Below are 57,671 nucleotides of genomic sequence, written 5' to 3' on the forward strand. Positions count from 1 at the left end.
CGCCAGCTCATTATTACAAACACCCCCATTCCAATGAATGGGGGTGTTTCTTTATTGTGCGGAATTTAATTTTTATAAAAGATAGATCCAAAATTAGATTTGTATTCTGGCTGTGTTCTATGAATATAATGATGAACTCTATTATTTTTGGGTACGTCCATGAAAATCAATTCTTTCTCTCCAATACCTGAAGATGATGAAGAGCTATCTTTGCCTGCATTGATTTATTGGGCATCTCTAGGTGATATCGGTCAAATAAAAGAATTACTAATAGAGGGAGAAGATCCTAATCAGACAGATGATGAGGGATATAGTGCTCTACAAGCAGCTGCTGAAAATGACCATTTAGAGATAGTTCAACTCTTAATTGAAACAGGTGCGCATGTCGCTTACAAAAGTGAATACACAGCATTAGAGCTTGCAGAAATGGCAGGTAATACTGATGTAGTGGAGTATTTAAAGAGTTTATAAAATTAAAGGCCTCTTTTGTTTAGAAAAGAGGCCTTTTGTTCAATTAAGACAAATGATATTTCTGTAATTTCTCAATAATGGATTGAAGACCTTTTACTTCAAACTCATTAGCTTCGAATTTTTCATCTTTATTACGTTTAAATATATCTCTTATCTCTATTACAGCATTCGGGTCAATAATACTTAAACTTGAGGTGACTTGACGTATTTGGCTAATAGAACGAGAGCCATTTGTTGAACCATAGCCAATAAATGCAGCAGGTTTACCACCCCATTCCTTACCGACATAATCAAGTGCATTTTTTAAAGCTGGACTGTAACCATGGTTGTATTCTGGGCTGATAAAGATAAATGCATCTGCTTGAGCAATTTTGTCTGCCCATTCTTGTTGTTTAGGTTGATCATAAATCCCGGTAGCAGGTGGGTGAGAACCTGAAAATAACGGTAAATTCCATTCTTTTAAATCAATTACTTCTGTCTGAAAATCTTCTAGATTAAATGATGGAATTGTGGATTCTAGCCAGTCGGCAACTTTAATTGCTGTACGTCCTTCACGAACACTTCCTACGATAATATAGACCAGCATGTATTTTTCCTAAGAATTTTTATCTTTATAACTTAATTCATTATATAGGCAGGAGAGAATATAGAATTTGTAAGGATTCTTATGTCACTAATAAAAATCGAATCATAAAAAAGCCCTCATTTAGAGGGCTTTTTATTTACATTAGCTTAATGCCTTGTTGGCCTTCAGGAGTAACCTTAAATATTTCTACTTCAAAGGTAATATTTTTCCCAGCTAATGGGTGATTAAAATCAATTTCTGTAATGTCATCATTAACTGATTTTACTACACCGAATAAGGTGGTTTTTGCCTTATCTTCAAATTCGATCATGTGACCAGGAATAGGGCGTTGTTCAAACTTAACTGTATCGAAAGTTTGAACATTTTCTGGATTCCACGGACCAAAAGCCTCTTCTGGTGGAAGGTGTACTGTACGGCGGTCACCTGCACGTAAACCGAATAATGCTTTTTCGAAACCTGGTAAAAGGTTTCCGTCACCAATAGTCAGACTAACTGGCTCTTCACGGCTACGTGTATTGTCAATTTCTACACCATTTTCGATAGCTACAGAAAAGTGTAGGTCGACTTTAGAGCCTTCTTGGATACGAATTTCTTCGTTAGGTTGAATAATTTCGGTCATATTATGCATCCGAATTTTGGTTACGTTGCTTCTCAAGGAAGAATGTATCAATGAGTAGCAAAATCGTACCTAGAGTGATGGCACTGTCCGCAATATTAAAAGCTGGAAAGTGATGATCTTGGTAATAAACATGAATGAAATCGACCACATAACCTAGGGTAATACGGTCAATTAAATTGCCTAAAGCTCCACCTAAAATTAAAGCGATGGCTACAGGTAGCACCACCATTTTTTTAGGCATACGCATTAACCAAAATACAAAAAGTACTGAAACTAAGCCCGCCAAAGATGTGAAGAAATAGCGCTGCCATCCTCCTGCATCAGATAAAAAGCTAAAAGCTGCACCATAGTTATGTAATAGTGTCCAGTTTAAAAATGGAAGTACAGGTACAGGATCTGCATAGTTTAGATGTGTACTCGCAATCCATTTTGTCCATTGATCCAATACAATGGCAAGGACTGAAAGTCCAAGCCAAATCAGATTATGTGGATAAAACTGGAATAAGCCTTTTTTAGCTTGTGAATTAGGCATATTTTCTCACTTCGCCACGACCAGTGACGTTCACAATACAACGACCACATAAACCAGGATGATCGGCATGTGTATTTACATCTGGAAGAACGTGCCAGCAACGTGCACATTTTTCACCTTCAGCTGCAGATATTTGTACACGTAAGCCTTCCATTTCAGTTGCTTCACCTTGCTCAGCAAATGGATGTACTACTACTTGCGAAGTAATAAGAACAAAACGGAGTTCATCAGCCAGTTGGTTTAAAACTGTTTGTAATGATTCACTTGCCCAAAGTTCAACTTTGGCTGAAAGATTACTGCCGACAAGTTTAGCGTTACGCGCTGCTTCAATCTGTTTATTTACTGCAGATTTTACGCTAATCAATGTTTGCCAATCTTCTTCAGAAAGCAAGTTTGCTTTTGATGAAACAGGTAAGTCATACCATTCTGAAGTAAATACATACTTTTCAGTTTGTTCTGGAATCAATGGCCAAGCTTCTTGAGCCGTAAAGCTTAAGATTGGGCTCATCCAACGGATAAATGCTTGGACAATATGATAAAGCGCTGTTTGAGCAGAACGACGTGCCTGAGAATCCGCTTTAGTGGTGTATTGACGGTCTTTGATAATATCTAGGTAGAAACCACCTAAGTCATTAATACAGAAGCTTGTTAACGCACTACACACCACATGGAAGTTCATTTCTTCATAGGCAGTGATAATGGTTTGTTGTACTTCATTCGCACGCTGTAAGATGTATTGATCTAGAGCGATAAGGTCATCTACGTCCAGAGCATCAGTACTTGGTTTGAAACCATTTAGATTCGCAAGCAAGAAGCGTAGAGTATTACGAATACGACGGTAGCTATCACTTACACGGCTAAAGATTTCTTTTGATGCTGCGATTTCATAACGGTAGTCACTAGAAGCTACATATAGGCGTAAACCATCGGCACCAAGCTGTTTGATGATTTCTTCAAGCGGAATATAGTTGCCTAAAGATTTCGACAATTTACGGCCATTTTCATCAACGGTAAAACCATGAGTTAACAAGGCTTTATATGGCGCACGATTGTGAATTGCCATAGACGTTAATAAAGAAGATTGGAACCAGCCACGGTGTTGGTCTGAACCCTCTAAATATAAGTCAGCAGGGCTTTCTAATTCATCACGTTGCTCAAGTACAGCGTAATGCGTTGTACCAGAGTCGAACCATACATCGAGTGTATCGCGAACAGCGTTATATTGTTCAGCATCGTCACCAATGAAATCTTTTGCTTCACGTTTGAACCATGCTTCGATACCTTCTTCTTCGATCAGTTGAGCAACTTCTTCGATGAGTTCAGGTGTACGAGGGTGTAATTCGTTCGTATCTTTATGAACAAAGAATGGAATTGGAACACCCCAAGTACGTTGACGTGAAATACACCAGTCCGGACGACCTTCGATCATTGATTCAATACGGTTCTTACCCCAGTTCGGTACAAACTCGATATCATTTTCAATGGCATTAAGCGCACCTTCACGTAATCCTTTTTGATCCATGCTAATGAACCACTGTGGTGTAGCACGGAAAATAATTGGAGTCTTATGGCGCCAGCAGTGTGGGTAGCTGTGTTTAATTGGTTGATGAGCCCATAAACGGCCTACAGCGCCCAAAGCTTCGATAATCTTTGGATTGGCTTTATAGATGTGCTCACCAGCATAGATTGGAGCAGTTGGAAGATAAACACCGTTACCACCCACTGGGTTATCTACTTTAAGGTTGTATTGAAGACCTACTTTATAGTCGTCTGCACCATGGCCAGGTGCTGTATGTACGGCACCTGTACCGCTTGTTGCAATAACGTGCTCACCTAAAATAACCGGAACTTGACGATCAGTAAGTAGAGGATGTTGCAGGGTCAGGTTTTCAAGAGCCGAACCAGTAAAATCAGCTAAAACAAATGGGTTTTCAAGCTTGTAACGCTCAATCGCTGAAGCAACTAGGTCTTTAGCAAGAATGAAGTTTTGCTTACCGCGCTCAGTTGTCACTTGGACCAATTGATATTCAATTTCGGCATGCAACGCAACGGCTTGGTTAGCTGGTAATGTCCAAGGTGTAGTGGTCCAGATCACGATATCTGTTGGATCTTGAACTTCTACGTTTAAGCGAGCACTTAAATCTTTTAGATCGACAACGCCAAAACCAACATCAATTGCGTCAGATTTTTTATCTTCGTATTCAACCTCTGCTTCAGCAAGAGCTGAACCACAGTCCATACACCAGTTCACTGGCTTTAAACCTGGCTGGATATGGCCATTTTTCTGGATGAGACCTAGAGCACGAACGATATCGGCTTCTTGTTTGTAATTCATGGTGAGATAAGGATTATCCCAGTCACCTAAAATACCAAGACGTTTAAAGTCAGTACGCTGTAAATCAATTTGTTTTAGCGCGTATTCACGGCAAAGTTTACGGAAAGTTGCTGCGTCAACTTTTTCGCCCACTTTACCTACTTTCTCTTCGACTTTTAGTTCGATTGGCAAGCCATGACAGTCCCAACCTGGAACATATGGTGCATCAAAACCTGAAAGCGTACGGCTTTTTACAATAACGTCTTTAAGTACTTTATTGACTGCGTGACCTAAGTGAATTGTACCGTTCGCATATGGAGGGCCATCATGCAAAATATATTTTTTCTTGCCAATACGCGATGCACGAATCTGCTGATAAATGTTGTCGGTATACCACTCTTCTAACCATTTCACTTCACGTACTGCCAAATTTGCTTTCATTGCAAATTGAGTATCCGGCAGGTTTAGCGTGGCTTTGTAGTCCACTGCATTCTCAGGAGTTTGCTTATCGCTCATGCAAGTTTTCTTCCAGTTTAATCAGCTTGGGAGCTGACATGTTTTACAATCAAAATTCGAATTAAAAAGGAAATTGTGTCGTGTCGTTACGGTATTGTCGTAACTGTTGCACGTCATTATCAATTCCAGCCTTAAGTGCTTCAAGCGAAGGGTAGTTCAATTCACCATGAAGATAGTGAAGAAAAGTCACCCGCATAAATAAGCCATACAGATTAGCAGAAACATCAGGGAAATGTACTTCTAATCTCCATTCTGGATGTTCTTGCTGAATGGCGGGACGTGTACCGACATGACCTGCGCCATAGAGACTATTTTCATGATATCCGGCAATTCCCAGTTTCTCTGGTGTTTCTTGGCGCACTTTTTCAGTGAGAGAAGTCGTTTCGCAAATGACTTCAACGCCATAAATACCGTTTAAACAAGGTTTGTGGCGATTGAGTCGAACATTAATGGTTGGAAAATCAAGAGTTCGTCCAATTTGATCGCCATATTGGACACGTCCAGTAATACTGTACGGACGGCCTAATAATTTAGCTGCTAAAGCGAGATTACCCACTTGAAGTACTTGGCGAATACGGGTTGAACTGACGCGTTCACCTTCAAGTTCAATGGTGTGTAAATTTGTGACTTGGAAGCCATAATCTTTTAAAAATTCACTGTTGCCTTGGCGGTCTTTACCGAAATGAAAGTCATCCCCCAAAACTAATGACTGGGCATTTAATTTATTTTTTAATAAATCTGCGAAGGCAGATGCGCTCATGCTACGGAAATGTTCATCAAATTTAGCAACTGCAATATAGTCAACGCCAAGCTCAGCTAGGTATTCAACTTTTTCCCGTAATGAATTAATACGAGGAGGTGCATCATAACCTTTAAAGAATTCAAGAGGTTGTGGCTCAAAAATCATGACCAAAGTTTTTAAGCCTTGTGCTGCAGCAATTTTTTTGAGTTGAGCAATCATCGCTTGGTGGCCTAAATGGACACCATCAAAATTACCAATAGTCACCGCTGTTTGAGGTAACTGAAAATTGGGCGATAACGCATTGAGACGAAGCAGTTTCATGAACTTAAAATATGGCTATTTTTGCAAGGGCTATATATTGCCATAATCTCACAGATTCGTCTTGTTGTTGTGTTTTTACTCAGTTATTTTTCAATATGAATATCTTTATATTTAAAATATTGATGAATTAAATAAAAATAAATCAATTTTTCTTATTAGTGGTTTGCTCTACTATGTCTTTATCCACTCTTTGATTAGAGAACTAAGATGAAAAAACCCTTTTACCAATTAAATCAAAGCAAAGATGTTATACGACATTTTACCCCAAATTGGTTTACAGCGACTATGGGTACTGGCGTGGTGAGTATGATTTTAATCCAGCTGCCATTTGCTCAATCTTTTTTATTCACGTTAGCAACTTGGTTATGGCAATTTAATATTGTCTTATTCAGCGTTTTTTCAGTTCTTTATTTATTGCGGTGGTTTCTTTTCCCTCATGAAGCGAAGCAAATATTTAATCATCCAAATATGAGCTTGTTTTTAGGGGCTATCCCGATGGGGCTCGCTACAATATTAAATGGTTTTTTAAGCTTCGGTGTCGGGCTTTACGGTGAAGTTGCGATACATATTGCTCAAGCTTTATGGTACGTCGATGTCTTTTTAGCTCTAGCAATTGCGTGGATTGTGCCGTTTTGCATGTTTAGCCGTCAGAACCATCAGCTACATACGATGACTGCAATCTGGCTTTTACCTGTGGTTGCATGTGAAGTAGCAGCAAGTTCTGCGGGCATGTTAGTAGCTCATTTACCAGCAGATTTGCATAGCTTTCATTTATTAATGGCGGGTTACGTACTTTGGGGGATTTCTGTCTTACCTGCATTCGCTATTTTGACAATTTTAATGTTACGCATGGCTTTACATCAGTTACCGGAAAAAGAAGTCGCAATTTCTAGCTGGTTGTCTTTAGGTCCAATTGGAACAGGTGCATTAGGTTTATTGTTATTAGGGCAGCAGGCACAAAGAGTGGCGCCAAACGTAGGATTTGACCAATTTGGGAATATCTTTCAAGCCTTAGGAGTTGTAGGCAGTCTTGTACTTTTAGGCTTTGGGTTATGGTGGCTTGGTCTTGCGATTTTAACAACGTTCCGTCACGCAAAGACAGGTATTCCATTTAACTTGGGCTGGTGGGGCTTAACCTTTCCATTAGGTGTATTTATTCTCGCACTATTTAATTTAGGACATCAGGTTGAAATTGTATTCTTACAATACGTTGCTGTGGCATTGAGTCTTTTATTATTGGCAATGTGGGGCGTGGTAATGAAGAAAACACTTGCAGGCGCATATAGCGGTCAACTGTTCTTCTCACCATGTTTAATCGCTTTACAACAAAAAGTGCAGTAATGATGAAAAGGTGCAAAAAGCTTTTGCACCTGATTTATACTTATTTTCTAACTTATTTAATTTTGATTTGAGCCTTTTGAATGAACACTGATATTGCTTTAATTATGGCACTTCCTAATGAATCTAAAGGTTTGTTTGAACAGGCAGGTGTTGAAGTCCATTACAGTGGTATTGGTAAGATTAATGCTGCCTTTAAAGCATTTGAAGTTATTCAAAAAACAGGATGCAAAACTCTAATTAATTTAGGTTCGGCAGGAAGTTCGTCTTTTAATCGCCATGATTTAGTCGAAGTAAAAACTTTTGTACAACGGGATATGGATGTTTCACCCCTAGGTTTTGAAGTAGGTGTAACGCCGTTAGATGATCATTTGGCGGCAGAGATTCATCTTCAACCACATTTTATTGATTTGCCAAAAGCAGTATGTGGAACTGGTGATTCATTTGAAACAGGTCAGCCAAAAGTAGCTTGTGATGTGGTTGATATGGAAGGCTATGCTTTAGCTAAAGTGTGCCATAAGTTAGGTGTACGATTAATTTCTGTGAAGTATATTACTGATGGGGCAGATGACACTGCACATCTGGATTGGGAAGAAAATTTATTGTTAGGAGCCCAGAAACTCCTAGCCCTTTATCAAAACCATTTCTAAAAAAAAGATCGGCAAATTTGCCGATCTTTTTTTGTTTTAACGAGGCAAGACGCCGTAGAGCATCATATGTACCGTATGCTCAATCGAACGCTGGAACATACTGCGGTTACGAAGCGTTTTACCAGTCACCATTTCCATTTGAGTCGCAAAATCTGCATAGTTTTGCGTAAGGCCCCAAATATTGAGTATTAATAACTCAGGGTCGATATCTGGGGAAATCTTTCCTTCTTCTTGCCAAGTCTGAATGACTTTAGCTTTGCGCTTAAATAGCTTTTTCAAAGGCCCTTTCAGTATAGGCAAAATATGTGGAGCGCCTTGAATAATTTCTAGTGCAAATAATCTAGATGCTTTCGGTTGGCTACGAGACAGTTCGATTTTTTGAATTAAATAGTGAGATAAGGCTTCGGCTGGTTCTAATTCAGCTTCTAAAGTTTGTAAGGGGGCCAACCATTTTTGTAAAACGGTTGTGAGCACTTCTACATATAAAGACTCTTTATTTTCATAGTAATAGAAAATATTCGACTTATGCATGTCGGCGAGTTGGGCAATTTCATCCAGACTTGCTCCACTGAACCCATAGACTGAAAATACGTCAAGGGCCGCAGCAAGAAGCTGATTGCGCTTTTGGGTACTCTTTTTTTGTTCCATCTGCTGCATAATTAAAAAAATAATATTCCCATTGTAAGGGAAATTGTTTGATTTGTGCACAGGTGTCTTGCTTTTTTAATCAAAAAACAGCTAGTTATTTGTGTAATAGATATACTATTGTGCAAAAAATAGAGAGATTCCCTAGTTTATTGTTATTCTTAAAAATATTTTTTAACTTTCGCCCTAAAAAAGAGCAATAAAACAGCAGTTTTATTGCTCGTAAATTGGGCATTTTTCGGCTGAGATACTCTCATTACTCATCACAACCTTAAGTTGCCAAAACCGCATCGAGTACTTGTTGCTCAAGTTGAGCAAAAGTAATGCTTTTTTTACGCGGGCGCGGCAAATTAACTTGGAAACTTTGAGCAATCTGGCCCTTATCTAATAAGATAATACGGTCAGCTAATTGCACTGCTTCACTCACATCGTGTGTGACCAAAATTGCAGTAAAGCCTTGCTCCTTCCACAAGCGCTCAATCAAGCTTTGCATCTCAAGACGAGTTAACGCGTCTAATGCACCCAAAGGCTCGTCTAGCAACAATATGCGCGGCGTATGCGACAGTGCACGTGCTAGGGCAGTACGCTGACGTTGACCACCTGAGAGTTGGGAAGGCCATTGCCCAGATTTTTCTTTTAAACCGACTTTTTCTAGTAATTCTTCTGCTAAAGCATGTTGCGATTTTGGTAGCCCAAGTTGAACATTTTGAAGAATATTTCTCCAAGGAAGTAAACGAGGATCTTGGAACATTACTCGAATATCATCGTTCGTAATGCCTTCACGTAAATGTCGCGCAGATTTAAATTTGATTTCCCCAAAGCTGGCTTTTTCAAGTTGAGCAATTAAACGGAGTAACGTACTTTTGCCACAACCACTTCGGCCAACAATTGCTAAAAACTCACCCGGCTGGATGTGTAGGTCAAGATCTTCGAGGACCTTTACCTCGCCATAGAATTTATAAAGTTGCTCAATCAGAATCTCTGCACCTAATACAGGTTCTTGAGATTCTGTTGGTTCTTCCGGAATGAGCTGCACTTCATTCTGATTAATATTTAAATTCAGATTTGTCATGTTCTAAGCTCCCTTATTTCTGATATCCAGAGTGCCAACGTAGTAAATAGCGTTCCAAAAGCTGTGCTAAAACATCTGCCAGTTTGCCTAGTAAGGCGTACAGAAGAATACCGACCAGAACTACATCCGTTTGTAAAAACTCACGTGCATTCATGGTCATATAACCAATACCTGCTTGAGCTGAAATGGTTTCAGCAACAATGAGCAATACCCAAACCAAACCTAAAGCAAAGCGTAAACCCACTAAAATAGAAGGCATCGCACCCGGTAGAATAATTTCTTTGTAAAGCTGCCAGCGAGAAAGCCCATAGCTTTTGCCCATCTCAATCAATTGAGGGTCAACTGATCGAATACCGTGATAGGTATTAATATAAATGGGGAAGAAAACACCTACGGCGACTAAAAATAATTTTGCTGTTTCATCAATCCCGAACCACAAGATGACGAGTGGGATAAGTGCTAAGGCTGGGATGTTACGAATCATTTGTAAGGTCGTATCGAGCAGGGTAGAGGCGAAACGCGAAGACCCGTTGAGTAGACCTAATAACAAACCTAAACCGCCACCAATCAACAACCCCAGTAAAGCACGCCCTGCACTCACTTTAACGTGCTGCCAAAGTTCTCCACTCACCAGTAGATGCCAAAAAGCGGAAACAACAGCAGTAGGTGCAGGTAAAATACGGCTTTCTAAAAGACCCGAACTTGAGGCAATTTGCCAAACAACCAATAGAAGAATAGGGAAAATCCAAGGCAGCAAACGCTGCCCGATTTGTTTTGTTCCACGTGAAACAACACTTTCAGCTTTGCTCATGCAGGCTCCTTGACGGAACTATTTTGCTTCTTCTCGTCTGGAACATAATTGTTGGCAATAATTTCACCGAATGGACCGGTTAAATTTGGCTGAGCAAGTTTAGCGCGAGTTTCAATTGGTAATAACGGGAATACTAACTCTGCAAAACGAATTGATTCTTCAAGGTGTGGATAGCCTGAGAAAATGAAGGTATCAATACCTAAATCAGCATATTCCTGAATACGAGCAGCAACTGTTTCAGGGTCGCCTACAAGTGCTGTACCTGCGCCACCACGGACTAAACCAATACCCGCCCAAAGGTTTGGAGATACTTCTAGTTTGTCTCGATTACCACCATGGAGAGCTGCCATACGTTGTTGACCTACAGAGTCCATTTGTGCAAATTTTTTCTGTGCGGCAGCAATAGTCGCATCATCAAGATATTGGATAAGCTCGTTCGCTGCTGCCCAAGCTTGTTCGTTGGTTTCACGAACAATCACATGCAAGCGAATACCATAAGTTAATTTACGACCTTTAGCCTCAGCTTTAGCACGAACATGTTCGATCTTTTGTTTAACTGCCTCTGGTGGTTCACCCCATGTAAGGTAAGTATCGACTTGCTCAGCAGCCAAATCGACAGCGACGTCTGAAGAGCCACCGAACCAAAGTGGTGGGTAAGGCTTTTGAACAGGTGGGTAAAGTAGTTTTGCATCATCCACTTGTAAACGTTCACCGTGGAATGTAAAAGCTTCACCCGTATGTGAGCGTGTCAAAATCTCACGCCAGATTTTTACGTATTCATTGGCAGTTTGATAACGCGTTGAGTGATCTTCATATAAGCCATCACCGCGTAATTCAGCCTCATCACCACCAGTCACTAAGTTGAGTAATACACGACCATTCGACAAACGGTCAAACGTTGCAGCCATACGTGCTGCCAAAGCTGGTGTGGTTACCCCTGGTCGTAATGCAACTAAAAATTTAAGGTGTTGAGTTGCATCAATTAGGCTAGCCGCCGTAATCCAAGGATCTTCACATGAACGACCTGTTGGAATAAGTACACCTTCGTAACCTAAATTATCTACTGCCACAGCAATTTGCTTCATATAGGCATGGTCAACCTGACGAGCGCCTTTACTTGTACCTAAATAGCGACTATCACCGTGGGTAGGAATAAACCAGAAAATTTTCATGTGCATTACCTATATGTCTATTAAAATTACTTGGCACCCCAAACAGCTTGTTTAATGCTGATTGGCTTTGGAATGATGCCTTGTTGAGTAAAAATGTCTGCGAGTTGCTGCTGCTCAGCAATCACTTTGCTGCTGAGTGGAGCTGCCGATGAGGGGCGCGGACGGCGTTTAATAAATAAATCACTGGTTGCAGGTTTAAGACCTGTACTTTGACCAATCGCACCTGCCGTTTCTGCTTGATGGCTTTGAACCCATTTATCGGCTTGATTGATTTGTTTGATGAGCCCTGAAACAGCTTTCGGATGTTGTTTAACAAAATTTGGAGCTGCTAAATAAAATGTATAGTTCGTGCTTAAGCCTTTACCCGATGCAAGAACACGAGCTTGGTCTTCTAGTTGTGCTGAAGCGAAGTAAGGATCCCAAATTGCCCATGCATCAACGGCACCTTTTTGAAATGCTGCGCGAGCATCGGCAGGGGTAAGCCAGATGGGGGTAATATCGCTCCAGTTTAGGCCTGCTTTACGTACGGCTTGTACAAGTAAGTAATGTGAGCTTGAACCTTTTTGCAGCGCAATGCGTTTGCCTTTAAGGTCTTTAAGCTGTTTTAGTTGCGAGTTTTTTGGAACTAAAATTGCCGATGCCAATGGCTTAGCAGCTTCATAAGCAATGTAATATAAAGGCTTTCCAGCCGCTTGAGCATAGACAGGAGGAGTGTCTCCAGTAACGCCTACATCAAGCGAACCGACAGCTAAAGCTTCTAAAATTTGTGGACCGGCAGGGAACTCATTCCAAGTAATTTTTGCATTTGGGAATTCTTGCTCAAATAGCTTTTGCTGTTTGGCAATTGCAAAGTTAATCGAGCTTTTTTGAAAACCAATACGAAGTTCTTTCACGGTTGGGTCAATTGCCCAAGCGGGTGCGGCAATTGTTAAACCTAATACAGTGACTGCACTGAGGCGCTTAATTAATTGTGTCCACTGATTCTTATTAAATAATGATTGATGTTGCATATTGATATCCTTGTTCCCCTTGAGGTCAGGCACAGCATTTATATGATTATTTAAGCCGTGCCCAAGCTAGGTTTATTTCAGTTTTAAAATGGCATCTTGAATGGTGAGTTTGTTTGGAATGAGCTTTTGTGCATAAAAAGCATCAGCCACTTGTTGTTGTTCTTGTGCCACCTTGTCAGAGATTGGCTGAACTCCAAAACCCATACGTGAAATGGAAGTTTTGAGTACATCAAACTCAAGTGCGGTAGGTTTTTCGAGTAATTTGGCCGCTTCATCCTGATGTGAACTTACCCACTCAGTGGTCTGGTTAAGTGTCTGTACAACAGTATTGAGTACTTTCGGATTATTTTCTGCAAATTTACGGTCAGCTAAATAGAACTGATGATTACTCACCAAGTTTTCGCCTGTTGCTAAAACTCGCGCCTGAATTTGATGTTCAGCTGCTGCAAAGAAAGGGTCCCAAATCACCCATGCATCGACAGCACCTTTTTCAAAGGCAGCACGTGCGTCTGATGGCGGCAAATAAACTGGTTGAATATCACTTAAGCTTAAGTTGTTGGCTTCTAAAACTTTTAACAATAGGTAATGAACATTCGAGCCTTTATTAAGAGCAACACGTTTGCCTTTTAAATCTTTAATAGATTGGATTGGAGAGTCTTTTTGTACCAATAGTGCTTCAGCTTTTGGTGCAGCAGGTTGGTTTGCGACATAGACTAAATTTGGATTGGCAGCCTGAGCAAAGATCGGTGGCGCTTCACCTGCTTCACCGAGTGAAACACTTCCTACGTTTAAGCCTTCAAGCAATTGAGGGCCAGCAGGGAACTCAACCCATTTCACTTGTACGCCTTGTTCTTTTAATGCTTTTTCTAAGTCACCACGAGCCTTTAAAATAGGAAGAATCCCATATTTTTGATAGCCGATATTTAAGGTTGTGGTGGCTTGTTCCTCTTTTTTGGCACAACCACTTAACATCATCACTCCTGCAAGGCTGGCCGCGATGACTGAATATTTTGCCCATGAAGTGGTGTTGAAAAGTGCCATGAGATTTCGTGCTCCCCGAAAGAGAAAAAGAAAAAAATAATTGGATGAGCAGATACCCTAAATGGATTTTTATTTCAGAAAAAATAAGTATTCGGTCTTTATTTATGCAAAAAAAAGCTAAACACAATAGGCTATAAACTTATGCGAAAAAAAGATTTATCTATTAGAAATATATTTAATGAATTTTGATTAAGTTGATGTAAATAAAATAAAAAATATTAAAACCTTAAAAAATTTAGATTTAAAAAAAGTACAACCATAAATTAATCGTGTTTACGGTTGTACTTTTTGAACTAAGCTTATCTGAAATAAGAATATCTTAAAAAGAGCAAAGGCTAAGGAAGCAGTTTCTTAAAGACTAAAGAATTCCTTTGATAGTTATAAAGCGCCTGACGAGCATTTGGTAAATCATCAACACTCACCTGATGGAAACCGTGCTCTAAGAACCAGTGGGCGGTACGGGTGGTTAAAACAAATAATTGACGAATACCTTGTTCTTTTGCCTTTTCTTCAAGGAATTGCAAAATCTGGCTACCACGGTTCGATTTACGATAACTTGGGTGTACTGCGACGCAGGCAATTTCTGCTGAACGTGTTTCATTAAATTCTGTTGGAATTGGATAAAGTGCAGCACACGCTAGAATCGTACCATCGCGCTCAATAACAGCGAACTGGCTAATCTCTTGCTCTAAACGTTCACGCGAACGATAAACTAAGATACCTTCTTCTTCTAATGGACGTAATAAATTCATTAAACCGCCTACGTCTTGAATATTGGCCATGCGAACTTCTTCATAATGCGCATCGGTAATCATGGTGCCTATACCATCTCGAGTAAATAACTCTTCGAGAAGGGCGCCATCATAGGCATAAGAAATAAGATGAACGCGGTGTACACCTGATAAAGATGCTTTTTTTGCCTGTTGCAAATGCAAAGTGAGTGTTGGGCTAATAGTTTGATATTGTTGAATATAGTAGTCCAGTTGATGTGGGCTTAATTCACGTAATATTTGCTCATCTTCATTCAGCAATCCTTGTTGCTCACCTAGAAAAATGAGTTTATCTGCTTTTAAATAAGTTGCTGTTTTAGTTGCAACTTCTTCAGCTCTTAAGTTGAAAACCTCGCCTGTAGTGGAGTAACCCGTTGGCCCTAGCAGTACAATATTATGGTTGTCGAGGTGTCGATCAATCGCATCTGTATCAATAGAACGAACTTCACCTGTAAGCTGGAAATCCATGCCATCACGAATGCCATAAGGTTTAGCAGTCACAAAATTACCTGATACCACATCTATGCGAGCGCCGTACATTGGCGAGTTTGCTAAGCCCATAGAAAGCAATGCTTCGATTTCTAGGCGGATAGAACCTACAGCACTCATGACACAGCTTAAAGATTCACGTGTGGTAATACGGCTGTTGTCATAAAAAGGAGTTTCGATTCCTTTTTCTTTAAGATTTTGATTAATTTGCGGACGCGCACCGTACACGAGAATTAAGCGAATACCAAGAGAGTGCAATAAAGCAATGTCGTGAATGATATGTTCGAAATTAGGATGACGGACTGCTTCACCACCAAACATCAACACAAATGTTTTATCGCGGTGAGCATTAATGTAGGGCGCTGAGTGTCGAAACCAGTGTACATAATGCTGGGTGTTATTATGCGACTTACTTACAGGCTTACTTGACATACCGATCTCGAATCAACAGCAAAAAGATATAAAGATGATTCTAAACAAAAAAGATTAAAGCCGCATGTTTTAGATAAAAAAACACCCAAATTGAAATTTGGGTGCTTAAAAAGTTTTAAATTAGTAAACCACTCTAATGATTTTATGACTTTGTTCATTCACCAGTACATAATTTCCATTCACTTTATACCATTTTTGGTAACGACCTGGTTTAGTCAATTTTTGATGTTGACGATAGTCGATCACGTAACGTGAATGTCGATACTCATGCGGTACAACCTGACCTACTCGCCACGCATTGCGATGATCATCTTTTTTAATCACTTTAACTGTTTTTACTTCATGGTTTTGGTAATTGCCATGATGATTATGATCGTTTGGTGCTGCCATGGCTGTTGTTGCAACTAAACCGCTAAGAGAAAGAACAATCGCTGTTGTTAATTTTTTCATTGTAAACCTCGAATGATGAGTTAAATTTCAATAATTAAAGATTAGTGAACAATTGCAGATAAATCGTGGAGGCCAAGAAGAATAAATGTGAAAACTCTCTATGAAATAAGAAGAAATTAAGAAAATACATCATTTAAGAATATAAAAAATAAAAAAGGATAAAACCCAGAGGCTTTATCCTTTTTATTCAGCGATAGCGAGGGTCTATCGCCTTAAAAACCACGAATACTCACAATGCTATTAGAATCTGTGTCGACTAAAATATAGTCATTGTTGATTTTATACCATTGCTGATTACGGCCTGGTTTTGGCAAGTTACTGTCTTTATAGTCGACTTTATAGCCATTACCACGATAGTGCTGTGGCATAACATAGCCAGGCTGCCAGCGATGTTGTTTTAAGCGTTCAAAGCCACGCTCTTCGCGCATACGGCGTTCGTCACGGATACGATCTTCATCATGATCACGTCCAAATCCTGGCCCACGATCATTCCACTCACCACGTGGACCTCCACCTTTAGGACCTTTGGGGCCATGGCCTCGGTCAAAAGGAGGGTCAGCAAAGCTCGCCATACTGGTGGTTAGTACGGTTATGCAAAGGGCTAAAATGGTGAACAACTTTTTCATGATGCATCCTCGTTTACATCTGATGTCTCTCATGTTGAATACTCTACGCGCAAAATGCAGAGAAACTGTGAAGATCATTTAATGGTTCAATTAAAATTACGGATAGATCAAGGGTTTTTATCAATAATAAAAAAGGCTTGTATATCTTTTCAGGTATAGGCAAGCCAGATTTGATGATTGGCCGTAATTTAATTTAGCTTTTTCATCTTTAACTTTTTAATCCTGCGCATCAATACTTTGACCATTGAGTGCCAAGCTGTCTTCACCCATTAAATAGAGGTAAGCAGGCAAGATAGACTCTGGTGTAGGTAGTGTTTTCGGATCTTCTTGTGGGTAGGCTTTAGCACGCATTGCAGTACGTGTTGCACCTGGATTAATGCAGTTAAAGCGGATATTTGGATAAGTATTCTCCGCTGCAAAAATTTTACTTACTGCTTCAATTGCAATTTTTGAGACAGAATATGCGCCCCACAAAGCACGTGCTTCACGGCCTACACCTGAACTGGTAAATACAACAGAGGCGTTTTCTGACTTTTGCAAAAGTGGTAATAAGGCTTGAGTGAGGGCAAACGGAGCACGTAGGTTAACTGCCATCACGTCATCCCATACTTCTGTAGGGTAATGTGCTAGCTCTACACGTTCACCTAAAATACCCGCATTATGCAAAATACCGTCTAGACGTCCAAACTGCTTTTCGAGCGTATCGACTAAAAAATCATAATCACGGTCAGAGGCACTTGAAAGTTGTAGCGGTAAAATCGCGGGTTGTGGTGCACCGAGACTCTCAATTTCATCATAAATAACTTCAAGTTTATTTAAGGTTCTACCATGTAGGACAACGGTTGCACCATGTAGGGCATAACTTAGAGCCGCAGCTCGCCCAATTCCATCACCAGCACCGGTAATTAAAATAATTCGATCTTTGAGTAGATCCGGACGAGGTTGGTATTCTGAATATTTCATTGGTAAACCTCCTTTTTTTTATATTGATAAAACAAATAGCCGTTAAAAAAAAGTCTATAAAACTCTGATGTTAACTTATCATACGCTGATTTTCCTGTAGAGCAGGAAGCTTTTGACGTAACATATCGTGTAATTCTGTCACTGTATTTACAATCGAATCGGCCTGCCATGATGCTAAATCATCACGGTGTTCGATAGGTAAATAGCCATAAGCTGCCAAGATGGTATACATATCGGCATTGCGACCAGCATCAATATCACGTGGGTGGTCGCCCACATAAATAATTTGATCTGCTGGGATATTTAACTGTTTAGCAGCCAAATACATTGGTTCAGGATCTGGTTTGGTTTTACTGACATCTTCAGGGCATACCAGAACCGCACAGCGTTCTGTTAGATTTAACTTTTCTAAAAGAGATTCACTTAATCCGCGTGGTTTGTTGGTCACAATACCCCATGGGATTTGTGCAGCTTCTAACTCTTCTAAGAGTGGATACATGCCTTCAAACAGATCTGTATCAACCACAATATTATTGCCGTAAATATCTAAAAAGTTTTGACGATGTGCCAAGAAAATTGGATTGGCTACATCCAGCTCTGGATAGACCAATTTCACCATCGCACGTGCACCTTCAGAAACCTGAGTGCGAATAAGATCGGCTTCTACAACAGGGCGTCTTGCATCACGGCACATTTGCTGAATAATACGAATGAAATCCGCAGCTGTATCGATAAGCGTACCGTCTAAATCAAATAAAACAGCTTTCATCATGCACCTGTATTAATCGTATGAACCATATAGTTAACGTCAACATTTGGCGCTAACCAGTAATGCTTGGTCAGTGGGTTGTAATGTAGTCCAGTCATTTCTTTTAACGTAAGACCTGCATTACGAATATCATGTGCCATTTCAGATGGTCGAATAAATTTATGATAATCATGCGTACCTTTTGGCAACATGCGTAGGACGTACTCTGCACCAATAATGGCAAATAAATAAGATTTTGGGTTACGGTTAATGGTCGAGAAGAACACATGGCCGCCCGGTTTAACCAGAGCCTGACAAGCTTTTACAATAGATGCTGGATCTGGAACGTGTTCCATCATTTCCATACAAGTCACCACGTCATATTGACCAGCCTGTTCTTGTGCTAATTCCTCTACAGGAATTTGACGATATTCAATATTTTGAACATTTTCTTGCTGAGCATGTAAACGGCCGACAGCTAGAGGTGCTTCACCCATATCGATACCTAATACATCTGCGCCACGACGTGCCATGCTTTCGGCCAAAATACCGCCACCACAGCCGACATCAAGTACTTTTTTACCAACAAGACCGCCTGCACGTTCATCAATCCAGTTTAGACGTAGTGGATTGATTTGATGAAGTGGGCGAAATTCAGAATGTTGATCCCACCATTTGGCAGCAAGTGCTTCAAACTTTGCGATTTCTTGTAAATCAACATTCAATTGCGACATGGTGCTACCTCTAAACTTGAGTTATCTTTTTGGATGTAGTTCGCCGTTAGTGTAGCGATTATTGGGAAAAAAGCGATAAACCCAATAAAAAACTTCACAGAAGCAAAACGAATTTAGCATATTTGTTTTATATTTAGGGCATAAGCTAATGCATAACAACTTAGAGGAAAAGCTGTAGCAATGAAAAAATTGGTTTTGGGTGGTTTGAGTGCAGCAATTATGGCCGTATCGGGTGGTGCAATGGCAGCAGATTTTGTTGCTGGTAAAGACTACACCGTGATTGCCAATCCAGGCAAAGTGGAAGTTCCGGGGAAAATCGAAGTTCGAGAGTTCTTTTGGTATGGATGCCCACACTGTTTTAAACTTGAACCGCATATGCAAACGTGGTTAAAACAGATTCCTAAAGATGTACGTTTTGTACGTACACCAGCTGCAATGAATAAAATGTGGGAACAAGGGGCGCGTACGTATTATACATCTGAGGCATTAGGTGTACGTAAACGCACGCATTTACCACTATTCCATGCGATTCAGGTGAACGGTCAACAAATTTTTGATCAGGCTTCTGCTGCGAAATTTTTTACTCGTTATGGCGTACCTGAGCAGAAATTTAATAGTACTTACAACTCGTTTGCAGTAACTGCGAAAGTTGCCGAGTCAAATAAACTTGCTCAACAATACCAATTAACAGGCGTACCTGCAGTTGTCGTGAATGGTAAATATGTCGTGCAGGGTGAAGATGGTAAAGTCACTCAAGTTCTTAATTATTTAATTGAGAAAGAACGTAAAGCAAAATAAGTTGTTTAGGCTTTACTTCAAAAAAAATGGGCTTCATGTGAAGCCCATTTTTATATTTAATTTATCGTTAATTATCACGAAATAATTCAATTAATTTTGCTGAGTTTCATCTTCAATCTGAAAATTTAAAACATCAAAATTAGCTGTTTGAGTCGGCAGTGATAATGCCTGATTAATATATAAATTAATTAATTTTTGGCGAGAACCAATCGAACGCTGGTAATACGTAGAATTTAAAAGCAGTGATGCACCATAAGTCAGTGACCAGATATAAGACAAATAATCACGAATCGACATATCATAATTCAATGATTTTAAATAATTTTCGGTAATATCTTTAATTGCCAAAATACGCTGTTGGCGAATTTCATAAAGCTCTTCGAAAAGATGCTTCAACTTAGACTCTGTCATCGTCAGATTTTCTTCAAGTTGATGCAATAGAATCGTTTTCCCTGGTGCAAGTAAATGATGAAGCATGTAATGAGGAGCATATTCTTTGAAATCTGTATTATATTTTTTAGAAATTTCTAAAATTTGCTTTTCATTTTGAATAATGAGCTCAAGTAGAAGCTCATTTTTACTTCTAAAATGCTTATAAAGTGTGCCTTTAGCAATATCTAGCTCGGCCACTAACTCATCTAGAGTAATTTCCTGATTGTTTTCTAATAACAACTTTTCTGCCACGCTCAGAATTTTTTCTTTACGCATCAAAAACTGTGTATGACGATCAAGATTCATAGGTATTCCCACACCAGTTTGGCCTAACTAATAGTTTACTTCCTGTAAAAAGAAAAAGACTTTTCTCGAAATTTTTAGCCTTTTTCTTTCTCTCTTTACGTATTACCACATAACCTGTTTTTTGTCATTTGCCGCTTCTATCGTTCCCAGTTTGCAATCCCTCTAAACAATAAGCGAACTTGTGTAGAAGCATTTTCAATAAAGGCAGTTTGTTGCAGCTTGAGCTGTTCACCTTGATATTGTTTCGATAGGTTGAGCCACGTCATTGCCCATGTAAATGACATATTAGTCAAAATGGTAGATAAGACATTTAAGTCTTGAGGATTTTGAATATGTTTAAAATTTTCGAGTTTAGTAAGATCAGTTGTTAGATCTTCAATCAGAAATTCGATTTCTCGGGCAATTGCTGCACGAACCGTTTCTGAGCCTCCCCAACGTTCAGCAATCATAAATTGCCATTGCTTAGGGCTATGATTTACTGCCTGCACAAATAGCTCAATACTGGTTTGGGTTTTAGCAGATTTATGTTGTAAGTAACTTTGTCCAAGTTGATGTAAAACACTTTTTAAATGTAGGGCAACTTGATCGACCAATTCCTTGCCGAGCTCATCCATGTCCTGAAAATGGCGGTAGAACGCTGTCGGTACTAAACCTACTTCACGTGCAACTTCACGCAAACTGATACTACTGAACGAACGCCCAGACGTGCTTAGATGCAAGGCTGCATCGAGAAGTGCCTGACGACTTTGCTGTTTTCGTTCATCCCGTATCGACATTAAAAGAACCTATTTAAACCGTGAGCCAAAGTCTAACAAAAAAGAGCAAACTTTCATAAAAAAAATAGTGAACAAGTGTTGACTGAGTGAACAGTTATAAATATAGTGTACATATGTTCACTATACGAACATGTGTTCACTCAAATAAATAGCCAGAAACAAAAGAGGAACGTATGAACGCAACACTTAGCTATCAGCCACATTGGGTTCGAGAAGATTTCGTTGATTTTGTCTTGCAGAAAATTAACGTGACTTGGGCGTGGAAAAGGGTACTTGCAGAAGTTACTGCAGTTCAGCCACTTCATACCGATATGGTGCTTATCAAGCTTAAACCGAATCGTAATTTTAATTTCGATCAGGTCCGCGCAGGTCAAAGTATTTTGCTGACTTTGCTTATCGATGGCGTTTACCAACAACGTAGTTACTCGATTATTGAAGTGACAACGCAAGGTGAAATTGCTTTAGGCATTAAAGTACAAGGTTTGGTGTCTCGTGCAGCTCAACTATTACATGTGGGCGAGTGTGTTGAGATTTCACAGCCACAAGGTGATTTTATTTTGCACCAAGGTCAGCATCCTGCAATTTTGATTGCGTCAGGAAGCGGTATAACTGCAATTTATTCACTCTTGCAGCAAGCTTTAAAACAGCAACTTGAACAAATTCATGTCATTTATTTTAATCGTGCGGAAATTTTTCATGCCGAATTAAAAGCTTTGGCAGAACAGCACCCACAGCTTCAATATCATTTTTTTAATACCACCGAGCAAAAGCAGCATTTAACTGAAAGTTTACTGCAAAAGCTGGTTCCAGATTTCGAGCAGACAGCAACTTATGTTTGTGGTCATCATGGCATGATGCAGCAAGCCAATGAAATTTATGCACAAAAAGGTGCTCAGTCGCAGCTTCATCAAGAGTATTTTCAGCCACTTCAAGTGACTGGTACACATGCAGCACAGCCTGTTATTTTCCGCCGTGCTCAACACGAGTTTTTAGCTGAAACAAATTTACTGAGCAGTGCAGAGCAAGCTGGTTTACGCCCACAACATGGTTGCCGTATGGGTGTCTGCAATAAATGCAGCTGTACCAAGGTAAGCGGAGTTACTCAAAACCTGTTAACTGGTGAAATTGAAGATCAACCGAACCGCCCAATTAAACTATGCGTGAGCCAGGCATTAAGCCCAGTCACAATTGATCTATAAAAAGAATTAAAGAGGATTAACCTTATGAATATGGCATTAGAATTTTCTACTGTTTCTAAATCTGCTCATTTAACACCTGAACAGACTGAAGAGTTTGGTCGCCGTGTTGAGCAGATTCGTCAAGACGTTATGCAAAGTCTTGGTGAGCAAGATGCAAAATATATCTACAAAGTACGTAATTTTGTTCGATATACCGAAATCGCATCGCGTGGCATGTTGATGTTTGGTGGTTGGATTCCGCCAGTCTGGCTACTAGGCACAGGCTTATTAGGTATTTCTAAAATTGTAGAAAACATGGAACTTGGTCATAACGTCATGCACGGTCAGTTTGACTGGTTAAATGAACCAAGTCTGAACGGTAATACTTACGATTGGGATACCATTGCATCGGGTGATGACTGGCGTGAAACACATAACTATGTGCACCACACCTATACCAATATTGTCGGTAAAGACCATGATGTTGGTTATGGTATTTTGCGAGTAAGTGATCAACAGAAGTGGGAACCCCGCCACCTGTTTAATATTCCTCTAGGTCTACAGTTAATGTTTTTCTTTGAGTGGTATGTAGGCGTGCAAAACTTACATCTTGAAGATGCATTAGTTTATAAAACCAAGAACTGGAAACAGGTTTGGAAAGATTCGGCTAAAGTCCGTAAAAAAGCCACACGCCAAGTTTTAAAAGACTATGTGTTTTTCCCTGTGATCTCTGGCCCTATGTTTTTACCAGTTTTTGCAGGAAATGTAGTTGCGAATATTATTCGTAACTTGTGGTCATCTGCTGTGATCTTTAATGGTCACTTTACTGAAGATGCAGAAACGTTTGAGCCTGATAATACAGACACTGAAACTAAGGCAGAGTGGTACTTACGCCAGATTCGTGGTTCAAGTAATTTTAGTGGTACAGAATGGCTGCATTTTATGAGTGGTAACTTAAGCCATCAAATTGAACACCATTTATTTCCAGATATGCCAGCTAACCGCTATAAAGATGTAGCCCCGAAAATTAAGGCACTTTGCGCAGAATATGGCATTAATTACAATGAAGCGAACTTTATGCGCCAGTTCTGGAGTGTATGGGTACGTTTAGCGAAATGTTCACTGCCAAACCATACCACTGGAAAAGTAATGCAGACATTAGAAAAGTTAAAAGCAAAATTCAAATTTGCGTAATCTCAGTTAATTAAAAATAGCTCTTTTTTAGGGGCTATTTTTATTTTTGAGTTATGAAACTTGCAGACTTACATTTGAAAGTAGGGAATAAACTCAACCTGTCAAAATCCTTTGCTATACTATGCCCAAGTTTGTATTTAAGAGAAGTTAGGAAGGATTATGCGTATTGACCAACGTGCATTAGACCAATTACGTGAAGTGAAAATTACACGAAACTACACCCGTTATGCTGAAGGTTCTGTGCTGGTCGAATTTGGTCACACCAAAGTCCTTTGTACTGCAAGCATTGATAACTCAGTGCCACGCTTTTTAAAAGGCCAAGGCCAAGGCTGGGTAACGGCAGAATATGGCATGCTACCGCGTTCAACACATTCACGTTGTGACCGTGAAGCGGCTCGTGGTAAACAAACTGGTCGTACTCAAGAAATCCAACGTTTGATTGGCCGTAGCTTACGTGCGATGGTTGATTTGAAAAAGCTTGGTGAAAACACGATTACCATCGACTGTGACGTGATTCAGGCTGATGGTGGTACGCGTACTGCTTCAATCACTGGTGCTGCTGTAGCATTGGTTGATGCGATGAATGTTTTATTGTCTCAAAAGAAAATTAAGCATGATCCGCTTAAAGGGTTAGTTGCTGCGATTTCTGTCGGTATGTATCAAGACGAAGTGTTGCTTGATCTTTGCTATGAAGAAGACTCGAACTGTCAAACTGACTTAAATGTAGTAATGACACAAGCTGGCGAGTTTATCGAAATTCAAGGTACTGCCGAAGACAAACCGTTTACCCGCGCTCAAAGCAATGCCATGTTAGAAATGGCTGAAAAAGGAATTGCCGAGCTCATTAAAAAGCAACAAGAAGCTTTAGGCTGGTAATTTTACGCTTTCTGAAAAACGCATCTTCGGATGCGTTTTTTTATGCCTTCATCAAACCGACATAAAAACATCACTTGCTTGTCACTTTTACGCTTTATTAGTAGTTCGCATTTAAACCGTTTGGAAAAAACCAATGCGAAAACTTTCACTTTTATTAATTACCTCTTTAACACTCATGCTCAGTGCTTGTAACGATGATAACGACTCAGATAATTCATCGCCAACAACACCGCCCACCAGTAATTGCAAAATGCACTGTGCACCATAATAAGAACTAGGATAGAACTAATGAATCGTCGCGAATTTCTTTTAAACTCTACAAAAACCATGTTTGGGACAGCTGCTTTAGCGAGTTTCCCGCTGAGTATTCAAAAAGCCTTAGCTATTGATGCCAAAGTTGAAAGTGGAACTATTCAAGATGTTAAACACATCGTGATTTTGACTCAGGAAAACCGTTCTTTCGATAATTATTTCGGAACATTAAAAGGTGTACGTGGTTTTGGTGATCGTTTTACGATTCCAATGACGGAAAGCCGAAAGGTTTGGGAACAATATGATGCGAATAAAAAGAAGGTATTGCCTTACCATTTAGATAGTCGTTTAGGAAATGCTCAGCGTGTTTCAGGTACACCTCACTCATGGTCTGATGGCCAAGCAGCTTGGGACAATGGCCGTATGAGTGATTGGGTCGCTTATAAAAAACCACAGTCGATGGGCTACTATAAAAAACAAGAAGTCGAATATCAGTTTGCTTTAGCGAATGCTTTTACCATTTGTGATGCTTACCACTGTGCTATGCATGCTGGGACCAACCCAAACCGTAAGTTTATTTGGACTGGAACTAATGGTCCTACAGGTGCAGGTGTTGCGAGTGTTGTAAATGAATTTGATGGGATTGGGGCATCAACAGAAGGTTATGAATGGACGACGTATCCTGAGCGCTTACAGCAGGCTGGCGTAACATGGAAAGTCTATCAAAATATGCCAGATAACTTTACCGATAACCCGTTAGCTGGTTTCAAACAGTATCGCCGTGCAAATGAGCAATCTGGTCAACCTGTCAGTAACGACACGCTAACGTGTCCAGCATACGATGAAAAGATTGATGCGACTCAACCACTTTACAAAGGTATTGCCAATACCATGCCGGACGGTGGTTTTTTAGGAACTTTTAAAGCTGATATCGCACAAGGTAAATTACCGCAGGTGAGTTGGTTGGTCGCTCCTGCAACTTACAGTGAACATCCGGGGCCATCTAGTCCTGTACAAGGTGCTTGGTATATTCAGGAAGTATTAAATGCATTAACTGAGAACCCTGAGCTGTGGAGCCAAACCGTTTTATTGGTGAACTTCGATGAAAATGACGGTTTCTTTGACCATATCCCTTCACCAAGTGCACCTTCTAAAGATGTAAACGGTGTTGTATATGGAAAAACTACATTAAGTGATCAGCAAGTATCTTATGAGTACTTTAATCATCCAGCAGTAGCAACTTCAAAATCTCAACCTAAGCCAGATGGTCGAGTGTATGGGCCAGGTGTACGCGTTCCGATGTATGTGATTTCGCCGTGGAGCCGTGGAGGATGGGTAAATTCTCAAGTCTTTGACCATACTTCTATTTTACAGTTCTTGGAAAAACGTTTTGGTGTGCAAGAGCCTAACATTAGCCCATACCGCCGTGCTGTATGTGGTGATTTAACAACGGCATTTAATTTTAAAACACCGAACCTTTTACCTGTTGCTGAACTAGATGGGAAGAAAACCAAAGCTGAAGCCGATGCGATTCGTGTTGCTCAAGCTTTATTGCCCCAAGTTCCTGTTCCGAGCCAGCAGCAATTTCCTCAGCAAGAAATGGGAATTCGACCATCACGTGCTTTGCCATATATTTTGCATACCAGTGCCAAAGTCGATGCCACTCAAAAAACGATTAAGCTGATGTTCTCTAATACAGGTAAACAGGCAGCTGTTTTCCATGTCTATAACCGATTTGATCTTATGGCAATTCCACGTCGTTATATGGTTGAGGCAGGTAAACAGCTCGATGATATATGGAATGCTACAAATGGACAGTATGATTTATGGGTACTTGGACCAAATGGTTTTCACCGTGCGTTTAAAGGTAATTTAAGTCAAGCTAATCAGACTCAAGCTTTACCGGAAATTAGAGTATGTGTGGAAGAGTGTGATGCGAATTTGTATTTAAAAGTGCGTCATGATGGTAATAAGTCAGTCAAGCTCACAGTCAAAGCAAATGCTTATCTTCCAAACAAAACATGGACGATAGAAACCAACAGTTCTGAAAAAGAATTAGTTTGGGATATGTCTGAATTTGGTGGCTGGTATGACTTCACTGTGACTTTAGCTGATGATACTACTTTCAGTCGTCGTTTTGCAGGCCGTATAGAAACTCAAGAAGATTCAATTTCTGATCCTTATATGGGTTATCTAGAGTCTTAGGTTGGTAAGTTATTTTCCTTAATGTAGGTATTGAAATTTATTCCTCATTAACTGGTGCTAAAAGTCATCTGCAACCTGTCTATAATCTATAAGGATCTTATTTTTGCAACAAAATAGGATAGAGGATGAAAGTGGGCAGGTTTTGCAGATGACAATGCCTTTGGTTACTTTGGGCAAAACCAAAGTAACAGAATGGGCTGTTGGCAAAAAATTCTAAGCGATAAGACTCTGTCGCGTAGGAAAAGAGATATCCATGTCACGATAGTAAATAAAGGGAGTTATGCTGTTGATATAAAATATTATGTGGGAATATGCTGTCGTATAGATGAATAATAAAAATAAAGACTTACCTTTTGTAACAGAATCTCCTAAGCCTGATCATATTTATCTTTTACCTTGAAACCCTGAATTTTTAAAGTAATGGGGAAAATTTATGCTACAAGGTTTTATTGTATTATTAGCAGTAGTGACATTTGTTTTAATGGCTGCCGATCCACGTGATAGTGGGGCACAAGCGACTCAGTCAGCGTGGCAAAAAACACAAGCGGCAGACATGACCAAGTCGCAAAAAAATACCAATAATGACGCAGATTTTATCTAAGCATTAAAACGCATAGATAAATCAACAGCTCTAACATCTTTAGTCAGAACGCCCATAGAAATATAGTCAACGCCAGTGGTGGCAACTTCACGCAAGTTTTCAACAGTGATATTGCCAGATGCTTCGAGTTTACAGCGGCCCGCCACATGTTTTACAGCATCAATCATTTGCTGTTGACTGAAGTTGTCGAGCATGACAATGTCCGCACCAGCTTCAAGCGCTTGGTTTAGCTCATCCCAAGTTTCAACTTCGACTTCAACTGGTTTACCCGGCGCGATTTGATGTGCTTTGGCAATTGCCTGAGCAATACCTCCCGCTGCCATAATATGGTTTTCTTTAATTAAGAACGCATCAAATAAACCAAGACGATGGTTCTGTCCGCCGCCAATAGCAACCGCATATTTTTGTGCAATACGTAAGCCCGGTAGAGTTTTACGTGTATCGAGAAGTTTTGTATTTAAGCCTTCAAGATGTTGAACATATTCAGCAGTTTTTGTTGCAACAGCAGACAAAGTTTGAATAAAGTTTAAAGCAGGGCGCTCTACAGTCAGTAAGCTACGTGCAGAACCTGCAAGTTTTAAAAATGCTTCGTTTGCAGCAACACGTTCACCTTCTTGTTTTAGCCAAGTCACTTGAACAGTATTGTCATAAGCTGAGATGAGCGCATTAACCCATGGTTGTCCAGCTAAGACCATATCTTCGCGGCTAATGATGGTTGCAGTGGCTTGCTCATCTTCAGGTGTGAGCATCGCGGTAATGTCACCGTCCCCAATATCTTCTTGTAGTGCTTGTTGAATATTGATTTGAATTGATTGTTCAAGCAAAGACTGAGGTATGCTCATACGGTTTCCATTTTGTCGATGACCCTAAAACTTGCGATATATTAGCACCGTCGACCTGAAAAATAAGCTGTTTTATGAGATTAATCGCGATAAACAATCGCATTTACTACTTTGAAAAGCACATAACTGTTTTAAACTAAAACAATTGGCAAGCAATTTATTGGCGTCTCAATGAAGCAAATCACACCGTATGAAGTTATAGATGGACAATTAAAAGGGGCGAGACAAATCCCTTCTCCAAATTTTAACCAGCGTCCGACTGGCACCGAAATTCAAATGATTGTGGTTCATAATATTAGTTTGCCGCCGTCTCAATTTGGAGGTGGCTATATTGAGCAGTTTTTTCAAAATAAGTTAGATTGGTCAGTTCATCCTTATTTTCAGACTATTGAAGGCATGCAGGTTTCTACACATCTGTTAATTTTACGTACAGGTGAAGTCCTACAGTTTGTTAATTTTAATGATCGTGCATGGCATGCAGGACGTTCGAGCTATTTAGCTAAAGTTGAATGCAATGATTATTCAATTGGTATAGAACTTGAAGGAAGTGATGATTTATCTTTTGAAGATGTACAATATGAAGTATTAACTGACGTTGTTACTGCTATTCGCCAAGCTTACCCAGAAATTAAAAACCATATTGCTGGGCATTCGGATGTTGCTCCTGGCCGAAAAACCGATCCAGGTCCTTATTTTAAATGGCAGCACTTTAGACAATTGTTAGTCCAGAAAAAAACTTGAGTTTGTTCATCATTTCACAACGAAAAGATTTTCTAGTTTCATTACAATAGCGTCTTTCGAATATAGCTGTAGGTGAGTGCGATGGCATTGTGGCGATCGACTTTTATTGTCAGTGCAATGACGATGTTGTCACGAGTGTTAGGGCTCGTGCGTGACGTCGTATTGCTCAACGTGTTTGGTGCGGGTAAAGATTTTGATACCTTCGTCGTCGCTTTTCGTATTCCCAACTTCTTTCGACGACTATTTGCCGAAGGCGCCTTTTCTCAGGCCTTTATCCCAGTCTTAACTGAATATAAAACGGGTCGAGCACACGCTGAAGTACAGATTTTAATTAGTCGGGTATTTGGCTGTTTGCTAACAGTTATGACCTTACTCACTTTTGTGGCTATGGTTTTAGCACCTGCAATCATCTATATGTACGCACCGGGCTTCCACAGTGATCCAGAAAAGTTCGATTTAGCCGTCAGCATGTTCCGTTTGACCATTCCTTATTTAATGTTCATGTCGCTCACGGCTTTTGCCAGCAGCATCTTAAATAGTTATGGTTCGTTTGCCTCACCAGCTTTTTCGCCAGTTTTACTCAATGTAGCGATGATTGCAGGAGCGTGGTGGCTTACGCCGTATATGGCTGAGCCAATCAAAGCATTAGGCTGGTCAGTTGTTGCGGCTGGGGTATTACAGTTAGCGATACAAATCCCTGAATTGTGGCGTAAAAACCTACTGATTCCACCTAAAGTTGATTTTAAACATGAAGGCGTAGAACGTATTTTAAAATTAATGCTTCCAGCATTATTTGGTGTATCTGTGACTCAGATTAACCTATTGCTAAATACGATTTGGGCATCTTTCATGCAAGATGGTTCAGTGTCTTGGCTCTACAGTGCTGAACGTATGACTGAGCTACCTTTAGGTTTAATTGGTGTTGCGATTGGTACAGTAATTTTGCCTTCACTTTCTGCCCGTCATGCAGAGCAGGATCAAGCAAAGTTCCGCGGTATGATCGACTGGGCTGCAAAAGTCATTGTATTGGTAGGGTTGCCGGCAAGTATTGCTTTATTTATGCTTTCAACACCGATTATTCAAGCATTATTCCAGCGTGGTGAGTTTGATTTACGTGATACACAAATGACAGCGCTTGCATTGCAATGTATGAGTGCAGGTGTAATTTCTTTCATGCTCATTAAAGTATTTGCACCTGGTTTCTATGCACAACAAGACACAAAAACACCAGTGCGCGTAGGCTTAATGTCGGTCGCAGCTAATGCAATTTTAAACGTTGTATTTATTGGCTTCTTTAAGCTTATTGATTGGCATGCAGAACATATGGCACTTGCACTAGCATCTTCAGGTTCAGCGTTAGTGAATGCCGGTTTACTCTACTTCTATTTGCATAAGCGTAATATTTTCCGATTTGGTCCGCATTGGAAGAAATTAGGACTTCAATATGGTTTAGCAAACCTCGCTATGATTGCAGCGCTTTGGTTTGGGCTCAATTGGTATAACGGAGAGCTTTCACAGTGGTTACGTGTTGCCGAAGTCGTAGGGCTATGTGTAGTTGGGATAATTGCTTACCTGATCGGTTTAATCCTTACGGGTTTTCGACCTAGAGATTTAAAACACTAAAAATAAAAAAAGCGATCTTAAATGATCGCTTTTTTTATACTAATACATTTATTTTGGCAAAACTTGTAGCAATTCGATATCGAAAATTAAAGTGCTATTTGGACCAATCGTGTCACCTGCACCGACTTCACCGTAAGCGAGATTTGCAGGGATAAAGAAACGGGTTTTACCGCCTTCTTTCATGGTTTGCAGACCTTCAGTCCAGCCTGCAATCACTTGGCTGAGCTGAAACTCAACTGGATGATTACGTGCGATTGAGCTGTCAAACACAGTTCCGTCGAGTAAACGGCCTTCATAATTTACTTTAACACGTGATACAGCTTTCGGTTTTTTACCTGTACCTTCTTTTAATACTTGGTATTGGAGACCTGATTTAGTCGTGATTACGCCCGATTTTTTTGCATTATCAGCAAGAAATGCAGCACCTGCTTGAGCATTTTGTTGTCCTACTTTTTGAAATTCAACAAGCTGCTTAGCTTCTAAAGTTTTTTTATATTCATTAATCGCTTTCGCCATTTCTTCGTCAGTTAAGCGTGCGGTTTTGTTCTGAGCACCTTCTTGTAAACCCTGATAAAAAATATCAAGATTTAGATCTGTTAGAGCATCAGTATTATTACGGCCCATTAAATAGCCATAGCTATAGCTAAATTGTTCTTTTGCTGGGCTTTTATTTGTAATAGGTGCAGCAGCAAAAACAGATAAACTCATCGTTGATGTTGCAATAATTAAACCAATTTTTTTCATGCCGTTTTCCAAAAAAAAAGGAGAGTACTGTTTTACTCTCCTGAATGTTTTTATTTCACTGAAATGAGTTCTACATCAAAAATCAGCGTACTGTTTGCTGGAATGCCAGGAAGTTCCTGAGGACCATAAGCAAGATTAGATGGAATGAAGAACGTCGCTTTACCACCTTCTTTCATGAGCTGAAGTCCTTCAGTCCAGCCTGGAATAACTTGATTGAGAGGAAACTCAACAGGCTCACCGCGCTTATAAGAACTATCAAATACTTGACCATTAATTAATCGGCCTTCGTAATGTACTTTAACCATAGACTGCGCAGTTGGTTGTTTACCTGTGCCTTCTTTAGTGATGATATATTGCAAGCCAGATGCTGTAGTTTTTACACCAGCTTTTGTTTTATTTTCTGCAAGGAATTGAACATCTGCAGATTCAGACGCTGCTCCAGCGGCTTGCTGTGGTTTATCTTGTTGTTGCATTTTTTGCTGCAATTCTTTTTCATAAGCAGCAACAGCAGCTTTTAACTCTTCTTGAGTATAAGCACTTGGTTGCTTATTACGAGCATCATGAATCCCTTTCACAAATGATTTTGTGTCTAGTTCAGGTGGAGTTTGCTGAGCAACTTCGTACCCAAGAACATAACTGATTTTTTCAATTGGAGAGGCATTTTTATTTGCTTTGCTTCCGACTTCTGTGGTCGGATGTTGGCTTGCATAATAAACTGGTACAAGTGCAGCACCGCCTAAAACTACAGCGACAGCAATGGGTAAGGCTTTACTCATAAAAGGTTCCAAAAATAATCATTTGAGTCTAAAAAAGCTGCTTTTGATCTTAGCATGCTTAAGCATAGAATGTTTAAGAAAAAAAACGAGTGGTTTTTTATATATTTTAGTTAGTTTTAGTTGGAATAAACTTAAAAAATCTTAAATAAAAAACCGGATCATTTGATCCGGTTCTCTTATCACTTTTTGGTTAATCTTCTTTTTGTGCTTTATATGCGTAAGCGTAATTATAACCATAACCATAGCCCGCACTAGCACGTTGAATGTCGTTAAGAATGAAGCCGTTGACTTTAACACCTGCTTGTTCAAAGCGATTAAGGGTTAATTCAAGCTCTTTCATTTGCGACTTAGCATAACGGGCAACAATTAAGTTCACACCAGTATATTGCGAAATAATAATGCCATCGGTTACTGCAAGTACGGGTGGAGTATCGATAATGATGTGGTCATATTGACTTTGTAACTGTTCAAGTAGTTCTTTAAATTGGTTAGAGCTTAAAATCTCTGAAGGATTTGTCGGGCTCTTACCACGAGTAATCACATCAAGGTTTGCTACAGGAGTTTTGTGTAATACTTTTTGTAGATCAGCTTGTCCACTTAACAATTCAGAAAGACCTGGTTTCACATCAACATCGAAGTATTTATGCATATAACCACGGCGCATATCAGCATCAATGAGTAGTACGCGTTTATCACCTTGAGCGAAAATAGTTGCAAGGTTGGTCGAAATAAACGATTTACCTACTTCTGGAGAAGGTCCTGCAATCATGATGATATTATTTTTTGCATTTGCTAATGCAAAGTGAATCGCGGTACGGATACTACGTAAGCTCTCAATTGCGATGTCATCACCATTTTTAACGGCAAGAATAGGAATACTCTTCTTTTTCTTTAAAATTTTGATTCGACTTTCTTGAATTGGAGAACGAGGTACGGTTGCATAGACTGGTAAATCCAACTCATTTTCAATTTGCCCAGAATCTTTAATACCTGTACGTAAAATATTACGCACTAATGCAATTAGTGTCCCAATAAATCCGCCTAACAATAATGAGAGGAGTAAGATCTGTAATTTTTTGGGCTTAATTGGTTCAACAGGTTCAATAGCAGTGTCTACAATCCTTACATTACCTATTTCGCCTGCCTTAGCAATGCGAAGTTGCTGATATGAATTTAATAACGCAGTGTAGAGCTGAGTTTTTACTTCTACTTCACGATACAGCTGTAAATACTGACGTTGAATATCTGGTAATTGTTTTAATGTGCTATTTAATTCGCCGATTTGTTTATTAACAGCTGTAAGTTGACCATTAATTTCACGCATTGCAGGATGTTCAGCCGTATATTTTGCCGCCATTTCTGCCTGCTTTTGTTCAAGCTCAGCTTTCTTCGTTTCTAAAGTGATACTTTGTGTTAAATATAGTTCTGACTCTTTAGTAACATCAACAGTGTTGTATTGCTGGCGGAATTTGTTGAATTGACGTTCAGCATCATCTAATTGTTTTTTCAAATCTGGAAGCTGTTCATCCAAGAATTTTAAAGTCTGAGCAGATTCAGCTGAGCGGCGTTCAACATTTTGATCACCGTAGGTTACTAAAATGGCATTTAAAACTTTAGTAATGTGTGCTTGATCTTCACCTTGATAACTCAAGCCAATAATGCCAGTTAATTTACCACGCTCTGCAACAGAATAGTCTGAGCTAATTGCGTCGACCGCGGCTGGTAAAGATAAATTTTTGATGTTGTATGTAGCATCAAATTGATCTTTAGTGAAAATACCAACTTTCCAAGTACCGTGTGGACCAGTGACTTGATTTAATTGATTGAGTGGTACAGTTAGAATAGTTTGTTCAGTATCAGGATCACTTAAATTCAAGGATTTTTTATCAAAACTTAGCAATAAGTTTCTGTCAAGATAATAAGCGGGAATTTCAAACTGGAAGACTTCAAAGCTTTTGAGTCCATCCTTAAAAATGACTGATTTCTTGTTATATTCTGTTTTATACTGGGTATCACTTAACAAACGATGAGTAAGTGTATTTTCTGTACTAGAAATCTGAATATTTAAATGTAAATCTTTAATAACTGAACCTAAAACTAGACGAGATTTTAAGATTTCAATTTCTGCTTGAGCAGGTGACTTTTGCTCAATCATTTGAGATAAATCGCCTAAAAGAGCAGCTGAAGCTCCTTTACTATCCTCCACCTGAACCAAAGCATCAACTGAGTAGGTATCTGGCGTTACACGCAAATAAAGTAGAGCACATACAAGGCTTAAAATAATGCACAGTGCAATTAATTTCCACTGAGCAATCAGTGAGAAAAATAATTCCTTTAAATCAATGGTATCTTTGGTATTAGTATTTTGGTTCATAAGTGTAAAATCTTGGCGTTAAATATAAGGTTTCCAGTCAGCAATGCACTGTTGAATAAGTTGACAGGTTTCATCAAAAATAGCTTGATCATGTCGATATGGATCGGGCACATTTCGATTTTGCCAATGGCCCAAGCGGTAGGTTTTACCTTTTGCAAAGGGCCAAGTCTGTTCAATATGTTTTTGCTGGTTTTGACTCATGACTAAAATAAGGTCAGCTTTTTTAATATGTTCAGCATTTAGCTTACGAGCTACATGTGGTTGCATATCAATGCCTAATCTTTGCATACAAAGTCGAGCTTTTTCATCAGCTTGATGACCAATAAGCCCTGAAATACCGGCAGACTCAATATTTAACTGAGGGTATTGCTGTTTTAAAAAATACTCTGCCATAGGGCTACGGCAGATATTTCCAATACAGACGACTAAAATATTTTTGAACTGCATAAAATTATTGTCCCAATCGATCTATGTTATATAAAGCGCTTGAGAATGGAATAATTTGATTGACCACACGCTGCCAGCGAGTCAAGCCAGTTGCATCGACATAGACAATATCATTACTACGTAATTTAAACTGATTGGCTAATCCGAAATCACCGATACTCATTAAATTTAAATGGTAAAGCTCAGTTGTACGGTCATTTGGGTTAGTACGTAAAACATAAATACGACTAGCACTAGCAGATAAAGGATTTAGACCTAAACTTTCACCTAAAGCATCGCTTAACGTCATACCCTGATCACGCATTGGTAATGCTTGGTTTTTGCCAGACTCACCCATGACATAAATTTTCTGGTTTTCTCGTGTGCTGACATAAATTGTGTCATTTGGTTGTACTAAAAGTTTATGTAATGAATAACCTGCTTTTTCTAACTCAATTGTATTTAAGTTATAAGTAATACCATTACGAATGAGTTGAACATAGGTATTGTCACCTTTATCCGTTACTCCTCCCGCAAGACCTAAAGCTGTATATACACTTACTGGTTGATCGCTTAAGTAGAATTGTCCACCCTTTATGACGCTACCTTGAACAGAAAAGCGCTGTCCCTCATAAGATAGTACACGTACGATTACATCTGGATTTTTTAAGAATCTAGCAAGTTGACTGTGTAATTCTCGGTTCACTTGAGAAAGAGTTTTACCAGCTGCTTTATAGCGTCCAACTAGAGGAAATTGGATGTAACCAGTTTGGTCGATTGGATAACCACTTGCTTGTACAGACTGTTCATTATTAACGTTATTTACAGGCGGTGTAATTTCAGGGTAGGCCCAAAGTTGAATCGAAAGAACATCTCCAGGGCTTAAACGATATATTGGCTGTTGGTTTTTAAATAGAGTTGCATAGTCACGTTGATAATCAACCTGTGCAGGCTGTATTGCGGGTAGAGTGTCTTGTGAAATTTTAACGACATTAACCGTAGTTCCAAGGTCGGTTTTATAAACGCCTTCACTTGGGATGTCATAAGTTTGTAAACCGGAGGTAACTGCACAACTCGCAGCACTTAAACTTAAGGCAAGAACAGAAAAAAACTGGCAATACTTCACACGCAACCCTTTGTGTATTTATCTTTAATTGATATTGTCCACTGCATAGTAACAAGTGTCTATTAAACGCAGGATGTCCCGATTCTAGCCGAAAAAAAATTAAAAAACACAGAAAAATCGTAGAGCTTTGTATGTTTAATTTATATCAATACTTTTTATCCTACATAAATAGTAATTTTTTGCTCAACCTGAGAAATAAAAAAACAGGTTATATAAGGAGAGCTTAAGAACTGTAAACACTTTTATACAATTGAATTACGGTTAATAAAAAAAAACTGATATAGTTACGCACGACAATATCCAGTCAAGATATATTTTTTATTATATATACAATTTGTAAGGAATAAGGCTAACTTTTATGCAACTTGCCGATTTAAGAATAGCGATTATAGGTTTAGGTTATGTAGGCTTGCCATTGGCAGTTGAGTTTGGGAAAAAAGTACCTGTAGTTGGTTTTGATATTTATCAAAAACGTATTGATGAGTTAAAAAGTGGTCAAGATCATACGCTAGAGGTTTCACCAGAAGAATTAAAACAAGCAGCTCAATTAAGCTATACTGCAAATTTAGAAGATCTAAAAGATTGTAATTTTTTTATTGTCACTGTTCCAACTCCAATTGATGGCTATAAGCAGCCAGATTTAACCCCTTTGGTTAAAGCTTCTACTAGTATTGGTAAAATTCTAAAAAAAGGTGATATTGTCGTATATGAGTCGACTGTTTATCCAGGTGCTACAGAAGAAGTTTGTATTCCGGTGCTCGAAGAAATTTCAGGTCTAAAATTTAATCAGGATTTTTTTGCAGGTTATAGCCCAGAACGTATTAATCCTGGCGATAAGTTGCACCGTGTAACTAATATTTTGAAAATTACCTCAGGTTCGACTCCTGAAGTGGCTGATTATGTTGATGAAGTATATAATCTGATTATTGAAGCAGGAACACATAAAGCAGCTAGCATAAAGGTTGCTGAAGCGGCGAAGGTCATTGAAAATACCCAGCGTGATGTCAATATCGCTTTAATTAATGAATTAGCACTTATTTTTAACAAACTTGGTATTGATACAGAAGAGGTGCTTAAAGCAGCTGGTACAAAATGGAATTTCTTACCATTTCGTCCAGGTTTAGTTGGCGGGCACTGTATTGGTGTAGATCCGTATTATTTAACTCATAAAGCCCAAGCTATTGGATATCACCCAGAAATTATTCTAGCAGGGCGTCGATTAAATGATTCAATGGGAGCATATGTTGTTACTCAACTTGTAAAAGGAATGATAAAAAAGAAAATTCAAGTTGAAGGAGCTAAGGTTTTAGTATTAGGTTTGAGCTTTAAAGAAAATTGCCCTGATATTCGTAATACAAAAGTTATTGATATTGTAAAAGAACTACAAGAATATCATATGGATGTTGATGTATATGATCCTTGGATTGATAGTGAAGAAACTCAACACGAATATGGTATTACACCAATTAAGCAACCTACAGCAGGTCAATATGATGCTGTAATATTAGCAGTTGCTCATAATGAATTTAAAGAAATGGGTATAGAGGCAATTCGCTCTTTAGGTAAAACATCGCATGTACTTTATGATCTGAAATATGTTTTAGCTCAATCTGAGTCAGATATCCGTCTATAAAATAATATTTGTTGAGAATAAATATGAATCGCTATGAAGAAGTATTGGAGCAGCTTAAGAGCAATCCTAAAACATGGTTAATAACGGGTGTTGCGGGTTTTATTGGATCAAATCTGTTAGAAACTCTATTAAAATTAAATCAAAAAGTAATTGGCTTAGACAACTTTGCTACAGGTCATCAATATAATCTGGATGAAGTAGAGACTTTAGTGAGCAGTGACCAATGGAAGAATTTTACTTTCTATAATGGTGACATTCGTAACTTAGAGGATTGTCAGAAGGCATGCGCTAACGTTGACTATGTTTTACATCAAGCCGCTCTTGGTTCTGTTCCGCGTTCAATTGCTGATCCAATATTGACAAATAGTGCCAATATTACGGGTTTTTTAAATATGCTCGTTGCAGCAAGAGACGCTCAAGTCAAAAGTTTTACTTATGCTGCGAGTAGCTCTACATATGGTGACCACCCGGCGTTACCAAAAGTAGAAGAAAATATTGGTAATCCATTATCTCCTTATGCGGTAACTAAGTATGTAAATGAGCTTTATGCTGAAGTTTTTGCTCGTACATATGGTTTTAAAGCAATAGGTTTGCGCTATTTTAATGTGTTTGGTAAACGTCAAGATCCTAATGGAGCTTATGCTGCAGTTATTCCAAAATGGACAGCAGCTATGATTCAAGGAGATGATGTATTTATTAATGGTGATGGTGAAACTAGTCGCGATTTTTGTTATATCGAAAATACAGTACAAGCTAATATTTTGGCTGCCATCGCAAATGATGAAGCTAAAAATCAAATCTATAATGTGGCGGTAGGAGATAGAACTACTTTAAATGATTTGTTTAAGGCTATTAAATCTGCTTTAAACGAAAATGGAATTTCTTGTGACAAAGAACCTGTTTATCGTGAATTTAGAGCTGGTGATGTAAGGCATTCTCAAGCAGATGTAACTAAAATCAAAACATTACTAGGATATGATCCAAAATTTAGAATTTTTGAAGGAATAGGTTTGGCTGTGAATTGGTACTTGTTGAATAATGGTAAATAAATATGTGGAAAATATTTACCGTTTTAGCTCGTATTACTTCATTACTCCCGCTTTTTCTTTTTCATTTTTTTTGGCGTTGTCTAGATATTTTTGACGGAAAATTTGGAGCTGTAGCACGGTATATTCTAATTGCTGGTAGATTAAAAAAATGTGGAACAAATGTTTATATTGGTCCCTTTGTTTCTATTGAAAGTGTTAGAAATTTATCCTTAGGTAATAATGTAAGTATTCATCATCAGTGTACATTAATTTGTTTAGGGGGAATTGATATTGGTGATAATGTAGCAATTGCTCATGCTTCTAGCTTGATTTCTACTAACCATACATGGAATGATAATAATTTACCTATTAAATATAATCCTGTCGTTTGTGACAACTTAGAAATTCATGATGATGTTTGGATAGGTTGCGGAGTGCGTATCTTAGCGGGAGTAAAAATTCCGAAGCGATGTGTTGTTGCAGCTGGTGCTGTTGTTACGAAAAGCTTATCAGACTCAGGAGCTCTATATGGAGGGGTTCCTGTTAAAAAGATACGTGATATATGAAATTTTCTAGAATTTTAGAGGGGCTTCAGATTTTATTTCTGAAGTTCTCTTCACTTTTGATAATGAGTTTAATTTTTCTATTCCTTTGGGTGCAAATGGGAGTTCAAGGAATTGGAGAGTTTGCAACTTACGCAACGATACTCGCACCAATCGTTATGTTTAGTCAATTTAGATATGTTGAATATATTAACATTGTTAATATAAAAGAAGATAAAGAAAAAAGATTTTTACAAAGTTTGTTTGCAAGTGGTATGGTTGTTTTATTACTTTTAGGTATTTTATTTGTTTTTTATTTAGTGACTCATCAACCAATAAAAATTTTAGTTGTTGCTGGTCTCTATAAAGTTTTTGAATTATTTTCAGATATTTATATTTCATTCTTAGTCTCAATTAAAGAACTTAGAAATGCTTTTTTTGTTATATTTAAAAGATTATTCTTAATTTTATTTGGGTTAATATTTTTTTATTTTAAGCAGTTTTCGTTGAATCCTATAGAATTTGTATTTTATTTACTTTTGGGAGTATATTTTACTTTCTTTGTAATAGATGTAGTGGTAGAAAAAAGAAGATTTAATGAAGGTCCAGATATAAAAAATATTACTGACTATATTAAGGATAATTTTTTATATGGTTTTAACTCATTGTTAATTAGTATAAATAGCCTTGTACCAAGATATTTTTTCATTTTTTTTAATGATAAAAAAGGGTTGGGTATTTTTACAATTGTCTATTTGTTAGCCTCTACTACTACTACTTTGATGCAATTTCTAATAAGCGTAAAAGTTAGTTTAATAGAGAAATTTATTGATACAAGATTTAATCAATACTTATTAATTAATTTAATTATCGTTGGATTATGTTTTGGTTTTTATATTTTTATAAATGAATTGAGTGATAACTATTTTTTATTTGGACTATCTTTTGTTGTAATGTTGATTTCATTACTTTTACGAGGGGTTAATTTAACTGCAAGTTTTTCAAAGAAAATGAAAAATGTTATTAATATTGCTCTTATCTTACCAATGATTTTAGTTTCTCTTTTACTGGTTTTTCTATGTTTTTATTATAGAGAATTTGCTTTTAAATTCTCTATTTTATATGTTTTTACCTCTGCATTGATGACAAGTATGATTTTAATGTTTTCTTTAAGGAAGAGTAAATTGATATGTTAATATTGAGCTGTCTATTTTTTGCCTTATTTACGTATCTAATATTTTATTTTATTGCTAGAAAGCAGTCATTCTCGTTTTTGGTAATATCTTTTTTCTTAAATTTATATCACTATATTTTTTCTCTAGGCTTTTATTTTTACTCATTAGGACGACCAAATGATAGTCTTAATTACTATATTTGGGGAACTGAACAATTAGAAAACTTTCCATTTTCTAGTGGTACAGGATTCTTAGTACATTTAGTTCATTTTATAAATTATATATTAAATAGCTATGAAAACGTTTTTTTATTTTTTAGCATGATATCTTCGTGGGTTATTCTATCCTTTTTTTTAATAATCTATAATTTTTATTCCAAGAGAGAAATTTCTTCCAATAGTTTTTTATTCCTTACAATATTACTTTTTATTCCTGGTCTTCATTTCTGGACAGTAGCTATTGGGAAAGATTGCTTGATTTTATTGTTTATATCTTTATTTTTATATGCTTATATTTATAAAAAGATAAAGTTGTTGGTGTTTTCATTAGTTTTCTTGGCATTAATTAGGATTCATGTTTTTGCAATTGTTTTTTTAACTTTTATACTGCATGAATTTATATATGGTAATTTTAAAATTAAGAAAATATCTATGGGTGTTTATAGATTTATAATTTTAGTTTTGTCAATTCCATCACTTTTTGTTTTGTATCAGTTTCTGTTTAGTTTTATTCAAAAATATTCTGAAGATGGTTTCTCGGATATCGGTGGATTTGTAGAAAATAGAAACGAAGCTTACTCTGAGGAGGGCTCAGGATTATTGCTCGCTTCACAACCTTATATATTAAAAATGCTCGCTTTCGTATTAGGTGGTTTACCGTGGTTATCACTAGATCCTCTTTCATTATTTTCAATGGCGGAAGGCGTTGTAGTTATTGGTATTTTACTGTATTCATATTATTATCTTTTTACTAAGGATAAATTTAATAATTCTAAACAAATTTTTATTTTAATATTCATAGCATTATTTATTTTATTTATGCCTTTAATTTCTGCAAATTTAGGTATTATGGTCAGAATGAGAGTAATGTTGTATATACCAATTTTAACGGTTTTACTTATGTTTATGCTTTCTAGTGAAAGGAAAATTTAATTATGAATTTTGTTATTATTTCTAGTTTTCTTCCTTCAATATTAAATTTTCGTGGAAAATTACTTGAAGCTATTCATAAAAAAGGCTATCAAATTCATATTATTGCTCCAGATCTAGAACTATTTCGAGATGAAGTAAATAAATTGCAATTACTTGGTTACTCTGTTTACTCTGTTGAAATGCAAAGAACTGGGACTAATCCAATTGCAGATATAAAAACACTATTTGAAATCTATAAAATTACAAAGAAAATTAAACCAGACTATGTCTTGTCATATACGATTAAACCTGTGATCTATGGCACGCTTGCCGCTTATTTGGCAAAAGTGCCAAATCGTTTTTCACTCATCACAGGATTGGGATATGCTTTTCAGAATGTAGACAGTACAAGTAAAAGAAGCACGTTTCAAAAAGTCGTACATTGGCTTTATAAACAAGCATTAATAAGATCATCCAAGGTTTTTTTTCAAAATCCTGATGACCTTGCTTTATTCAAACAATTAAATTTATTAAGTAATAAGGTGCCAGCCGTAGTTGTCAACGGGTCTGGTGTTAATGTGACTGATTTTGAAGTTGTAAATTTGCCTCGTGCTGTGAATGGTGAAGTTAGGGTTTCATTTTTATTAATTGCTAGATTATTACAAGATAAAGGAATAAGAGAGTATGTAGACGCTGCTAAATTAATTAAAAAAGAATATCCTCAAATTGAATTTAATTTAGTGGGTTGGATAGATGAAAATCCAACCGCAATCAAACAACAAGAATTAGATTCATGGATTGATGGAAAAATTATTAAATATTGGGGAAAGCTTTCTGATGTTCGTCCCGCTATTGCTGAAAGTTCAATTTATGTATTACCTTCATATAGAGAAGGCACACCTCGTACTGTTTTAGAAGCAATGTCTATGGGACGAGCTATTATTACAACAGATGCTCCTGGATGTAGAGAAACTGTAGAGCACGATGGAAATGGTTATTTAGTTGAAGTAAAGTCTGTCACTAGCTTAGAGATGGCAATGAGAAAGTTTATTCAGAATCCTGAATTGGCTGAAATTATGGGAACACGTTCTAGAGAGATTGCATTACATAAATATGATGTACATCAAGTGAATCATCATATGATGACAGAAATGGGAATTAAATAAGTGTTAAAACGTTTACTTGATATCATTATTGCTTCTGTAGCATTAATTCTACTTTCACCTTTATATTTTTATGTTGCATATAAAGTGAAAAAAAACTTAGGTTCGCCAGTATTGTTCCGCCAAGTTCGTCCTGGTTTACATGGTAAGCCGTTTGAAATGATTAAGTTTCGGACAATGAAAGATGCAACAGACTCGCAAGGTAATCCTTTACCAGACAGTGAGCGCCTAACGCCATTTGGTAAAATGCTTCGTTCTACTAGTCTAGATGAAATGCCTGAGCTTTGGAATGTAATCAAAGGTGATATGAGTATTGTAGGTCCAAGGCCCCTATTAATGGAGTACTTGCCACTTTATAATAAAGAACAAGCAAAGCGTCATGATGTACGTCCAGGGATGACTGGTCACGCCCAAGTGAATGGACGTAATGCAATTGGTTGGGAAGAAAAATTTAAACTTGATACTTGGTACGTTGAAAATAGATCGCTTTGGTTAGACTTTAAAATAATGCTGCAAACCGTTAAAAAAGTAATTGCTAAAGATGATATTAATGAAGCGGGTGAGGCGACGATGACGAAGTTTACAGGTTCAAAGTCGGAAGCAGATAAATGAATAATCAGGTCTATGCTATTTATGGTGCTTCGGGCTGTGGCCGTAGTTTGATGCCTGTTGCAAGACAACAGCTTCAACGTCAGGGTATTTCAGCTGAAATTTATTTTATTGATGATAGTTTACAAGAAGAAAAATTAGTAAATGGTCATAGAGCTTTAAACTATCAAGCTTTTAAATCAATAGATTGCTCTTATAAATATGTATTAATTGCAATTGCGAATAGTCAGATTCGTGAAAAAATCGCAAATCAATTGGTTGTGGATGGTATTAAACTTTGGTCCATACAAGCTGATAATACAGTAATTATGGATAACGTAGAAATTAGTGAAGGAGCAGCCCTAAGTCCTTTTGTTTCAATTACATCAAACATAAAAATTGGTAAATGTTTTCATGCTAATTTATACAGCTATGTTGAGCATGATTGCGTGATTGGCGACTATGTGACTTTTGCCCCTGGCGTTAAATGCAATGGTAATATTCACATCGAAGATCATGCATACATTGGTACTGGAGCAGTTATTAAACAGGGCACACCTGATAAGCCTTTAGTAATTGGTAAAGGTGCTATTGTTGGAATGGGCGCCGTAGTAACCAAAAGTGTTCCTGCTGGTGTAACTGTTGTAGGTAATCCTGCAAGAATTTTAGAAAGAAAGTAAGTAAGAAATATTTTATTAGGAAGTTAAAATGTTAAACACTGCATTTGAACCATGGCCAAGTTTTACAACAGAAGAAGCTGACGCAGTCAAAAATGTATTACTATCAAATAAAGTAAATTATTGGACCGGTCAAGAATGTAGAATTTTTGAAAAAGAATTCGCTGAGTTTTCTGATACAAAATATGCGGTTGCTTTAGCAAATGGTACCGTGGCTCTAGATGTCGCATTAAAAGCCTTAGATATTGGTGCGGGTGATGATGTTATTGTGACATCTCGTACTTTTTTAGCTTCAGCAAGTTCGATTGTAACAGCTGGCGCTAATCCTGTTTTTGCAGATGTAGAATTAGATTCTCAAAATATTTCACGTCGTACTATTGAGGCTGTACTTACACCAAATACTAAAGCCATTATTTGTGTACATTTAGCTGGTTGGATGTGTGATATGGATCCGATTATGCAACTTGCTGCTGAGCGTGGTATATATGTTATTGAAGACTGCGCCCAAGCTCATGGAGCAAAATATAAAGGTAAAGCAGCAGGTTCTATCGGTCATATTGCGGCATGGTCATTTTGCCAAGACAAAATTATGACAACTGGTGGTGAGGGCGGTATGGTCACCACGAATGATGAAACGCTTTGGAAAAAAATGTGGTCTTATAAAGATCATGGTAAAAGTTACGACAGTATTTATAATAAACAGCACCCACCAGGTTTCCGTTGGTTACATGACTCATTCGGAACTAACTGGCGTATGATGGAAATGCAAGCAGTGATTGGTCGAATTCAGTTAACTCGTATGGCTGAGTGGACTAAAAAACGTACTGAAAATGCAGAAAAGATTTTAAAAGCCTTTGACGGCTCTCCTTTCTTTAGTGTTCATACTCCCTCTGTAGATTATGTCCATGCATATTATAAATGCTATGTCCAAGTGAATTTAGAAGCCTTGCCAGATGGTTGGTCACGAGATCGTATTATGCAAGAAATTAACTCTCAGGAAGTGCCTTGTTTTAGTGGGTCTTGTTCTGAAGTTTATTTAGAGCATGCATTTGATGGTACACCATGGCGTCCAGAAAAGCGTCTAGAAAATGCACAGAAATTAGGTGAAACCAGTTTAATGTTCTTGGTTCATCCGACTTTGAGTCAAGAAAGTATAGAAAAAACGATTCGTGCAATTAATACTGTTAATAGAGCTTTACAATCATAAGAAATGTGAAGCTATTCTCATAGCTTTCTTTTAAATTATGATCTGACTTAAAGTTATGTAACCGCTGCGTAAATTTTATTTCTACTTATATAAGAAATGAGTATAAATATCGCACGGTTACTAGAACGATTAGAAGAGTATTGTGAAAAAGATTATTTATCAGTTTGCGTCAGCTCCTCGGCTTACAAAACAATGTTTTTTGGTTCTTATCGACCTATTCGCTTTTCCTGTTATTTTGTGGCTATGTTATGCCATTCGATTATTTGATTTAGGTGCTGAAGTTATTCCAGGCATTAACTATGGTGTGGCATTTGTTACAATTTTAGCCATCTTAAGCTTAATGCTAACTGGAGTTTATCGCTTTATTGTTCGTACTTTTAATGAAGCCTTTATTGCTAAATTAGCAATTGCGGTTACGTTAATGGTCATTGTTTTATATGGCATGAATGCTTTTTCACCTGCATTTGTTCCGACTTCAATTCCATTAATGTTCGGCTTCTTAATGTTTAGTTGGGTGTGGTGTAGTCGTGCATTTATTCGTTTTATCGTAAAAGCTACGTTACAGACTGGTGAAGAGCGTAAGCGAATTGCGATTTACGGTGCTGGTGATGCAGGGCAGCAAATTGCAGCTGTGCTTTATCGTTCAGGTAATCATTTACCCGTTTTTTTCATTGATGATAATCCATCTTTACAAGACCATATGGTTGGTGGTTTAAAAGTACTATCTTTAGAAAAAGCTTTACAACGTTTTGAAAAGTATAAAACTGATGAAATTTTGCTAGCATTACCTTCAGTAGGTCGTGTGCGTAAAAGTGAAATTATTCAACAGCTAGAACCTGCACATCTCAAAATTACTGAGCTTCCTGGTCTTACACAACTTGTTGATGGTGAGCTCAAAGTTGCAGATATTCGTGAAGTAGACATTATTGATTTACTGGGACGTGACCCTGTACCTCCTGTAGATCATTTACTTGCAAAAAATATCCATAATAAGATTGTTATGGTCACTGGTGCGGGTGGTTCTATTGGTTCTGAGTTATGCCGTCAAATAATTAAAAATCAGCCTAAAATGTTGATTATTTATGAAATTACAGAGTTTGCGCTTTATAGTATAGATAAAGAATTACGTCTAGCGGCTCAATGTGAAATTGTGCCTATTTTAGGTACAGTGCAAGATCAACAGAAATTAGAACGTATTATCGAGCAATATGGCGTTCAGACTGTTTACCATGCTGCTGCCTATAAACATGTACCTTTAGTTGAGTGTAATCCAATAGCAGGATTAAAGAACAACGCGATTGGTACTGCGAATAGTCTAAATGCAGCTGTGAAAAAAGGTGTGGAGACATTCGTTCTCATCTCGACCGATAAAGCAGTACGTCCTACTAATGTCATGGGTGCATCAAAACGTATGGCAGAGCTTTACTGCCAAGCCATGGCTGAAGCTCAAAAACAGACTCAAATTAGTATCGTGCGTTTTGGTAATGTATTAGGGTCTTCTGGCTCAGTAGTACCTTTATTTAAACAACAAATTGCCAAAGGTGGTCCAATCACTGTGACTCATCCAGAAGTCACACGCTACTTCATGACTATTCCTGAAGCATCTCAGTTAGTTATTCAAGCTGGTGCTCTAGGGAGAGGTGGTGATGTATTTTTACTTGATATGGGTGAACCTGTCCGTATTCAGGATTTAGCTCGACAAATGATTTCTTTAAGTGGCTTAACCGTGCGTGAACAAGATTCAATGCAAGGGGATATCGAAATTCAATATAGTGGATTACGCCCAGGTGAGAAACTTTATGAAGAATTGTTAATTGATCAAGAGAATACTGAATATACCGAGCATAGTAGGATTCTTCGATCATTTGAAAAATTCTACCCTCTTACAGAAATTCAAGAAGTCTTTGATCGAGTGAATAATATGACTGCTGTCCAGCAAGATATTGATTGGGCGCTATGTCAACTTGAACACTATGTTGATGGTTATAAACGTAGTAAAGATATTATGGTTAATTAGAGAGTGAATGTGTGATTAAAAAGGCAGTTTTACCTGTAGCTGGATTAGGTACACGTTTTTTACCGGCAAGTAAGTCAATTCCTAAAGAAATGGTCACAGTAGTTGATCGTCCTGCGATTGAATATGTAGTGCGTGAAGCTGTAGAAGCAGGAATTGAGCAAATTATTCTGGTAACGCACTCATCTAAAGCATCAATTGAAAATTATTTTGATCGAAACTTTGAACTTGAAACGACTTTAGAGCAGAAGAAAAAGTTTGATCTGCTTGATGAGATTACTCAAATTATCCCACCTCATGTAAGTGTAGTGAGTGTAAGACAGCCTCAACCTTTGGGTTTGGGGCATGCTGTTTTATGCGCAAAAAGTATTATTGGGCAAGATGATTTTGCTGTGTTGTTACCAGATGTATTGGTTAAAGATAACTCAGGGCAAAATGATTTATCGCGTATGATTTCTCGTTATGAAGTGAGTCAAGCTGCTCAAATCATGGTTGAAGCAGTACCCGATCATTTAGTAGATCAATATGGGATTGTTGATGTAAAACAGAGCCCGGCTGAGGGTGAAAGTATTGTTATGCAGGGTATTGTCGAAAAGCCTGCTGTCGGCTCTGCACCTTCTAATTTATCTGTAGTCGGACGTTATATTTTACCGGCTAAGATTATGCAGCTTCTAGAAAATACTCCGAAAGGAGCGGGCAATGAAATTCAGTTAACTGATGCTATTGCGATGCTTCAAAGTACAGACATAGTGGAAGCCTATCGGATGCAAGGTCAAACTTTTGACTGCGGCAGTAAACTTGGTTATTTGAAAGCTGTACTGCATTATGGTGTTGCACATCCTAAATTGGGATTAGAATTTAAACATCTGATTCAAGAACTTAAACTATAAAGTTTTGTAGCTCTGCTTAAGTATTTGTAAAAACTGCTGAATATGGTAGCAGAGCAGTATATTCTTTTCCTGGAAAAGGAATAGAAATCTATAAATCAGGTGTGCAATGAAAATCGCAGTATTTGGAACAACGTTACATGCCGGTGTTATGGCGGCATTATTGGCTGAATATGGTAACCAAATTTATTGGTGTACCTGTGTAAGTTGTGAAGAAGATGTTTCTGTCCTTACGTATCAAGATCAAGAAGTAAATAATTATTTAAATAAACAAAGAAAAGCAGGTTTTTTAATTGAGAGCCCTTTTTCCGAGATCCCTTTAGATATTGAAGTATATTTATTTTGTTTTAGTCCCACACAAATGGAACTTGCTTTAAAAACCGTACAAAAACTGAGTGAGCGACCAATTGTTCATCCTAGATTAATGATTAATGGTTCAACTTTTGGTTTACACGGTACAGAAAAATTAAAACAGCACTTGCCAAAAGATGAGTGGGTTTACTTTCCTGATGTGATTCAGGAGGGTAATGCTATCAATAGTGTATTGAATGTAAAACATGTCATTGTTGGTGTTGAATCTAGGAATGCAAGTGAGACCATGCAAGAGTTACTGCGTCCTTTTTTCCAATTTAGTTATCAATATTTATTTATGCCAATTTTAGATGCGGAGTTTACCAAACTTAGTATCTCGGGTATGTTGGCTACCCGCATTAGTTATATGAATGACTTAGCTATGGTTGCCGAAAAGTTAGGTATTGATATTGCGAATGTAAAGCATGGTATTGCTGCTGATACACGAATAGGTGCTGCATATTTATCGCCTGGTGTAGGATTTGGTGGTGAGAATTTTTCGCATGATATTTTAACCCTTTCGAGCACCGTATCTGAAACAGGAACAAAAAGCCGTCTTTTAGAACAGGTTTGGGCGATTAATGAACAGCAAAAAGAAATTTTATTTCGTAAATTATGGAATTATTATCACTGTAGTTTAAATGGCAAAACGGTTGCGATTTGGGGTGCTTCTTTTAAAGAAAATACTTCAAATATACATAACTCACCGATTCATATTTTATTGGCGGCGTTATGGGCACAAGGCGTAATAGTGCGCCTGCACGATCCTCAAGCTTTAGATGAAATAGCTGCAATTTACGGGCCTCGGGAAGATTTAATTTTATGCACTGATCAATATGAGGCTGCACAAGATGCTCATGCATTGTGCCTCGTCACGGCATGGAAGCAATATTGGAGCCCTGACTTTAAGCAACTACAACAGTTAATGAAACATCCGTTAATTTTAGATGGACGTAATATTTATGATCCAGCATATGTAAAAGCGAAAGGCTTTGCTTATGAAGGAGTAGGTCGCTTATGAGTAAATCAATTGAGCAATTTCCGAAGGAATTAGTCTCGCCTCTAGCTCATCTTCAAACCTTAGGTGAAGAAAACTCAAAATTACATATCAAAGAGTTATTTGCTTTAGAGCCAGATCGTTTTCATAATTACTCAGTAAAGTTTGATCAATTATTTTTTGATTATAGTAAGCACCGAGTAACTAAGGATATTTTAGAACAGTTAGTAGCTCTTGCGAAGAATAAAAATTTAATCCAATGGATTAATCGTCTTTTTTCACAAGATAAAATTAACTGTACCGAACAACGTGAAGCAATGCACTGGGCATTGCGTTTACCAGCTGACTATTCAAAGTTTCCAGATTTAACAGAACAGGTTCATAGTCAGTTAGAACGTATGTATGCCTTAGTGGAAAAAATCCATGCAGGGCAATATCGTGGTGCTACTGGTGAAGTGATCCAAGATGTTGTCAATATTGGAGTGGGTGGTTCTGATTTAGGACCACAAATGGTGACTCATGCGTTATCTGATTTTAAGGTGAAAACGGCTAAGCCCCTTAACACTCATTTTGTCTCAACGATGGATGGTAGTCAGCTATCAGAACTGCTCCATCAACTTCGCCCAGAAACTACTTTATTTATTATTTCTTCAAAATCTTTTGGGACGATTGATACCTTATCAAATGCCCAAACAGTACGTCAGTGGTTAGAAAAGACATTAGGGAAACATGCTCGCGTATTAAAAAGCCATTTTATTGGTGTGTCCACAAAAGCTGACAAAATGTCTGAATGGGGTATTGCACCTGAGAATCAATTATTGCTGTGGGATTGGGTAGGTGGTCGCTATTCACTATGGTCTTGTATTGGTTTGCCTATTGCTTTGACGATTGGTGTTGACGGATTTAAGCAACTTTTAGCAGGGGCTCACGCCGTTGATGAGCATTTTCAAAATACAAGTTTTGATCAAAATATTCCTGTTTTAATGGCATTATTAGGAATTTGGAATAATAATTTTTTAAATATTCAGACTCATGCGGTCTTGCCTTATGATGGACGTTTAAAATATTTTGCTGCTTATTTACAACAATTAGAGATGGAGTCTAATGGCAAGTCGGTGCAGCGCAATGGTCAAAAAGTTGAGCTAGATACTTGCCCAATTGTGTGGGGTGAAGTTGGTCCAAATGCTCAGCATGCGTTCTATCAATTGCTACATCAAGGCTCCCAAGCAGTCAGTTGTGATTTTATTGCACCAATTCAACGTTATAATGCAGACCACTTTACCTATGCTGAAAACGCAGATGCCTTAGTTGAGCAACATCATCTTGCTCTCTCTAATTGCTTGGCGCAATCACGCTTATTGGCTTTCGGTAATGAAGCTTTGGATTCAACTGAATTAGAAAATCTGCCAATTTATAAGCAATATGAAGGTAATCAGCCGAGTTCTACCTTATTATTAAAAGAACTTAATCCTTATAGTTTAGGAATGTTAATTGCTTTATATGAACATAAAGTTTTTGTTCAATCTGTAATTTGGAATATTAATCCATTTGACCAGTGGGGAGTTGAAAAGGGTAAACAGATCGCTGATCAGTTACTCCCGATTTTAAGTGGCGTTCAAAATGATTCTTCAAAACTTGACGCTTCAACACGTGGATTAATTAAAATATTGTTAGGAAAAGTAGATGGCTAAAATTCTAGTCACTGGTGGCGCAGGTTATATTGGTTCACACACATGTGTTGAACTTTTGCAGGCTGGTCATGAAGTTATCGTTTTTGATAATCTTTCAAATAGTTCTGAAGAATCTTTAAATAGAGTTCAAGATATCGCCCAAAAAAGTTTAATTTTTGTGCATGGTGACATCCGCAATGCAGATGAGTTGGACCGTGTATTTCAAGAGCATCCTATTGATGCGGTTATTCACTTCGCAGGTTTGAAAGCAGTGGGTGAAAGTCAGGAAAAGCCACTCATTTATTTTGATAATAATATTGCCGGCAGCGTTCAACTGGTTAAATCGATGGAAAAGGCAGGTGTCTATACGCTTGTATTTAGCTCATCTGCAACAGTTTATGATGAAGCCAATATATCTCCATTAAATGAAGAAATGCCAACAGGTATACCAAGTAATAACTATGGATATACTAAACTGATTGTTGAGCAATTATTACAAAAATTGTCCGCATCTAATCCAAAATGGTCAATCGCATTACTTCGTTATTTTAACCCAGTCGGTGCACATAAAAGTGGACGTATTGGGGAAGACCCACAGGGTATACCAAATAATTTAATGCCGTATGTGACACAAGTTGCTGTTGGTCGCCGTGAGAAACTATCCATTTATGGTAATGACTATGAAACTGTGGATGGTACTGGTGTGCGTGACTATATCCATGTGGTCGATTTAGCGAATGCGCACTTATGTGCTCTCAATAACCGATTGGATGCGACAGGTTGTCGTGCATGGAATATCGGTACGGGTAATGGTTCATCTGTTTTGCAAGTTAAAAATACATTTGAAAAAGTTAATAGTGTGCCTGTAGCTTTTGAGTTTGCACCGCGGAGATCTGGAGATGTAGCCACATCTTTTGCAGACAATCGTCGTGCAGTTACTGAGTTGGGTTGGCAGCCGCAATATGGTTTAGAAGATATGCTTGCTGATAGCTGGAATTGGCAGAAGCAGAATCCTAATGGCTATAACTAAGTAAATAAAAAAGGAGCAAATTGCTCCTTTTTTATTTCTGATTAGCTTTGAATTAACCCAGTCAACTCATCTACATAGTGTTGCATTGGCTGGGCTTGGCGGTCTGCACGACTTTCAATGTTGAGTCGTAATAACGGTTCAGTATTTGAAGCACGGACATTAAAACGCCATGTGCCAAAGTCGAGGCTTACACCATCGGTACGGTCAATTTGTGGATTTTGATCGGCATAGAAATCGAAAATCTTTTGAATAGTAGTTTGTGTATCAGCTACTTTAAAGTTGATTTCACCACTACAAGGAAACTTGGTAATCATATTTTCAACAAGTGTTGAGAGAGATTGCCCTGTTTCAGAGAGTAGGGCAACGGTGAGTAACCACGGAATCATGCCGCTGTCACAGTAAGCAAAATCACGGAAATAGTGATGGGCACTCATTTCGCCGCCATATACGGCATTGTGTTCACGCATGACATCTTTAATGAATGCATGTCCAGATTTTGACTGTACGGCAATGCCTTTGTATTCATCGACGATATCAAACGTATTCCATACTAAACGTGGGTCATGAACAATTTTCTCACCAGACTGTTTGATTAAGAAAGCCTGAGCCAATAGACCAACAATATAGTAGCCTTCAATGAACTGACCTTTTTCATCGAACAAGAAACAGCGGTCAAAATCGCCATCCCATGCAATTCCCATATCGGCTTTATACCCAATTACAGCATTTCGGGTACTGTCACGGTTTTCAATTAAAATTGGGTTAGGGATGCCATTTGGGAAAGTACCATCTGCTTCATGATGAATTTTAATAAATTCAACAGGTACGTTAAGCGCTTTAAATTTTTCTTCAATAGCATCAATTACGTGACCAGCTGCACCATTACCTGCGTTTACCACTAACTTTAATGGACGGATTTTTGCAGGTTCAATATAAGTCAGTAGATGGTCAACGAACTCAGGCAAAATGTTATAGCTTTGCGTTGTACCTTTTTGACTAACTTCTTCAAAGTTATTGTTTTCTGCTAAAGCCTGAATTTCTTTTAGACCTGTATCGGCACTAATTGGACGAGCATTTTCTCGAACCAATTTCATACCGTTATAGTCCATTGGGTTATGACTAGCAGTAACTTCTATACCACCCTGTACATCTAAATGGAAAGCGGCAAAGTAAACTTCTTCAGTTCCTGTCATGCCCAAATCAAGCACATTCACACCCGCATCATTTAGGCCGTGAATAGTTGCTTGTTTTAAAGACTCACTGCTTAGACGAATATCACAACCTACAACCACGGTCTTTGGTTTATAGATTTGTCCGTAAGCACGGCCAATTTTATAGGCGATTTCTTCATTCAATTCGGTGCCGAGTTTGCCTCGGATATCATAGGCTTTAAAACACGTTAAAGTAGTCATTATTTAGTTCAATACAAATGATTTAAGTTTTGGGCATTATTATACATTTATCAATAAATGATTATGTTTATTGTTTTATATTCAAATTTTTCACTTTATTTCTGTAAGTCATATTTAAGTTTATAAGAAAGTATTTTTAAGACTTTAGTCTAATAAGTAAATCCATAAGTTTGAAATGTCTTGATTTTACTTATTACTATTGGTCTTACCAATTATAGTGATTATTTAATGATTGATCTTGCCAACATCTGTGTTTATGATGCGGTCTGTGGTTTAAGGAACAACATTTGCACTTAATTTTTAATTGGTCATACCAATTGTGTTAAATGTTTAAGAATTTAAGGTACAAAAATTCGCCCCGGCATTTCAAGGAGATGACAATGCTCAATATGTGGCAACAACTTTATGACCCTTTAAATAATATTTGGCTGTCCAGTGCGGTTGCATTAATCCCGATTATTTTCTTCTTTTTAGCATTAGCAGTTTTTCGTTTAAAAGGCAGTATTGCGGGTACAGGTACAGTCATCATTGCATTACTGATTGCGCTATTTTTCTATCAAATGCCGGGTCAAATGGCCTTTGCGTCAATCATTTACGGTTTCTTCTACGGTCTATGGCCAATTTCATGGATCATTATCGGGGCAGTTTTTCTATACAAGATTTCGGTAAAAACAGGCCAGTTTGAGATTATTCGCTCAAGCATTTTGTCGATTACCGAAGACCAACGTCTGCAAATGTTATTGGTTGGTTTTGCATTTGGTACTTTCCTTGAAGGGGCGGCTGGCTTTGGTGCTCCAGTTGCGATTACCGCTGCACTCCTTGTTGGTTTAGGCTTTAAGCCACTTTACGCTGCTGGTTTATGTTTAATTGTAAATACGGCGCCAGTGGCATTTGGTGCAATGGGTATTCCAATTATTGTGGCGGGGCAGGTTTCTGGTGTAGACACCATGGAAATTAGCCAGATGGTTGGTCGTCAGTTACCATTTTTAGTCATTATTGTGCTGTTCTGGATCATGGCGATTATGGATGGCTGGCGTGGTGTTAAAGAAACTTGGCCTGCAGTGTTAGTCGGTGGTGGTGCTTTTGCGATTGCCCAATATCTTACATCTAACTTCATTGGTCCTGAGTTACCAGACATTACCGCAGCAATTGCATCATTGGTGAGCTTAACTTTACTGTTCCGTGTTTGGAAACCAAAACATATTTTCCGCTTTGAACCTGAAGCGGGCCAAACTTTGACTCAGCAACCTACTACGGTTCAACGTTATAGCATTGGAAAAATTGCTAAGGCATGGTCTCCATTTGCCATCTTAACAGTCATGGTGACGATCTGGAGTATTAAGCCATTTAAAGCATTATTTGCAAAGGATGGTGCTCTTGAACACTGGATTTTTAAACTTGAAGTACCGTACTTACATAAATTGGTCGAAAAAATGCCGCCAATTGTGGCAGAGATGAAACCATACGAAGCGATTTATAAGTTTGACTGGTTCTCTGCAACAGGTACTGCAATTTTTATTGCCGCAATCATCACTGCTATTTTCTTAAAAATGAAAGCAAGTGAGGCAGTTACAACCTTTGGTGAAACACTCAATGAGTTAAAAACACCGATTTATTCAATTGGTATGGTGTTGGCTTTTGCTTTTATTGCGAACTATTCAGGTTTATCTGCAACTTTAGCTTTGGCTCTATCACATACGGGTCATGCATTTACTTTCTTCTCACCATTTTTGGGTTGGCTTGGTGTATTCCTTACGGGTTCAGATACCTCTTCAAATGCTTTGTTCTCGGCACTACAGGCAACCACAGCTCAGCAAATTGGTATCCCAGAAGTATTGCTTGTGGCTGCCAATACCAGCGGTGGTGTAACAGGGAAGATGATTTCTCCGCAGTCGATTGCGATTGCTTGTGCCGCAGTAGGCTTAGTTGGAAAAGAGTCTGACTTGTTCCGTTTCACGGTAAAACATAGCATCATATTCACTGTCTTTGTTGGCATCATTATTACGGTTCAGGCTTATCTTGTTCCGTGGATGATTCCATAACTCCAGTGAAGGAAACGCGATGAGAATCTCCGATCAAGTGGCCATGAAATTGCAGGCATTAATTGAAGAACGTCACATGAAAAAAGGTGACCGTTTGCCTGCCGAACGCCAGCTTGCAACTAGCTTGGGAGTTTCTCGTCCGTCTTTGCGTGAAGCAATTCAACAGCTCAATAGTCAAGGGGTGCTCAGTAGCCGCCGTGGCGATGGGACCTATATTCAGCAGTTACCTGAACAGTGGCCACAGCAACTGATTGTGAACCCGATTAGCAACCTGATTGAAGAAGATCCGCTCTACCGTTTCGATGTGCAAGAGGCGCGGTTATTACTTGAAGGTGGCACTGCTTGGTATGCCGCATTACGCTCAACGCCTGAAGATCGCGCCAAAATTCATCATTATTTTAATGAAATTAGTCGCCATCAAAATGCGGGTGACTCGGCGCAAGCTGCGGTGGCCGATGCTGAATTCCACTTAGCGATTGCTGAAGCATCTCACAATGTTGTGTTGATCCAAATGATGCGTAGTCTGTTCGATTTGCTGCAATACAACGTCTTGTTAGGACGTAAAAAAGTTTATAACGACCCCGTAAATGGTGACTTGCTGAGCGAGCAGCATTTTCAGGTAATGGATGCTATTGATCGTAAAGATCCCGAGGCCGCACGCCAAGCTGTCTGCGGTCATATTGAATTTGTGATTAATCATGTACGTTCTCTGGATGAAGACGAAGCTCGCCAGAAACGTGCAAACCGTTTAAATAGAGTTGATTCAAAATGATTATTTCTTCTGGCAATGATTATCGTGCTGCGGCACAACGTCGCTTACCACCATTTTTATTTCATTACATTGATGGTGGAGCGTATTCAGAATATACCTTAAAGCGTAATGTACAAGATTTGTCAGAAATTGCATTGCGTCAACGTGTGCTCAATGACATGTCAGCGTTAAGTTTAGAGACAAAACTATTTAACGAAACCTTGTCTATGCCAGTTGCATTAGCGCCTGTGGGTTTAACAGGTATGTATGCACGCCGTGGTGAAGTGCAAGCCGCAATGGCAGCCGATAAAAAGGGCATTCCATTTACACTTTCAACGGTTTCGGTGTGTCCGATTGAAGAAGTTGCACCAGCAATTAACCGTCCAATGTGGTTCCAGCTTTATGTATTACGTGACCGTGGTTTTATGCGTAATGCTTTGGAACGTGCAAAAGCAGCTGGTTGTTCAACACTGGTATTTACTGTAGATATGCCTGTACCGGGTGCGCGCTACCGTGATGCCCATTCGGGTATGAGTGGACCAAATGCTGCGATGCGCCGTTATATGCAGTCTATGTTCCATCCACATTGGTCGTGGAATGTCGGCTTAATGGGTCGTCCGCACGACTTGGGCAATATCTCTAAATATTTAGGTAAGCCGACTGGGCTTGAAGACTATATTGGTTGGTTAGGCTCGAACTTTGACCCATCCATTTCATGGAAAGACCTTGAGTGGATTCGTGAATTTTGGGATGGCCCAATGGTGATTAAGGGCATTTTAGATCCTGAAGATGCCAAAGATGCGGTGCGTTTTGGTGCTGACGGTATTGTGGTATCGAATCACGGTGGCCGTCAGTTAGATGGCGTGATGTCTTCTGCTCGTGCGTTGCCTGCAATTGCTGATGCCGTCAAAGGTGACTTAGCGATTTTGGCTGACTCAGGCATTCGTAATGGTTTAGATGTGGTGCGTATGTTAGCGCTCGGTGCCGATACGGTTTTACTTGGCCGTGCATTTGTTTATGCCTTGGCAGCAGCAGGTGGGCAAGGGGTGTCG

55 protein-coding genes (1 of these 55 running past the window's edge) are annotated in these 57,671 nt (G+C 38.4%); 29 read left to right on the top strand and 26 right to left on the bottom strand.

From position 1 onward, the window contains the following. The first annotated feature begins 159 nt into the window (after positions 1-159). Positions 160-471: an ankyrin repeat domain-containing protein gene (locus tag AW165_RS16995; RefSeq protein WP_060466521.1), complete on the top strand. Its 312-nt coding sequence runs from the start codon at positions 160-162 to the stop codon at positions 469-471. A 43-nt stretch (positions 472-514) separates the two neighbouring features. On the opposite strand, the gene AW165_RS17000 is transcribed toward AW165_RS16995, so the two are convergent. The 5 genes from AW165_RS17000 to ribF all read right to left on the bottom strand — a co-directional run bounded on the left by AW165_RS17000 (position 515) and on the right by ribF (position 6,101). Continuing rightward, positions 515-1,057: an NADPH-dependent FMN reductase gene (locus AW165_RS17000; protein ID WP_060466522.1), complete on the bottom strand. Its 543-nt coding sequence runs from the start codon at positions 1,055-1,057 to the stop codon at positions 515-517. A gap of 136 nt (positions 1,058-1,193) precedes the next feature. Further along, entirely contained in the window at positions 1,194-1,676 is a 483-nt protein-coding gene (locus AW165_RS17005) for an FKBP-type peptidyl-prolyl cis-trans isomerase (RefSeq protein ID WP_014208021.1), read from the bottom strand. Between the two features lies 1 nt (position 1,677). After that, positions 1,678-2,208: a signal peptidase II gene (gene lspA, locus AW165_RS17010; protein ID WP_060466523.1), complete on the bottom strand. Its 531-nt coding sequence runs from the start codon at positions 2,206-2,208 to the stop codon at positions 1,678-1,680. Further along, a complete protein-coding gene (gene ileS / locus AW165_RS17015) occupies positions 2,201-5,038 on the bottom strand; it encodes an isoleucine--tRNA ligase (RefSeq protein ID WP_060466524.1) in 2,838 nt (945 codons plus the stop codon). Before ileS ends, lspA begins: the two co-directional genes overlap by 8 nt. A 61-nt stretch (positions 5,039-5,099) precedes the next feature. Beyond that, the gene (ribF, locus tag AW165_RS17020) at positions 5,100-6,101 is read right to left on the bottom strand and encodes a bifunctional riboflavin kinase/FAD synthetase (RefSeq protein ID WP_060466525.1); all 1,002 of its coding nucleotides are present in this window, start codon (positions 6,099-6,101) and stop codon (positions 5,100-5,102) included. Between the two features lie 207 nt (positions 6,102-6,308). Here ribF and AW165_RS17025 point away from each other — a divergent pair, with 207 nt between their 5' ends. Together AW165_RS17025 and AW165_RS17030 are read left to right on the top strand one after the other, a co-directional pair. After that, the gene (locus AW165_RS17025) at positions 6,309-7,442 is read left to right on the top strand and encodes a TDT family transporter (RefSeq protein ID WP_060466526.1); all 1,134 of its coding nucleotides are present in this window, start codon (positions 6,309-6,311) and stop codon (positions 7,440-7,442) included. A gap of 80 nt (positions 7,443-7,522) precedes the next feature. After that, a complete protein-coding gene (locus tag AW165_RS17030; RefSeq protein ID WP_005804836.1) occupies positions 7,523-8,089 on the top strand; it encodes a 5'-nucleosidase in 567 nt (188 codons plus the stop codon). 36 nt (positions 8,090-8,125) lie between these two features. Here the strand turns inward: AW165_RS17030 and AW165_RS17035 are convergent, their stop codons facing one another. The 12 genes from AW165_RS17035 to ubiG form a co-directional block, all read right to left on the bottom strand. Then, positions 8,126-8,746, bottom strand: a complete 621-nt coding sequence (locus tag AW165_RS17035) for a TetR/AcrR family transcriptional regulator (protein WP_005071782.1) — start codon at positions 8,744-8,746, stop codon at positions 8,126-8,128. Between the two features lie 259 nt (positions 8,747-9,005). Next, complete coding sequence (locus AW165_RS17040) at positions 9,006-9,806, bottom strand: ABC transporter ATP-binding protein (RefSeq protein ID WP_014208026.1); 801 nt, start codon at positions 9,804-9,806, stop codon at positions 9,006-9,008. 13 nt (positions 9,807-9,819) lie between these two features. Next, positions 9,820-10,617 carry an aliphatic sulfonate ABC transporter permease SsuC gene (ssuC, locus tag AW165_RS17045; protein WP_002120785.1) on the bottom strand — a complete coding sequence of 266 codons (798 nt, stop codon included), beginning with the start codon at positions 10,615-10,617 and terminating at the stop codon, positions 9,820-9,822. Beyond that, positions 10,614-11,789: an FMNH2-dependent alkanesulfonate monooxygenase gene (gene ssuD, locus AW165_RS17050; RefSeq protein ID WP_005071784.1), complete on the bottom strand. Its 1,176-nt coding sequence runs from the start codon at positions 11,787-11,789 to the stop codon at positions 10,614-10,616. Before ssuD ends, ssuC begins: the two co-directional genes overlap by 4 nt. Before the next feature lie 26 nt (positions 11,790-11,815). Continuing rightward, positions 11,816-12,799 carry a sulfonate ABC transporter substrate-binding protein gene (locus AW165_RS17055; protein ID WP_060466527.1) on the bottom strand — a complete coding sequence of 328 codons (984 nt, stop codon included), beginning with the start codon at positions 12,797-12,799 and terminating at the stop codon, positions 11,816-11,818. Positions 12,800-12,871: 72 nt separating this feature from the next. Next, positions 12,872-13,840 (bottom strand): sulfonate ABC transporter substrate-binding protein, encoded by a 969-nt coding sequence (locus AW165_RS17060; RefSeq protein WP_005804832.1) that lies wholly within the window; start codon positions 13,838-13,840, stop codon positions 12,872-12,874. A gap of 335 nt (positions 13,841-14,175) precedes the next feature. Further along, the gene (gene argA, locus AW165_RS17065) at positions 14,176-15,531 is read right to left on the bottom strand and encodes an amino-acid N-acetyltransferase (RefSeq protein ID WP_016802669.1); all 1,356 of its coding nucleotides are present in this window, start codon (positions 15,529-15,531) and stop codon (positions 14,176-14,178) included. A 120-nt stretch (positions 15,532-15,651) separates the two neighbouring features. Then, entirely contained in the window at positions 15,652-15,981 is a 330-nt protein-coding gene (locus tag AW165_RS17070; RefSeq protein ID WP_002120775.1) for an RcnB family protein, read from the bottom strand. Between the two features lie 212 nt (positions 15,982-16,193). Then, entirely contained in the window at positions 16,194-16,607 is a 414-nt protein-coding gene (locus AW165_RS17075; RefSeq protein ID WP_009387402.1) for an RcnB family protein, read from the bottom strand. 216 nt (positions 16,608-16,823) lie between these two features. Then, positions 16,824-17,570, bottom strand: coding sequence for a YciK family oxidoreductase (locus AW165_RS17080; RefSeq protein WP_002120710.1), 747 nt, complete (start codon positions 17,568-17,570; stop codon positions 16,824-16,826). Positions 17,571-17,640: 70 nt separating this feature from the next. Further along, the gene (locus AW165_RS17085; RefSeq protein WP_080973539.1) at positions 17,641-18,342 is read right to left on the bottom strand and encodes an HAD family hydrolase; all 702 of its coding nucleotides are present in this window, start codon (positions 18,340-18,342) and stop codon (positions 17,641-17,643) included. After that, the gene (gene ubiG, locus AW165_RS17090) at positions 18,339-19,052 is read right to left on the bottom strand and encodes a bifunctional 2-polyprenyl-6-hydroxyphenol methylase/3-demethylubiquinol 3-O-methyltransferase UbiG (RefSeq protein ID WP_017400299.1); all 714 of its coding nucleotides are present in this window, start codon (positions 19,050-19,052) and stop codon (positions 18,339-18,341) included. Before ubiG ends, AW165_RS17085 begins: the two co-directional genes overlap by 4 nt. Before the next feature lie 180 nt (positions 19,053-19,232). On the opposite strand from ubiG, the gene AW165_RS17095 reads away from it, so the two are divergent. Beyond that, a complete protein-coding gene (locus AW165_RS17095; protein WP_005804825.1) occupies positions 19,233-19,850 on the top strand; it encodes a thiol:disulfide interchange protein DsbA/DsbL in 618 nt (205 codons plus the stop codon). 90 nt (positions 19,851-19,940) lie between these two features. Here AW165_RS17095 and AW165_RS17100 read toward each other — a convergent pair whose 3' ends face one another. Both AW165_RS17100 and AW165_RS17105 read right to left on the bottom strand, forming a co-directional pair. Further along, the gene (locus tag AW165_RS17100; protein WP_060466528.1) at positions 19,941-20,588 is read right to left on the bottom strand and encodes a TetR/AcrR family transcriptional regulator; all 648 of its coding nucleotides are present in this window, start codon (positions 20,586-20,588) and stop codon (positions 19,941-19,943) included. Positions 20,589-20,725: 137 nt separating this feature from the next. Further along, positions 20,726-21,364: a TetR family transcriptional regulator gene (locus AW165_RS17105; RefSeq protein WP_002120796.1), complete on the bottom strand. Its 639-nt coding sequence runs from the start codon at positions 21,362-21,364 to the stop codon at positions 20,726-20,728. Positions 21,365-21,537: 173 nt separating this feature from the next. On the opposite strand from AW165_RS17105, the gene AW165_RS17110 reads away from it, so the two are divergent. The 6 genes from AW165_RS17110 to AW165_RS19500 all read left to right on the top strand — a co-directional run bounded on the left by AW165_RS17110 (position 21,538) and on the right by AW165_RS19500 (position 27,670). Continuing rightward, positions 21,538-22,563 (top strand): ferredoxin reductase, encoded by a 1,026-nt coding sequence (locus tag AW165_RS17110; RefSeq protein WP_060466529.1) that lies wholly within the window; start codon positions 21,538-21,540, stop codon positions 22,561-22,563. 30 nt (positions 22,564-22,593) lie between these two features. Then, entirely contained in the window at positions 22,594-23,736 is a 1,143-nt protein-coding gene (locus AW165_RS17115) for a fatty acid desaturase family protein (protein ID WP_081410710.1), read from the top strand. A gap of 159 nt (positions 23,737-23,895) precedes the next feature. Then, positions 23,896-24,612, top strand: a complete 717-nt coding sequence (gene rph / locus AW165_RS17120) for a ribonuclease PH (protein WP_002120794.1) — start codon at positions 23,896-23,898, stop codon at positions 24,610-24,612. Between the two features lie 133 nt (positions 24,613-24,745). Further along, the gene (locus tag AW165_RS20250; protein ID WP_265733004.1) at positions 24,746-24,880 is read left to right on the top strand and encodes a hypothetical protein; all 135 of its coding nucleotides are present in this window, start codon (positions 24,746-24,748) and stop codon (positions 24,878-24,880) included. A 20-nt stretch (positions 24,881-24,900) separates the two neighbouring features. Then, entirely contained in the window at positions 24,901-27,069 is a 2,169-nt protein-coding gene (locus AW165_RS17125; RefSeq protein WP_060466531.1) for a phosphocholine-specific phospholipase C, read from the top strand. Between the two features lie 433 nt (positions 27,070-27,502). After that, entirely contained in the window at positions 27,503-27,670 is a 168-nt protein-coding gene (locus AW165_RS19500) for a hypothetical protein (RefSeq protein WP_000938939.1), read from the top strand. On the opposite strand, the gene nadC is transcribed toward AW165_RS19500, so the two are convergent. Continuing rightward, positions 27,667-28,512, bottom strand: coding sequence for a carboxylating nicotinate-nucleotide diphosphorylase (nadC, locus tag AW165_RS17130; RefSeq protein ID WP_057086212.1), 846 nt, complete (start codon positions 28,510-28,512; stop codon positions 27,667-27,669). The genes AW165_RS19500 and nadC overlap by 4 nt on opposite strands. 171 nt (positions 28,513-28,683) lie before the next feature. On the opposite strand from nadC, the gene ampD reads away from it, so the two are divergent. Further along, positions 28,684-29,253, top strand: a complete 570-nt coding sequence (ampD, locus tag AW165_RS17135) for a 1,6-anhydro-N-acetylmuramyl-L-alanine amidase AmpD (RefSeq protein WP_057086213.1) — start codon at positions 28,684-28,686, stop codon at positions 29,251-29,253. 72 nt (positions 29,254-29,325) lie between these two features. Continuing rightward, a complete protein-coding gene (gene murJ / locus AW165_RS17140; RefSeq protein WP_005804817.1) occupies positions 29,326-30,876 on the top strand; it encodes a murein biosynthesis integral membrane protein MurJ in 1,551 nt (516 codons plus the stop codon). Between the two features lie 48 nt (positions 30,877-30,924). Here murJ and AW165_RS17145 read toward each other — a convergent pair whose 3' ends face one another. From AW165_RS17145 to AW165_RS17165, 5 genes are all read right to left on the bottom strand, one after another. Beyond that, positions 30,925-31,620 carry an FKBP-type peptidyl-prolyl cis-trans isomerase gene (locus AW165_RS17145; RefSeq protein ID WP_057073995.1) on the bottom strand — a complete coding sequence of 232 codons (696 nt, stop codon included), beginning with the start codon at positions 31,618-31,620 and terminating at the stop codon, positions 30,925-30,927. A 50-nt stretch (positions 31,621-31,670) separates the two neighbouring features. Next, positions 31,671-32,396, bottom strand: coding sequence for an FKBP-type peptidyl-prolyl cis-trans isomerase (locus AW165_RS17150; RefSeq protein WP_009387700.1), 726 nt, complete (start codon positions 32,394-32,396; stop codon positions 31,671-31,673). A 190-nt stretch (positions 32,397-32,586) separates the two neighbouring features. Then, entirely contained in the window at positions 32,587-34,770 is a 2,184-nt protein-coding gene (locus tag AW165_RS17155; RefSeq protein ID WP_060466532.1) for a polysaccharide biosynthesis tyrosine autokinase, read from the bottom strand. Between the two features lie 18 nt (positions 34,771-34,788). Next, a complete protein-coding gene (locus tag AW165_RS17160; RefSeq protein WP_060466533.1) occupies positions 34,789-35,217 on the bottom strand; it encodes a low molecular weight protein-tyrosine-phosphatase in 429 nt (142 codons plus the stop codon). A 4-nt stretch (positions 35,218-35,221) separates the two neighbouring features. After that, complete coding sequence (locus AW165_RS17165) at positions 35,222-36,322, bottom strand: polysaccharide biosynthesis/export family protein (protein WP_060466534.1); 1,101 nt, start codon at positions 36,320-36,322, stop codon at positions 35,222-35,224. Positions 36,323-36,680: 358 nt separating this feature from the next. On the opposite strand from AW165_RS17165, the gene tviB reads away from it, so the two are divergent. The 14 genes from tviB (at position 36,681) to galE (ending at position 52,414) form a co-directional block, all read left to right on the top strand. After that, positions 36,681-37,955, top strand: coding sequence for a Vi polysaccharide biosynthesis UDP-N-acetylglucosamine C-6 dehydrogenase TviB (gene tviB / locus AW165_RS17170; RefSeq protein WP_060466535.1), 1,275 nt, complete (start codon positions 36,681-36,683; stop codon positions 37,953-37,955). A 23-nt stretch (positions 37,956-37,978) separates the two neighbouring features. After that, positions 37,979-39,004: an NAD-dependent epimerase/dehydratase family protein gene (locus AW165_RS17175; RefSeq protein WP_060466536.1), complete on the top strand. Its 1,026-nt coding sequence runs from the start codon at positions 37,979-37,981 to the stop codon at positions 39,002-39,004. Between the two features lie 2 nt (positions 39,005-39,006). Then, complete coding sequence (locus AW165_RS17180; protein ID WP_081325600.1) at positions 39,007-39,549, top strand: acyltransferase; 543 nt, start codon at positions 39,007-39,009, stop codon at positions 39,547-39,549. Next, positions 39,546-40,721, top strand: coding sequence for a hypothetical protein (locus tag AW165_RS17185; RefSeq protein WP_060466537.1), 1,176 nt, complete (start codon positions 39,546-39,548; stop codon positions 40,719-40,721). The genes AW165_RS17180 and AW165_RS17185 overlap by 4 nt, the downstream gene beginning before the upstream one ends. Next, positions 40,715-41,851, top strand: coding sequence for a hypothetical protein (locus AW165_RS17190; RefSeq protein ID WP_060466538.1), 1,137 nt, complete (start codon positions 40,715-40,717; stop codon positions 41,849-41,851). The genes AW165_RS17185 and AW165_RS17190 overlap by 7 nt, the downstream gene beginning before the upstream one ends. A gap of 2 nt (positions 41,852-41,853) precedes the next feature. Then, positions 41,854-42,996: a glycosyltransferase family 4 protein gene (locus AW165_RS17195; protein WP_060466539.1), complete on the top strand. Its 1,143-nt coding sequence runs from the start codon at positions 41,854-41,856 to the stop codon at positions 42,994-42,996. Then, a complete protein-coding gene (locus AW165_RS17200; RefSeq protein ID WP_060466540.1) occupies positions 42,997-43,605 on the top strand; it encodes a sugar transferase in 609 nt (202 codons plus the stop codon). Next, positions 43,602-44,261, top strand: a complete 660-nt coding sequence (locus AW165_RS17205) for an acetyltransferase (protein ID WP_060466541.1) — start codon at positions 43,602-43,604, stop codon at positions 44,259-44,261. Before AW165_RS17200 ends, AW165_RS17205 begins: the two co-directional genes overlap by 4 nt. A 28-nt stretch (positions 44,262-44,289) precedes the next feature. Next, the gene (locus AW165_RS17210; RefSeq protein WP_060466542.1) at positions 44,290-45,465 is read left to right on the top strand and encodes a DegT/DnrJ/EryC1/StrS family aminotransferase; all 1,176 of its coding nucleotides are present in this window, start codon (positions 44,290-44,292) and stop codon (positions 45,463-45,465) included. Positions 45,466-45,607: 142 nt separating this feature from the next. Beyond that, positions 45,608-47,482 (top strand): nucleoside-diphosphate sugar epimerase/dehydratase, encoded by a 1,875-nt coding sequence (locus tag AW165_RS17215; protein WP_060466543.1) that lies wholly within the window; start codon positions 45,608-45,610, stop codon positions 47,480-47,482. An 11-nt stretch (positions 47,483-47,493) separates the two neighbouring features. Next, positions 47,494-48,369, top strand: coding sequence for a UTP--glucose-1-phosphate uridylyltransferase GalU (gene galU, locus AW165_RS17220; RefSeq protein WP_032053498.1), 876 nt, complete (start codon positions 47,494-47,496; stop codon positions 48,367-48,369). A gap of 106 nt (positions 48,370-48,475) precedes the next feature. Then, positions 48,476-49,738, top strand: coding sequence for a nucleotide sugar dehydrogenase (locus AW165_RS17225; protein WP_060466544.1), 1,263 nt, complete (start codon positions 48,476-48,478; stop codon positions 49,736-49,738). Next, complete coding sequence (gene pgi, locus AW165_RS17230; RefSeq protein ID WP_060466545.1) at positions 49,735-51,405, top strand: glucose-6-phosphate isomerase; 1,671 nt, start codon at positions 49,735-49,737, stop codon at positions 51,403-51,405. Before AW165_RS17225 ends, pgi begins: the two co-directional genes overlap by 4 nt. Further along, positions 51,398-52,414 carry a UDP-glucose 4-epimerase GalE gene (gene galE / locus AW165_RS17235; protein WP_060466546.1) on the top strand — a complete coding sequence of 339 codons (1,017 nt, stop codon included), beginning with the start codon at positions 51,398-51,400 and terminating at the stop codon, positions 52,412-52,414. Before pgi ends, galE begins: the two co-directional genes overlap by 8 nt. Before the next feature lie 41 nt (positions 52,415-52,455). Here the strand turns inward: galE and AW165_RS17240 are convergent, their stop codons facing one another. Further along, on the bottom strand, positions 52,456-53,826 hold the full coding sequence (locus AW165_RS17240) for a phosphomannomutase/phosphoglucomutase (RefSeq protein ID WP_060466547.1): 1,371 nt from the start codon (positions 53,824-53,826) through the stop codon (positions 52,456-52,458). A 374-nt stretch (positions 53,827-54,200) separates the two neighbouring features. On the opposite strand from AW165_RS17240, the gene lldP reads away from it, so the two are divergent. The 3 genes in view from lldP to lldD are tightly spaced (at most 19 nt apart) and all read left to right on the top strand, a layout consistent with a single transcriptional unit that may run on beyond the window. Next, positions 54,201-55,868 (top strand): L-lactate permease, encoded by a 1,668-nt coding sequence (gene lldP / locus AW165_RS17245; RefSeq protein WP_171254258.1) that lies wholly within the window; start codon positions 54,201-54,203, stop codon positions 55,866-55,868. A gap of 19 nt (positions 55,869-55,887) precedes the next feature. Next, the gene (lldR, locus tag AW165_RS17250) at positions 55,888-56,640 is read left to right on the top strand and encodes a transcriptional regulator LldR (RefSeq protein WP_060466549.1); all 753 of its coding nucleotides are present in this window, start codon (positions 55,888-55,890) and stop codon (positions 56,638-56,640) included. Beyond that, on the top strand, positions 56,637-57,671 hold the 5' portion of the coding sequence (gene lldD, locus AW165_RS17255; protein ID WP_002050500.1) for an FMN-dependent L-lactate dehydrogenase LldD. It continues 111 nt past the right edge of the window; the window shows 1,035 of its 1,146 coding nt (coding positions 1-1,035); the start codon lies at positions 56,637-56,639; its stop codon lies off the right edge, out of view. The genes lldR and lldD overlap by 4 nt, the downstream gene beginning before the upstream one ends.

The sequence above is a fragment of the Acinetobacter sp. LMB-5 genome, from assembly GCF_001541635.1.
Lineage (GTDB): Bacteria > Pseudomonadota > Gammaproteobacteria > Pseudomonadales > Moraxellaceae > Acinetobacter > Acinetobacter pittii.

Excerpts from the sequence above, each read along its gene's own strand:
- AW165_RS16995 (WP_060466521.1), top strand. The coding sequence starts at position 160 with ATGAAAATCAATTCTTTCTCTCCAATACCTGAAGATGATGAAGAGCTA.
- AW165_RS17000 (WP_060466522.1), bottom strand. The coding sequence starts at position 1,057 with ATGCTGGTCTATATTATCGTAGGAAGTGTTCGTGAAGGACGTACAGCA.
- AW165_RS17005 (WP_014208021.1), bottom strand. The coding sequence starts at position 1,676 with ATGACCGAAATTATTCAACCTAACGAAGAAATTCGTATCCAAGAAGGC.
- lspA (WP_060466523.1), bottom strand. The coding sequence starts at position 2,208 with ATGCCTAATTCACAAGCTAAAAAAGGCTTATTCCAGTTTTATCCACAT.
- ileS (WP_060466524.1), bottom strand. The coding sequence starts at position 5,038 with ATGAGCGATAAGCAAACTCCTGAGAATGCAGTGGACTACAAAGCCACG.
- ribF (WP_060466525.1), bottom strand. The coding sequence starts at position 6,101 with ATGAAACTGCTTCGTCTCAATGCGTTATCGCCCAATTTTCAGTTACCT.
- AW165_RS17025 (WP_060466526.1), top strand. The coding sequence starts at position 6,309 with ATGAAAAAACCCTTTTACCAATTAAATCAAAGCAAAGATGTTATACGA.
- AW165_RS17030 (WP_005804836.1), top strand. The coding sequence starts at position 7,523 with ATGAACACTGATATTGCTTTAATTATGGCACTTCCTAATGAATCTAAA.
- AW165_RS17035 (WP_005071782.1), bottom strand. The coding sequence starts at position 8,746 with ATGCAGCAGATGGAACAAAAAAAGAGTACCCAAAAGCGCAATCAGCTT.
- AW165_RS17040 (WP_014208026.1), bottom strand. The coding sequence starts at position 9,806 with ATGACAAATCTGAATTTAAATATTAATCAGAATGAAGTGCAGCTCATT.
- ssuC (WP_002120785.1), bottom strand. The coding sequence starts at position 10,617 with ATGAGCAAAGCTGAAAGTGTTGTTTCACGTGGAACAAAACAAATCGGG.
- ssuD (WP_005071784.1), bottom strand. The coding sequence starts at position 11,789 with ATGAAAATTTTCTGGTTTATTCCTACCCACGGTGATAGTCGCTATTTA.
- AW165_RS17055 (WP_060466527.1), bottom strand. The coding sequence starts at position 12,799 with ATGCAACATCAATCATTATTTAATAAGAATCAGTGGACACAATTAATT.
- AW165_RS17060 (WP_005804832.1), bottom strand. The coding sequence starts at position 13,840 with ATGGCACTTTTCAACACCACTTCATGGGCAAAATATTCAGTCATCGCG.
- argA (WP_016802669.1), bottom strand. The coding sequence starts at position 15,531 with ATGTCAAGTAAGCCTGTAAGTAAGTCGCATAATAACACCCAGCATTAT.
- AW165_RS17070 (WP_002120775.1), bottom strand. The coding sequence starts at position 15,981 with ATGAAAAAATTAACAACAGCGATTGTTCTTTCTCTTAGCGGTTTAGTT.
- AW165_RS17075 (WP_009387402.1), bottom strand. The coding sequence starts at position 16,607 with ATGAAAAAGTTGTTCACCATTTTAGCCCTTTGCATAACCGTACTAACC.
- AW165_RS17080 (WP_002120710.1), bottom strand. The coding sequence starts at position 17,570 with ATGAAATATTCAGAATACCAACCTCGTCCGGATCTACTCAAAGATCGA.
- AW165_RS17085 (WP_080973539.1), bottom strand. The coding sequence starts at position 18,342 with ATGATGAAAGCTGTTTTATTTGATTTAGACGGTACGCTTATCGATACA.
- ubiG (WP_017400299.1), bottom strand. The coding sequence starts at position 19,052 with ATGTCGCAATTGAATGTTGATTTACAAGAAATCGCAAAGTTTGAAGCA.
- AW165_RS17095 (WP_005804825.1), top strand. The coding sequence starts at position 19,233 with ATGAAAAAATTGGTTTTGGGTGGTTTGAGTGCAGCAATTATGGCCGTA.
- AW165_RS17100 (WP_060466528.1), bottom strand. The coding sequence starts at position 20,588 with ATGAATCTTGATCGTCATACACAGTTTTTGATGCGTAAAGAAAAAATT.
- AW165_RS17105 (WP_002120796.1), bottom strand. The coding sequence starts at position 21,364 with ATGTCGATACGGGATGAACGAAAACAGCAAAGTCGTCAGGCACTTCTC.
- AW165_RS17110 (WP_060466529.1), top strand. The coding sequence starts at position 21,538 with ATGAACGCAACACTTAGCTATCAGCCACATTGGGTTCGAGAAGATTTC.
- AW165_RS17115 (WP_081410710.1), top strand. The coding sequence starts at position 22,594 with ATGGCATTAGAATTTTCTACTGTTTCTAAATCTGCTCATTTAACACCT.
- rph (WP_002120794.1), top strand. The coding sequence starts at position 23,896 with ATGCGTATTGACCAACGTGCATTAGACCAATTACGTGAAGTGAAAATT.
- AW165_RS20250 (WP_265733004.1), top strand. The coding sequence starts at position 24,746 with ATGCGAAAACTTTCACTTTTATTAATTACCTCTTTAACACTCATGCTC.
- AW165_RS17125 (WP_060466531.1), top strand. The coding sequence starts at position 24,901 with ATGAATCGTCGCGAATTTCTTTTAAACTCTACAAAAACCATGTTTGGG.
- AW165_RS19500 (WP_000938939.1), top strand. The coding sequence starts at position 27,503 with ATGCTACAAGGTTTTATTGTATTATTAGCAGTAGTGACATTTGTTTTA.
- nadC (WP_057086212.1), bottom strand. The coding sequence starts at position 28,512 with ATGAGCATACCTCAGTCTTTGCTTGAACAATCAATTCAAATCAATATT.
- ampD (WP_057086213.1), top strand. The coding sequence starts at position 28,684 with ATGAAGCAAATCACACCGTATGAAGTTATAGATGGACAATTAAAAGGG.
- AW165_RS17145 (WP_057073995.1), bottom strand. The coding sequence starts at position 31,620 with ATGAAAAAAATTGGTTTAATTATTGCAACATCAACGATGAGTTTATCT.
- AW165_RS17150 (WP_009387700.1), bottom strand. The coding sequence starts at position 32,396 with ATGAGTAAAGCCTTACCCATTGCTGTCGCTGTAGTTTTAGGCGGTGCT.
- AW165_RS17155 (WP_060466532.1), bottom strand. The coding sequence starts at position 34,770 with ATGAACCAAAATACTAATACCAAAGATACCATTGATTTAAAGGAATTA.
- AW165_RS17160 (WP_060466533.1), bottom strand. The coding sequence starts at position 35,217 with ATGCAGTTCAAAAATATTTTAGTCGTCTGTATTGGAAATATCTGCCGT.
- tviB (WP_060466535.1), top strand. The coding sequence starts at position 36,681 with ATGCAACTTGCCGATTTAAGAATAGCGATTATAGGTTTAGGTTATGTA.
- AW165_RS17175 (WP_060466536.1), top strand. The coding sequence starts at position 37,979 with ATGAATCGCTATGAAGAAGTATTGGAGCAGCTTAAGAGCAATCCTAAA.
- AW165_RS17180 (WP_081325600.1), top strand. The coding sequence starts at position 39,007 with ATGTGGAAAATATTTACCGTTTTAGCTCGTATTACTTCATTACTCCCG.
- AW165_RS17185 (WP_060466537.1), top strand. The coding sequence starts at position 39,546 with ATGAAATTTTCTAGAATTTTAGAGGGGCTTCAGATTTTATTTCTGAAG.
- AW165_RS17190 (WP_060466538.1), top strand. The coding sequence starts at position 40,715 with ATGTTAATATTGAGCTGTCTATTTTTTGCCTTATTTACGTATCTAATA.
- AW165_RS17195 (WP_060466539.1), top strand. The coding sequence starts at position 41,854 with ATGAATTTTGTTATTATTTCTAGTTTTCTTCCTTCAATATTAAATTTT.
- AW165_RS17205 (WP_060466541.1), top strand. The coding sequence starts at position 43,602 with ATGAATAATCAGGTCTATGCTATTTATGGTGCTTCGGGCTGTGGCCGT.
- AW165_RS17210 (WP_060466542.1), top strand. The coding sequence starts at position 44,290 with ATGTTAAACACTGCATTTGAACCATGGCCAAGTTTTACAACAGAAGAA.
- AW165_RS17225 (WP_060466544.1), top strand. The coding sequence starts at position 48,476 with ATGAAAATCGCAGTATTTGGAACAACGTTACATGCCGGTGTTATGGCG.
- pgi (WP_060466545.1), top strand. The coding sequence starts at position 49,735 with ATGAGTAAATCAATTGAGCAATTTCCGAAGGAATTAGTCTCGCCTCTA.
- galE (WP_060466546.1), top strand. The coding sequence starts at position 51,398 with ATGGCTAAAATTCTAGTCACTGGTGGCGCAGGTTATATTGGTTCACAC.
- AW165_RS17240 (WP_060466547.1), bottom strand. The coding sequence starts at position 53,826 with ATGACTACTTTAACGTGTTTTAAAGCCTATGATATCCGAGGCAAACTC.
- lldP (WP_171254258.1), top strand. The coding sequence starts at position 54,201 with ATGACAATGCTCAATATGTGGCAACAACTTTATGACCCTTTAAATAAT.
- lldR (WP_060466549.1), top strand. The coding sequence starts at position 55,888 with ATGAGAATCTCCGATCAAGTGGCCATGAAATTGCAGGCATTAATTGAA.